This window comes from Amycolatopsis sp. NPDC049688, from assembly GCF_040674975.1.
Classification (GTDB): domain Bacteria; phylum Actinomycetota; class Actinomycetes; order Mycobacteriales; family Pseudonocardiaceae; genus Amycolatopsis.
This window is the reverse complement of the sequence record NZ_JBFANY010000010.1, coordinates 57,672-113,803: the sequence shown is the minus strand read 5'-3', so window position 1 is coordinate 113,803 and position 56,132 is coordinate 57,672. Positions and strand designations below refer to the sequence as shown.

The 56,132-nt window shown below is 69.7% G+C and carries 56 protein-coding genes and 1 tRNA gene (2 of these 57 cut by a window edge); 39 read left to right on the top strand and 18 right to left on the bottom strand.

All coding sequences use genetic code 11. The annotated features are described in order from the left end of the window. Both AB0J55_RS28845 and AB0J55_RS28840 read right to left on the bottom strand, forming a co-directional pair. Positions 1-1,013 carry the 5' portion of a thiamine pyrophosphate-binding protein gene (locus AB0J55_RS28845; protein ID WP_364255100.1) on the bottom strand. It extends 607 nt beyond the left edge of the window, so only the first 1,013 of its 1,620 coding nucleotides appear in the window; it begins with the start codon at positions 1,011-1,013; its stop codon lies beyond the left edge, outside the window. Beyond that, positions 1,010-1,783 carry a cyclase family protein gene (locus AB0J55_RS28840; protein WP_364255097.1) on the bottom strand — a complete coding sequence of 258 codons (774 nt, stop codon included), beginning with the start codon at positions 1,781-1,783 and terminating at the stop codon, positions 1,010-1,012. Before AB0J55_RS28840 ends, AB0J55_RS28845 begins: the two co-directional genes overlap by 4 nt. Positions 1,784-1,894: 111 nt before the next feature. On the opposite strand from AB0J55_RS28840, the gene AB0J55_RS28835 reads away from it, so the two are divergent. The 9 genes from AB0J55_RS28835 to AB0J55_RS28795 all read left to right on the top strand — a co-directional run bounded on the left by AB0J55_RS28835 (position 1,895) and on the right by AB0J55_RS28795 (position 12,216). Beyond that, entirely contained in the window at positions 1,895-2,290 is a 396-nt protein-coding gene (locus AB0J55_RS28835; RefSeq protein WP_364255094.1) for a GntR family transcriptional regulator, read from the top strand. A 9-nt stretch (positions 2,291-2,299) separates the two neighbouring features. Further along, positions 2,300-3,184 carry an ABC transporter ATP-binding protein gene (locus AB0J55_RS28830; protein WP_364255091.1) on the top strand — a complete coding sequence of 295 codons (885 nt, stop codon included), beginning with the start codon at positions 2,300-2,302 and terminating at the stop codon, positions 3,182-3,184. Beyond that, positions 3,181-4,158 carry a transporter gene (locus AB0J55_RS28825; RefSeq protein WP_364255088.1) on the top strand — a complete coding sequence of 326 codons (978 nt, stop codon included), beginning with the start codon at positions 3,181-3,183 and terminating at the stop codon, positions 4,156-4,158. The genes AB0J55_RS28830 and AB0J55_RS28825 overlap by 4 nt, the downstream gene beginning before the upstream one ends. Before the next feature lie 136 nt (positions 4,159-4,294). Next, complete coding sequence (locus AB0J55_RS28820; RefSeq protein ID WP_364255086.1) at positions 4,295-5,839, top strand: serine protease; 1,545 nt, start codon at positions 4,295-4,297, stop codon at positions 5,837-5,839. Next, positions 5,836-8,013: a tetratricopeptide repeat protein gene (locus AB0J55_RS28815; RefSeq protein WP_364255083.1), complete on the top strand. Its 2,178-nt coding sequence runs from the start codon at positions 5,836-5,838 to the stop codon at positions 8,011-8,013. Before AB0J55_RS28820 ends, AB0J55_RS28815 begins: the two co-directional genes overlap by 4 nt. Positions 8,014-8,017: 4 nt before the next feature. Further along, entirely contained in the window at positions 8,018-9,442 is a 1,425-nt protein-coding gene (locus AB0J55_RS28810) for a VWA domain-containing protein (RefSeq protein WP_364255080.1), read from the top strand. Further along, entirely contained in the window at positions 9,439-10,554 is a 1,116-nt protein-coding gene (locus AB0J55_RS28805; protein ID WP_364255077.1) for a hypothetical protein, read from the top strand. Before AB0J55_RS28810 ends, AB0J55_RS28805 begins: the two co-directional genes overlap by 4 nt. Then, the gene (locus AB0J55_RS28800; protein ID WP_364255570.1) at positions 10,554-11,840 is read left to right on the top strand and encodes an ABC transporter substrate-binding protein; all 1,287 of its coding nucleotides are present in this window, start codon (positions 10,554-10,556) and stop codon (positions 11,838-11,840) included. The genes AB0J55_RS28805 and AB0J55_RS28800 overlap by 1 nt, the downstream gene beginning before the upstream one ends. 25 nt (positions 11,841-11,865) lie before the next feature. Further along, positions 11,866-12,216, top strand: coding sequence for a CU044_2847 family protein (locus AB0J55_RS28795; protein ID WP_364255074.1), 351 nt, complete (start codon positions 11,866-11,868; stop codon positions 12,214-12,216). A gap of 4 nt (positions 12,217-12,220) precedes the next feature. Here AB0J55_RS28795 and AB0J55_RS28790 read toward each other — a convergent pair whose 3' ends face one another. Further along, entirely contained in the window at positions 12,221-13,075 is an 855-nt protein-coding gene (locus tag AB0J55_RS28790; RefSeq protein WP_364255567.1) for an SAM-dependent methyltransferase, read from the bottom strand. 80 nt (positions 13,076-13,155) lie between these two features. Then, positions 13,156-13,350, bottom strand: a complete 195-nt coding sequence (locus AB0J55_RS28785) for a hypothetical protein (RefSeq protein WP_364255071.1) — start codon at positions 13,348-13,350, stop codon at positions 13,156-13,158. A gap of 204 nt (positions 13,351-13,554) precedes the next feature. On the opposite strand from AB0J55_RS28785, the gene AB0J55_RS28780 reads away from it, so the two are divergent. Next, positions 13,555-14,289 (top strand): TIM barrel protein, encoded by a 735-nt coding sequence (locus tag AB0J55_RS28780; protein ID WP_364255068.1) that lies wholly within the window; start codon positions 13,555-13,557, stop codon positions 14,287-14,289. Beyond that, complete coding sequence (locus AB0J55_RS28775) at positions 14,286-15,386, top strand: Gfo/Idh/MocA family oxidoreductase (protein ID WP_364255065.1); 1,101 nt, start codon at positions 14,286-14,288, stop codon at positions 15,384-15,386. The genes AB0J55_RS28780 and AB0J55_RS28775 overlap by 4 nt, the downstream gene beginning before the upstream one ends. On the opposite strand, the gene AB0J55_RS28770 is transcribed toward AB0J55_RS28775, so the two are convergent. Further along, positions 15,383-15,970, bottom strand: coding sequence for a TetR/AcrR family transcriptional regulator (locus AB0J55_RS28770; protein WP_364255062.1), 588 nt, complete (start codon positions 15,968-15,970; stop codon positions 15,383-15,385). The two genes, AB0J55_RS28775 and AB0J55_RS28770, sit on opposite strands and share 4 nt — an antisense overlap. A 123-nt stretch (positions 15,971-16,093) precedes the next feature. Here AB0J55_RS28770 and AB0J55_RS28765 point away from each other — a divergent pair, with 123 nt between their 5' ends. Then, on the top strand, positions 16,094-16,870 hold the full coding sequence (locus AB0J55_RS28765; RefSeq protein WP_364255059.1) for a DeoR/GlpR family DNA-binding transcription regulator: 777 nt from the start codon (positions 16,094-16,096) through the stop codon (positions 16,868-16,870). Beyond that, positions 16,867-18,060, top strand: coding sequence for an MFS transporter (locus AB0J55_RS28760; protein ID WP_364255056.1), 1,194 nt, complete (start codon positions 16,867-16,869; stop codon positions 18,058-18,060). The genes AB0J55_RS28765 and AB0J55_RS28760 overlap by 4 nt, the downstream gene beginning before the upstream one ends. A gap of 6 nt (positions 18,061-18,066) precedes the next feature. On the opposite strand, the gene AB0J55_RS28755 is transcribed toward AB0J55_RS28760, so the two are convergent. After that, on the bottom strand, positions 18,067-19,053 hold the full coding sequence (locus AB0J55_RS28755; protein WP_364255053.1) for a cation diffusion facilitator family transporter: 987 nt from the start codon (positions 19,051-19,053) through the stop codon (positions 18,067-18,069). A gap of 55 nt (positions 19,054-19,108) precedes the next feature. Here AB0J55_RS28755 and AB0J55_RS28750 point away from each other — a divergent pair, with 55 nt between their 5' ends. Continuing rightward, complete coding sequence (locus tag AB0J55_RS28750) at positions 19,109-19,471, top strand: metalloregulator ArsR/SmtB family transcription factor (RefSeq protein WP_364255050.1); 363 nt, start codon at positions 19,109-19,111, stop codon at positions 19,469-19,471. On the opposite strand, the gene AB0J55_RS28745 is transcribed toward AB0J55_RS28750, so the two are convergent. Next, positions 19,464-20,273, bottom strand: coding sequence for a MerR family transcriptional regulator (locus AB0J55_RS28745; RefSeq protein WP_364255047.1), 810 nt, complete (start codon positions 20,271-20,273; stop codon positions 19,464-19,466). The two genes, AB0J55_RS28750 and AB0J55_RS28745, sit on opposite strands and share 8 nt — an antisense overlap. Beyond that, positions 20,257-21,543 (bottom strand): amidase family protein, encoded by a 1,287-nt coding sequence (locus AB0J55_RS28740; protein WP_364255044.1) that lies wholly within the window; start codon positions 21,541-21,543, stop codon positions 20,257-20,259. Before AB0J55_RS28740 ends, AB0J55_RS28745 begins: the two co-directional genes overlap by 17 nt. 108 nt (positions 21,544-21,651) lie before the next feature. Between AB0J55_RS28740 and AB0J55_RS28735 the strand changes: the two genes are divergently transcribed. Both AB0J55_RS28735 and AB0J55_RS28730 read left to right on the top strand, forming a co-directional pair. Then, entirely contained in the window at positions 21,652-21,810 is a 159-nt protein-coding gene (locus tag AB0J55_RS28735) for a hypothetical protein (RefSeq protein WP_364255041.1), read from the top strand. A 53-nt stretch (positions 21,811-21,863) separates the two neighbouring features. Beyond that, positions 21,864-22,310 (top strand): nitroreductase family deazaflavin-dependent oxidoreductase, encoded by a 447-nt coding sequence (locus AB0J55_RS28730; RefSeq protein ID WP_364255038.1) that lies wholly within the window; start codon positions 21,864-21,866, stop codon positions 22,308-22,310. Position 22,311: 1 nt separating this feature from the next. Here AB0J55_RS28730 and AB0J55_RS28725 read toward each other — a convergent pair whose 3' ends face one another. Beyond that, entirely contained in the window at positions 22,312-23,082 is a 771-nt protein-coding gene (locus tag AB0J55_RS28725) for an ANTAR domain-containing protein (protein ID WP_364255035.1), read from the bottom strand. Positions 23,083-23,149: 67 nt separating this feature from the next. After that, positions 23,150-23,581, bottom strand: a complete 432-nt coding sequence (locus AB0J55_RS28720) for an Hsp20/alpha crystallin family protein (RefSeq protein ID WP_364255032.1) — start codon at positions 23,579-23,581, stop codon at positions 23,150-23,152. 104 nt (positions 23,582-23,685) lie between these two features. On the opposite strand from AB0J55_RS28720, the gene AB0J55_RS28715 reads away from it, so the two are divergent. From AB0J55_RS28715 to AB0J55_RS28705, 3 genes are all read left to right on the top strand, one after another. Further along, positions 23,686-24,294 carry an HSP18 transcriptional regulator gene (locus AB0J55_RS28715; protein WP_364255029.1) on the top strand — a complete coding sequence of 203 codons (609 nt, stop codon included), beginning with the start codon at positions 23,686-23,688 and terminating at the stop codon, positions 24,292-24,294. A gap of 63 nt (positions 24,295-24,357) precedes the next feature. Beyond that, positions 24,358-24,591, top strand: coding sequence for a DUF6480 family protein (locus AB0J55_RS28710; RefSeq protein ID WP_364255026.1), 234 nt, complete (start codon positions 24,358-24,360; stop codon positions 24,589-24,591). A gap of 29 nt (positions 24,592-24,620) precedes the next feature. Further along, on the top strand, positions 24,621-24,794 hold the full coding sequence (locus AB0J55_RS28705) for a hypothetical protein (protein ID WP_364255024.1): 174 nt from the start codon (positions 24,621-24,623) through the stop codon (positions 24,792-24,794). Here the strand turns inward: AB0J55_RS28705 and AB0J55_RS28700 are convergent. From AB0J55_RS28700 to mdlC, 3 genes are read right to left on the bottom strand one after another with little or no spacing between them, the layout of a single operon-like run. Beyond that, on the bottom strand, positions 24,791-26,008 hold the full coding sequence (locus tag AB0J55_RS28700) for an aromatic acid/H+ symport family MFS transporter (RefSeq protein ID WP_364255021.1): 1,218 nt from the start codon (positions 26,006-26,008) through the stop codon (positions 24,791-24,793). The genes AB0J55_RS28705 and AB0J55_RS28700 overlap by 4 nt on opposite strands. 13 nt (positions 26,009-26,021) lie before the next feature. Then, complete coding sequence (locus tag AB0J55_RS28695) at positions 26,022-27,449, bottom strand: benzaldehyde dehydrogenase (protein WP_364255018.1); 1,428 nt, start codon at positions 27,447-27,449, stop codon at positions 26,022-26,024. A 2-nt stretch (positions 27,450-27,451) separates the two neighbouring features. Next, positions 27,452-29,020, bottom strand: coding sequence for a benzoylformate decarboxylase (gene mdlC / locus AB0J55_RS28690; protein ID WP_364255015.1), 1,569 nt, complete (start codon positions 29,018-29,020; stop codon positions 27,452-27,454). A 94-nt stretch (positions 29,021-29,114) separates the two neighbouring features. On the opposite strand from mdlC, the gene AB0J55_RS28685 reads away from it, so the two are divergent. Continuing rightward, positions 29,115-30,005: a LysR family transcriptional regulator gene (locus tag AB0J55_RS28685; RefSeq protein ID WP_364255012.1), complete on the top strand. Its 891-nt coding sequence runs from the start codon at positions 29,115-29,117 to the stop codon at positions 30,003-30,005. Here the strand turns inward: AB0J55_RS28685 and AB0J55_RS28680 are convergent. After that, a complete protein-coding gene (locus tag AB0J55_RS28680; RefSeq protein WP_364255009.1) occupies positions 30,002-30,805 on the bottom strand; it encodes a cellulose-binding domain-containing protein in 804 nt (267 codons plus the stop codon). The genes AB0J55_RS28685 and AB0J55_RS28680 overlap by 4 nt on opposite strands. Before the next feature lie 241 nt (positions 30,806-31,046). Here AB0J55_RS28680 and AB0J55_RS28675 point away from each other — a divergent pair. The 3 genes from AB0J55_RS28675 to AB0J55_RS28665 all read left to right on the top strand — a co-directional run bounded on the left by AB0J55_RS28675 (position 31,047) and on the right by AB0J55_RS28665 (position 32,790). Beyond that, positions 31,047-31,130: transfer RNA gene (locus AB0J55_RS28675), tRNA-Leu, on the top strand. Positions 31,131-31,270: 140 nt separating this feature from the next. Then, entirely contained in the window at positions 31,271-31,735 is a 465-nt protein-coding gene (locus tag AB0J55_RS28670) for a hypothetical protein (protein ID WP_364255006.1), read from the top strand. Next, positions 31,732-32,790: a site-specific integrase gene (locus AB0J55_RS28665; RefSeq protein ID WP_364255003.1), complete on the top strand. Its 1,059-nt coding sequence runs from the start codon at positions 31,732-31,734 to the stop codon at positions 32,788-32,790. The genes AB0J55_RS28670 and AB0J55_RS28665 overlap by 4 nt, the downstream gene beginning before the upstream one ends. 42 nt (positions 32,791-32,832) lie before the next feature. On the opposite strand, the gene AB0J55_RS28660 is transcribed toward AB0J55_RS28665, so the two are convergent. Beyond that, the gene (locus tag AB0J55_RS28660) at positions 32,833-33,225 is read right to left on the bottom strand and encodes a hypothetical protein (protein ID WP_364255000.1); all 393 of its coding nucleotides are present in this window, start codon (positions 33,223-33,225) and stop codon (positions 32,833-32,835) included. 744 nt (positions 33,226-33,969) lie between these two features. Between AB0J55_RS28660 and AB0J55_RS28655 the strand changes: the two genes are divergently transcribed. The 10 genes from AB0J55_RS28655 to AB0J55_RS28610 all read left to right on the top strand — a co-directional run bounded on the left by AB0J55_RS28655 (position 33,970) and on the right by AB0J55_RS28610 (position 47,124). Beyond that, on the top strand, positions 33,970-34,611 hold the full coding sequence (locus AB0J55_RS28655; RefSeq protein ID WP_364254998.1) for a hypothetical protein: 642 nt from the start codon (positions 33,970-33,972) through the stop codon (positions 34,609-34,611). A 201-nt stretch (positions 34,612-34,812) separates the two neighbouring features. After that, entirely contained in the window at positions 34,813-35,223 is a 411-nt protein-coding gene (locus tag AB0J55_RS28650) for a hypothetical protein (RefSeq protein ID WP_364254995.1), read from the top strand. A gap of 47 nt (positions 35,224-35,270) precedes the next feature. Next, entirely contained in the window at positions 35,271-36,968 is a 1,698-nt protein-coding gene (locus AB0J55_RS28645; protein WP_364254992.1) for an NB-ARC domain-containing protein, read from the top strand. Between the two features lie 155 nt (positions 36,969-37,123). Continuing rightward, the gene (locus tag AB0J55_RS28640) at positions 37,124-37,534 is read left to right on the top strand and encodes a hypothetical protein (protein WP_364254989.1); all 411 of its coding nucleotides are present in this window, start codon (positions 37,124-37,126) and stop codon (positions 37,532-37,534) included. Between the two features lie 74 nt (positions 37,535-37,608). Continuing rightward, a complete protein-coding gene (locus tag AB0J55_RS28635; RefSeq protein WP_364254986.1) occupies positions 37,609-39,663 on the top strand; it encodes a tetratricopeptide repeat protein in 2,055 nt (684 codons plus the stop codon). Between the two features lie 161 nt (positions 39,664-39,824). Then, positions 39,825-40,166, top strand: a complete 342-nt coding sequence (locus AB0J55_RS28630) for an abortive infection family protein (protein WP_364255564.1) — start codon at positions 39,825-39,827, stop codon at positions 40,164-40,166. A gap of 185 nt (positions 40,167-40,351) precedes the next feature. Next, positions 40,352-40,702 (top strand): hypothetical protein, encoded by a 351-nt coding sequence (locus AB0J55_RS28625; protein ID WP_364254983.1) that lies wholly within the window; start codon positions 40,352-40,354, stop codon positions 40,700-40,702. 6 nt (positions 40,703-40,708) lie between these two features. Continuing rightward, complete coding sequence (locus AB0J55_RS28620; protein WP_364254980.1) at positions 40,709-44,608, top strand: hypothetical protein; 3,900 nt, start codon at positions 40,709-40,711, stop codon at positions 44,606-44,608. A gap of 177 nt (positions 44,609-44,785) precedes the next feature. After that, complete coding sequence (locus tag AB0J55_RS28615; RefSeq protein WP_364254977.1) at positions 44,786-46,066, top strand: NB-ARC domain-containing protein; 1,281 nt, start codon at positions 44,786-44,788, stop codon at positions 46,064-46,066. Next, positions 46,063-47,124, top strand: coding sequence for a tetratricopeptide repeat protein (locus AB0J55_RS28610; RefSeq protein WP_364254974.1), 1,062 nt, complete (start codon positions 46,063-46,065; stop codon positions 47,122-47,124). The genes AB0J55_RS28615 and AB0J55_RS28610 overlap by 4 nt, the downstream gene beginning before the upstream one ends. Positions 47,125-47,642: 518 nt before the next feature. Here the strand turns inward: AB0J55_RS28610 and AB0J55_RS28605 are convergent. Further along, positions 47,643-47,834 carry a hypothetical protein gene (locus AB0J55_RS28605; RefSeq protein ID WP_364254971.1) on the bottom strand — a complete coding sequence of 64 codons (192 nt, stop codon included), beginning with the start codon at positions 47,832-47,834 and terminating at the stop codon, positions 47,643-47,645. Positions 47,835-48,745: 911 nt separating this feature from the next. On the opposite strand from AB0J55_RS28605, the gene AB0J55_RS28600 reads away from it, so the two are divergent. The 5 genes from AB0J55_RS28600 (at position 48,746) to AB0J55_RS28580 (ending at position 52,922) form a co-directional block, all read left to right on the top strand. Beyond that, positions 48,746-48,943, top strand: coding sequence for a hypothetical protein (locus AB0J55_RS28600; protein ID WP_364254968.1), 198 nt, complete (start codon positions 48,746-48,748; stop codon positions 48,941-48,943). Next, positions 48,924-49,496, top strand: coding sequence for an RNA polymerase sigma factor (locus AB0J55_RS28595; RefSeq protein ID WP_364254965.1), 573 nt, complete (start codon positions 48,924-48,926; stop codon positions 49,494-49,496). The genes AB0J55_RS28600 and AB0J55_RS28595 overlap by 20 nt, the downstream gene beginning before the upstream one ends. Beyond that, positions 49,493-50,371: a hypothetical protein gene (locus AB0J55_RS28590; protein ID WP_364254962.1), complete on the top strand. Its 879-nt coding sequence runs from the start codon at positions 49,493-49,495 to the stop codon at positions 50,369-50,371. The genes AB0J55_RS28595 and AB0J55_RS28590 overlap by 4 nt, the downstream gene beginning before the upstream one ends. Positions 50,372-50,695: 324 nt before the next feature. Further along, the gene (locus AB0J55_RS28585) at positions 50,696-51,706 is read left to right on the top strand and encodes a hypothetical protein (RefSeq protein WP_364254959.1); all 1,011 of its coding nucleotides are present in this window, start codon (positions 50,696-50,698) and stop codon (positions 51,704-51,706) included. A 613-nt stretch (positions 51,707-52,319) separates the two neighbouring features. Continuing rightward, a complete protein-coding gene (locus tag AB0J55_RS28580) occupies positions 52,320-52,922 on the top strand; it encodes a restriction endonuclease (RefSeq protein ID WP_364254956.1) in 603 nt (200 codons plus the stop codon). A 125-nt stretch (positions 52,923-53,047) separates the two neighbouring features. Here the strand turns inward: AB0J55_RS28580 and AB0J55_RS28575 are convergent, their stop codons facing one another. Beyond that, the gene (locus AB0J55_RS28575; RefSeq protein WP_364255561.1) at positions 53,048-53,377 is read right to left on the bottom strand and encodes a restriction endonuclease; all 330 of its coding nucleotides are present in this window, start codon (positions 53,375-53,377) and stop codon (positions 53,048-53,050) included. 38 nt (positions 53,378-53,415) lie between these two features. Between AB0J55_RS28575 and AB0J55_RS28570 the strand changes: the two genes are divergently transcribed. Beyond that, positions 53,416-54,342: an RNaseH domain-containing protein gene (locus tag AB0J55_RS28570; RefSeq protein ID WP_364254953.1), complete on the top strand. Its 927-nt coding sequence runs from the start codon at positions 53,416-53,418 to the stop codon at positions 54,340-54,342. Positions 54,343-55,047: 705 nt separating this feature from the next. On the opposite strand, the gene AB0J55_RS28565 is transcribed toward AB0J55_RS28570, so the two are convergent. Then, a protein-coding gene (locus tag AB0J55_RS28565; protein ID WP_364254950.1) for a hypothetical protein crosses the window boundary here: on the bottom strand, positions 55,048-56,132 show its 3' portion. Its footprint extends 649 nt past the window's final position; the window shows 1,085 of its 1,734 coding nt (coding positions 650-1,734); its start codon lies off the right edge, out of view — the gene reads right to left on this strand; it ends in the stop codon at positions 55,048-55,050.

Here is a 56,132-nt window from a genome sequence, read left to right as displayed (position 1 = left end):
GTCGCCACCCGGGCCGCGACGTCGTCCGTGCGGTAGCCGAGCTTCCCGCCCACCAGAGACAGCACCTCCGAAGCCGTGCAGCCGACGTCACCGACCACCCCGAGGTCGATCGGGCGGTGGGCGCCCAGGGCCGCCTGCTCGACGTCGACCTGCGCCAGCTTCGCGTGCGGGCTGAGCAGCTTGCCGTGGCGGGTGGTCCACATGTTCAGCGCGCAGCCCCAGCCCACCACCAGGTCCGCGCCCACGATCAGCTCGGCCGCCACCGGGGAGGCGAACCCGCCCGAGATGCCCAGCGCGAACGGATCGTCGTGGAACAGGCCGTGCGCGACGGCGGACGTCGCCAGCAGCGCGCCGCACCGCGAAGCCAGCTGCCGCAACGGTTCGCGGCTCGCGCGGGCGCCGCGGCCCGCGATGAACACCGGCCGCGCGGCGGCCTCCAGGAGGTCCGCGAGCGCGGCCACCGAAGCCGCGTCCGGCCGGACCGGAGCCGGCCCCGGGATGTCCGGCAGCGGGACCTGCGGTGGCGCCGGTTCGGCCTGGACGTCGAGCGGCAGGTTCAGCACGACCGTCCGGCGCTGCTGCACCGCCGTCCGGAACGCCCGCACCGTGTCCGCCACCGCGCTCGCGGCCGAATGCACCCGCTCCGGCACCGCGCCGACCGCGGCGGCCAGGCCGTCCTGGTCGATGCGGAAGTTCGACAGCACCGACGCCCCCGCCGAATCGGCCGCGAGGACCACCATCGGCGTCCGGCTCTTGGCCGCCTCGGTGATCCCGGTGACGGCGTTGGTCAGACCGCAGCCCTGGTGCAGCGACAGCACCGCCACCTTGCCGCTCATCCGGGCGAACGCGTCGGCCATGCTCGCCGCGCCACCCTCGTGGCGGGCCGCGACGAACCGGACGCCGCCGGCGCGCAGCGCGTTCGTCACCTCGAAGTTGCCGCTGCCCACCACGCCGAAGGCCATGCCGGCGCCCAGCTCCGCCAGGGTCCGGCCGACCAGTTCGGCGACGTTCACCGCTCCACCAGGGCCAGCACGCGGGCGGGGCTGCCCGACCCGCCGACGATCGGCAGCGGCGAAACCACCAGCAGCACGCCGGTCGGCGGCAGCGAAGCCAGGTTCTGCAGCTGCGTCAGGCCGTGCTTGCCCGCGCCGAGCAGGAGCTCGTGGCACGGGAACATCGGCTCGAGCCCCGGCGCCTGGCCCGCGTCGGTGCCGACCGTCTCGACACCCAGCCCGGTGATCGGTGTTTCCTCGGCGAGCCAGCGGGCGCACTCCGGGGACACGCCCGGCGTGTGCGAGCCGGATTCGTCGGCGTTGAGGAACTCCGCCTGGTCGGCGCTGCGCGCATCCCATCCGGTGCGGTAGAGCAGCCAGCCGCCGTCGGGCAGCGGGCCGTGCTCGGCCGTCCAGCCGCGGACGTCGTCGACCGACAGGAGGAAGTCCGGGTCCGCGATCGCCCGGGCGGAGAAGTCGAGCACCACCGCCGGCGCCACCAGCGTCTTCAGCGGCACCTGCGAGACGTCGTGACCGTCCTTTCCGGACACCCAGTGCACCGGGACGTCCAGGTGGGTGCCGGTGTGCTCGCCGGTGTGGATGTCGTTCCAGTACCAGCGCGGGCCGCGCTCGTCGTAGCGGCTGATCTCCTCCAGCCGGAACGGGATGGTGTTGGCGAACGGCTCCGGCAGCTGCAGGATCGGCGTGCTCGAACTCAGGGGAGCGGTCAGGTCGACGATCTCGATCGTCCCGCCCGCGATCGCCTTGCTCAGCCCGTCCAGCAACGACATGCCTGCCTCCCGGTGTGTGCGTCCCGGAAGCCTATGACGAAGGGCGGGTCCTTGACAGCGGCTCGCCCGAAGGTGTTGTCTTAATGTCGTAGGACAATAGGAAGGTATCGGGTGATCGAGTTCGTCCTGGACGGCCGCTCCAGGGTCGCCACGTACATGCAGCTCGTCGTGCAGGTGAAGCAGGCGCTGCGCGTCGGCCTGCTGCGCCCCGGCGACCAGCTGCCGAAGGTACGCGAGGTGGCCCAGGCGCTGGCGATCAACCCGAACACCGTGCTCAAGGCCTACCGCGAGCTGGTGCTGGAGGGGCTCGCCGAAGGCCGGCCCGGGGTGGGCACGTTCGTCACCGGCAGCCTGGCCGGCCCGTCGCTGGCGAACCAGGCGGAGCTGCGCGACGAGCTGGTGGCCTGGCTCGGGCGCGCCGAAGCCGCGGGGATGTCCGACGACGACATCGCCGCCCTGATCGAGACCACGATGCGCGGCGCGCGGGCGCCGCAGGACCTGGCGTAGGGGAGTCGGATGGAACTCGCGGTTCAGACCCGCGGCCTGGGGAAGCGGTACGGGCGCACCTGGGCGGTGCAGGACTGCGCGCTCGAGCTGCCCGCCGGCCGGATCGCGGCCCTGGTGGGCCCGAACGGCGCGGGCAAGACGACGTTGCTGCACCTGCTCGTCGGGCTGCTGCGGCCCGACGCGGGGGAGGTGCGCGTGTTCGGCCGCGATCCGCGGGACGTGCTCGCCGACATCGGGTTCGTCGCGCAGGACACCCCGCTGTACCGGGACTTCACCGCCGCGGAGCTGGTCACCATGGGCGCCAGGCTCAACCGCCGTCGCTGGGACGCCCCGCTGGCCCGGGACCGGCTGGCCCGGCTCGGCATCCCGCCGGACAAGCCGGTGGGGAAGCTGTCCGGCGGCCAGCGCGCCCAGGTCGCCCTGGCTCTGGCGCTGGCCAAACGCCCGCGGCTGCTGCTGCTCGACGAGCCCATCGCCAGCCTGGACCCGCTGGCGCGCCGCGAATTCATGCAGACGCTGATGGGCGCGGTCGCCGAAAGCGAGACGACCGTGCTGCTGTCGTCGCACCTGCTGGCCGACCTCGAGCGCGCCTGCGACCACCTCGTCGTCCTGCAGCAGTCCCGGGTGCAGCTCACCGGCGGGGTCGACGAGCTGCTGGACACCCACTGCTCCCTCGTCGGCCCCCGGGCCGGCAGCGGGTCCATCGCCGGCGTCGCGGAGGTGGTCCGCGCGAGCCACACCGAACGCCAGTCGACGCTGCTGGTCCGCCGCGGCGACGGCCCGATCGATCCACTGTGGACGGAGCACGGAGTGACCTTGGAGGACGTGGTGCTGGCGTACCTGGCCGAAGCCGGAGCCCGCGTCCCGGCGTCCGCGTGGGAGGTGCCGGCATGATCTGGCTGACCTGGCGCCAGCACCGCAGGCAGGCGCTGTTCACCCTCGGCGCGCTGGCCGTGCTCGCCGCGATCATGGTGCCCACCGGCCTGGCGATGCACGCGAAGTACGACAGCCTCGGCCTCGCCGCCTGCCGGGCCGCGCTCGGCACCGCGCCGCTGGTCACGCAGACCGAGGCGGTGGCCCGCTGCGAAAGCCTCGGCCACCAGTTCCAGGACCAGTTCAGCGGCCTGGTGTTCGTCGCCGTCCTGTTCGTGGTCCTGCCCGTGCTGGTCGGCGTGTTCTTCGGCGCGCCGCTGGTCGCCCGCGAGGTCGAACAGGGCACTCACCGTCTCGTGTGGACACAGGGAGTCAGCCGCCTGCGGTGGGCACTGGCGAAGTTCGGCCTCGTCGGCGCGATCACCGCGGTGCTGGCCGTCGGGTACGCGCTCGGCGTGTCCTGGTGGTTCCGGCCCCTGGCCGGCGCGACCACCGGCCGGCTGGCCTACGTCACGTTCGACGTCCAGGGGGTGGTGCCGGTCGCGTACACGCTGTTCGCGCTCGCCCTCGGCGTCTTCGCCGGGACGTACTGGCGGAAAGTGCTGCCCGCCATGGCCATCTCCCTGGCCGGGTTCGCGGTGGTCCGGGTCGCGGTCGAGGTCCTGGCCCGGCCGCGGTACCTGCCGGCGCAGACCCTGTCGTTCGCCCCGACGGGCACGCAGACGCCGAACCCCGCGGCAGGGAACTGGGTGATGCAGCAAGGGGTCCGCAACGCGGCGGGGGAGCTCGTGCTGCCGGACGCGCAGATCGGCCCGTGCCCGCCCGCCGGCTGCGGAGCCGGTGGCGGCGACGTGGGCGCGGGGGCGTACAACTGGCTGGAATACCAGCCGGGGGACCGGTTCTGGCTCTTCCAGGGCATCGAGACCGGGATCTTCGTACTCCTGGCCGCCGCGCTGGTGTTCTTCGCGCTCCGTCGCCTGCGCACGATCGCCTGACCGGCGCGGGTTCTCCACCGGACGCCGCCGCGGCTTCGTGAGTTTTCCACCCCGCGGCGGCCGATCGGGTGATCTGCCGGGGTAAGCGGGGGAACCCGCCCCGGAGGGCCGGTGCACCGTCGTACAGTCACACCCGGTGAGGGAGGACAACGGTGTTTCCGCTGGGCGCGCGGGGGGTTCGGAACCGTGGCGGGTATGCCTGCTGAGTTCGTCGGGCCGGGTACTGGGCGCCGGGATGCTGCTGGGCGAAAACACCGTGCTCACTTGTGCGCACGTCGTGCAGGCACTGGAAAAGGAAGCGCTTTCGGGACAGCACCTGCGGGTCCGGTTCGTCGGCCTCGCCGGAACGCCGGAAACGCGCGCCGAGGTGCGGCCCGGCTGCTGGGTGCCGCCGTCGGCGGACCTGCGCGGTGACGTCGCGCTGCTCGACCTGGAAGAACGGTTCCCCCACGTGCCCGGTGCGCCGCTGGTCCGCCTCGGCGCCGTGCGCGACCGGGCGGTCCACACCTACGGGTTCCCGCAGGGGCACCGCAACGGCCTCTGGGTGAACGACGCCGTGCTGGCCGGGCCGTCCGGGCCGGCCGGAGAGTGGGTCCAGGTCAACTCCAAACTCCCGGGGGAGCGGGTCCGCCGCGGTTTCAGCGGCGGCGGCGTGATCGACAAGGCGACCGGCGCGGTGCTCGGCATGGTGGTCACCGAGTACACCGACGAAGAGGTCGGAACGGCGTTCATGCTCCCCGTCGAGGTGATCACCCGGCACGTGCCGGACGTGGCCCGGTGGGTGGGCGCACCCCCGCGGCTGCCGACCGGCCCGCTGATCGTGCTCGTCAGGGCGAGCGACTCGGACGTCCTCGGCTACTTCCAGGCACAGGTGCGGCGGGAACGCCGGGTATCCCGTCCGCCGGCCGCGCAGCGGGAACCCGGCGAGCGGCTCGCGGCGATCGTCGACGCCGCCGGCCGGACCGCCGAGGAGGTGGCCGACCGCGTCAAGGCCGGCATCAGCACCGAAGAGGTCCCCACCGTGCTGGCGCGCACCCCGGAGGCGGTCGCCGTCGCGGTGACCGGCATCGACGCGGCCCGCGCGCCCGAGGAGGTGCTCACCGGCGCGGTGAAACCGTTGGTGGACCAGGGAGCCACCGTCCTGGCCCAGTTCAGCGCGCCGGACTCGCCGGGCCTGAGCCTGGCCCGCCACTGGGAAAGCGAGCGGAACGCGCACGGCCTGGAGCGGCTGGCGCTGCTGGTGGAAATGGTGGAGCACGAGGAGGAACGGACGCGGGCCGTGGCCACCCGGCTGGGTGCCGACGCGGCGGTGCCCAGCCCGTCGGCGGGCCTGCACCTGCGGCTGAGCATTCTGCGGTCGGCGGGTGAGCAGACCGACCCCGGCCGGATGCGGCGCGCTCTGGCGAAGGCCGAGCGGGAAGCCGAAGCCGCGTGGCAGGAGCTCGGCCGGCTTTACGCCGAACTCGGTCCGCAGGCTGCCCTGCTCGACGAACTGCTCGGACGGCTGCGCGCCTACAACGCGAAGGCGACCAGTGAGGGCTTGAGGGAAGACGAGGAACTGGCGGATCTGTACCGCGCGGCCATGGCGGCCCTGACCACGCGGCCGGTCGACCTGGAAGCCGCGGCCGGGCTGGTCGGGCGGTACGTGGACGCGGTCCGCCTCCGGTGGGAGGGCGCGTGACGGCCGGAACGGTGTGGTGCCACGGGCAACCGGTCGGGCCGATCGGGTTCTGCGAGGTCTGCGGCCGCCGCCGGGTGCCGGCCGGGCAGCCGGCCGCCGAACCGGGCGGATCCGGCCCGGCAACCGGGAGCACCCGGCGCAGTTTCGAATTCCCGGGCGGTGACGCGGACTTCCAGTCCCTGCCGGCGATCGAGGTGCCGGACCCGGAGAAGCTCGTGCTCACCGAGCCCGACTTCCCCGAGCTGCTCCGGTTCTGCGGCCGGTGCGGTGAGCCGGTCGGCCGCGCCTACGCCGGTGAGCCGGCGTACGCCGAAGGGTTCTGCGAAAGCTGCGGCGAACGCTTTTCCTTCCTGCCCAAGCTGACGCGCGACGAGCGGATCGGCGGCCGCTACCAGGTCATCGGGTGCATCGACCACGGCGGTTTCGGCTGGATCTACCTGGCCGCCGACACCAAGCTCGGCGGCCAGCACGTCGTGCTCAAGGGCGTGATCAACAGCGGCGACGAGGTGCGGCGCGCGCAGGCGCGGGCCGAGCGGGACGTGCTCGTCGGGCTCGACCACCCCAACATCGTGCGGATCACCGACTTCGTCGAGCACGGCGACGCACCGGACACCTACCTGGTGATGGAGTACGTCGGCGGCCGGTCGCTGCAGAACCTGCTGCAGAAGGGGCCGCCGCCGCGGGTCGAGCACGTGATCGTCTACGGCCAGGCGATCCTCGCCGCCCTGGACTACCTGCACGGCGAGGGCCTGCTCTACTGCGACATGAGCCCGGCGAACGTGATCCACGGCGACAAGCGCGTCAAGGTGATCGACCTCGGCGCGGCCCGCCCGATCGACGCTCCGCCCGGCCCGAGGGTCGGGACCAAGGACTTCCAGGCGCCGTCGCACGAAATCGAACGGCACGGCCTCACCGTGCGCTCGGACCTGCACGCCGTGGGAAAGACACTCGAGGCCCTGCTCGACGGCGCGGCCGAAGAACCCCACCCGGAGCGCGTCGCCGGTGGCCTGAGCTCCCTGAACCGCGTCCTCGGCCGGGCCGTCGCGCCGTTCGAACGGCGGTTCGCCACCGCGGCCGAAATGGCGGAGCAGCTCGAGGGCGTGCGCCGGGAAATCCTGTCCCTGCGCGACGAACAGCCGCGTCCGGTGCCGTCGGCGCTGTTCGAGGACACCGCGGAACTGCTCGACGAGGGCCTCGGTGCGGTGCCCGGCCTCGACCACTGGATCACCGGCGACCACGCCGCCGACGAGCTCGACCTCGGCCTGCCGGAGGCGGCCGACGGCGCCGGACGGCTGCCGGTCCCGCGGGTCGTTCCCGACGACCCCGCGGCCGCGTTCATCGCCGCCGCGGGCGCGCCCGGGCCGCGCCGCTGGCTGGACAAGCTGCGGATGTTCGGCGAACCCTCGGCCGAGATCGCGTTCGCCCTGACCCGGGTGCAGATCGCCCTGCACGAACCCGGCGAGGCCGCCGTGGCCCTGTCCGCGGCCGAACAGCTGCTCGGCGCCGAGGCCACCCGCGACTGGCGGGCGGCCTGGCACCACGGCCTGCTGGCCCTGGCGCGCGGCAACGCCAAGGAAGCCGCCGCCAAGTTCGACGCCGTGCACGGGAGCCGGCCCGGCGAGATCGCGCCGAAGCTGGCCCTCGGGTACTGCGCCGAACTCCGCGGGGAGACCGCGCAGGCCGAGCGCTGCTACCGCTCGGTGTGGCACCGCGACCACGCCCAGGTCAGCGCCGCGTTCGGGCTGGCCCGCTGCGCGCTGCGGAACAAGGACCGCGACGCCGCGGTCGCGCTGCTCGACGTCGTCCCGCCGATCTCGCGCCACTACGACGCCGCGCGGATCGCCACCGTGCGGATCCGCGCCGGCCGCCTGCCGGCCGGGCCGCCCGGCCGCGACGACCTCGGCGACGCGGCGCGGCGGCTGCCCGAGCTCTACCTCGACCCGGAGGCCCAGGACCGGCTGGAGGCGCTCGTCCGCGAGGCCGCCCTGGCCGGGCTCGGCGGCCACGAGGGCTGGAACGGCGGCGCGCTCCTCGGCGAGCACGTCACCGAACGCGGCCTGCGGTCGCTCCTGGAGCAGTCCCTGCGCCGCCTCGCCGAACAGGCGCGGGACCGCAACGAGCACGGCCTGCTGGTCGACCTCGCGAACTCCGTCCGGCCGAAGACGAGAAGGTGATCGGATGCCCGAGCGGGACCGCCCGTCGTTCACCCTCCGGCTGGACCAGAACAAGTACCTCGCGCCCACCGGCGACCGGATGGACGTCGTGCTCACCGTGCGGGTGGGCGAGGCGGGCGCCGCCGCACCCGAGCCACCACCCACCGCCGAGCTGCTGCTGGTGGACTGCTCCAGCTCGATGGACTGGCCGCCGACGAAGATCGAGGCCGCCCGGCACGCCTGCCGGGCGGCCATCGGCTCCCTGCGCGACGGGGTGCTGTTCGGCGTGGTCGAGGGCACCGGCCGCGCGCGGCTGGTGTACCCGCCCGCGCCGCCGCTGGCGGTGGCCGGCGAGCGGACCCGGCAGGAGGCGAAGGACGCCGTCGCCAAGCTGATCGCCGGCGGCGGCACCGCGATGAGCACGTGGCTGGACCTGGCCCGGGAGCTGTTCGCGAAGACGCCGGCGGCCATCCGGCACGCCGTGCTGCTCACCGACGGCCGCAACCAGTCCGACCGCGCGGGCGCGCTGGAAGCCGCGCTCGGCCGCTGCCAGGGCGAGTTCGCCTGTGACGCCCGGGGCATCGGCGACGACTGGGACCCGCGGGACCTCGACCGCATCACGTCCGTGCTGCGGGGCAGCGCGGACGCCGTCCTGGAGGACGCCGAGCTCGCCGGGGACTTCCGGCGCCTGGTCGAGCGGGCGATGGGCCGGACCGTGCCGGACCTCCGGCTGCGGCTGACCACCATGCCCCACAGCCGGCTGCGGTTCGTCAAGCAGGTCTTCCCCACCGAGGTCGACCTGACCGCGCAGAGCCGGACCGAAGGCCGCGAGCTCGAACTGCCCACCGGCGCGTGGGGCGAGGAGCTCCGCGAGTACCACCTCTGCCTCGACGTCGCGGCGGCGGAGCTGCCCCGGTCCGAGGACCTGCTGCTCGGCACGGTCACCCTGGCCGAAGACACCGGCGCCCCGGTCGTCGAGCGGCAGGCCGTGGTGGCCTACCTGACCGACGACCTGGCGCTGTCCAGCGTGCCGGACGACCACGTCGCCCGCGTCACCGGGCAGGCCGAGCTGGGCCGCGCGGTCCGGGCCGGCTGGGAAGCCTTCGAACGCGGCGACCGCGCGGAGGCGGCGCGCGAATGGGGTACCGCGGTCCGGCTGGCGACCGAGCTGGGCAACGCGGAGATCCTCAAGCGCCTCGGCCGGCTGATCGACTTCGGCGAAGACGGCAGCGTGGCGTTCAAGGAGGGGGTGCGCCCCCGCCACGGGTTCTCCCTGGTGCTGGGGTCGACCATCTCCACCTACACCGGTGCGGCCGAACCCGGTGCGGCCGTCCCCGCCGAGGTGGCCGGTGCGCCCCGGCAGTGCGTCCACTGTGGACACAAAGCGCTGCCTTCGGCGAAGGTGTGCGGGCACTGCGGCAAGCAGTTCGAGCCCGGAGCCCCGTCGTGACGGCGACCAGCACCACCCGGCAGACTCTGTGGTGGCTGCGGATCGGCCTGATTGCCGGCAGCGTGCTGGTCCTGGGCACGGCTTTGGCGACCTTCCTCGGCGTGCGGGCCAGCATCGCCGAGGTGCGGGACCGCACCGCACCCGCGGTGCTCGAGGTCTCGCTGGCCAAGGAAGCGATCGTGGCCGCGCACGGGGCGGCGGTGACCGCGTTCGACACCCGGCAGGCGCGCCTGACCGGCCCCAGCGAGCAGTACGAGGACGAAATCGCCCGGACGAGCCAGCAGCTCACCCAGGTCGCCGAGCACAACGCGGCCGGTGCGGCAGGCAGCCAGACGCTGCGGCTGATCGAAGGGCTGCTGCCGTCGTACAACGGTTTCATCGGGCAGGCCGACGCCCATTTCCGGCAGGACGGGGGGCGGGCGCTCGCCGCCGGCGACCTGCAGAGCGCATCGGACCTGCTGACCGCGCCGGAGAACGGGATCCTCGCCCGGCTCGACGCGCTCGAGGCCGCGCAACGCGCCGCTCTCGACCAGCAGCTCGGGGCGAACTGGCTGAGCCCCGCGATCACGGTGCTCTGGGCGGTACCGCTGGTCCTGCTGCTGGCCGCGCTGCTGTGGGCCCAGCGGTTCCTCGCCCGGCGGTTCCGGCGCACCGTGAACACCGCGCTGCTGGCGGCCACGGTGGCGTGCGTGCTGCTGGGCGCGGGCACGGCCCTGCTGCTCGGCATCCAGTCCGACGCCCGGGACGGCGGTGCCGCGCTGGAGCACGCCGTCGACGCCCGGTCCGCGGCCACCACAGCCGCCGCCGGCCGGACCCGGTGGACCCTCGCCCAGGTGCTCACCGCCCAGTGCGGCATCGAGGGAGTGGCCGCGTGCGGCGAGACGGTGACCGCCTTCGCCATCGCGACACCCGTCCCGCCGGCCGCCCCGAAGACACCGCCGGGCGCCCGCGACGAAACGGCGTTGCTGGGCCCGCAGCTCGCCGAACCGGGGTGGAACGGGGCCCTCGGCTTCGGGATCCCGGTGCTGGCCGCCGGGATCGGCGTCCTCGCGGCCGCCGGCCTGCAGCCCCGGCTCGACGAATACCGGTTCCGCGTCAGGAGAGAGCCGTGATGAAGCGCTGTGCCGGCCTCGCGCTGGCCGTCGTTCTCCTGCTCTCCGGGTGTACGGCCGGGGCCGGCGTGGAGCCGGTGATCGTGCTGGGGTCGTGGACCGGCGACGAGCAGGCGGCGTTCTTGCGGGTCCTCGACGGGTTCACCCGGGAGACCGGGATTCCCACGCGCTACCAGGGCACCCGCGCGCAGAACCAGGTGCTGCGCGGGGACCTGCAGCAGGGCACCCCGCCCGACGTGGCGGTGCTGTCCAACCCGGCCGAGCTGGCGGGGTACGCGCGTTCGGGACAGCTGAAGCCGCTGACGGACGTCCTCGACGCCGACGCGACCGCGGCGTACGGCCCGCAGTGGCTGAAACTGCAGCAGCTCGGCAGCGCCACGATGTACACGGTCGTGGTGAAGGCGGATCTGAAGAGCATCGTCTGGTACGACCCGCACCGGTTCGGGGAACGCCCGCCGGACACCTTGGACGCGCTCGTGGCTGCTTCCCAGCGGCTCGCCGAGGCCGGGCAGCAGCCGTGGTGCCTCGGCATGGGGGCGCCGCCGAACTCCGGCTTCCCGGGCACCGACTGGCTCGAGGACATCCTGCTGCACCAGGCTCCGGACCAGTACGGCAAGTGGGCGGCCGACAACCTGGCCTGGACCGACGAGGCCATGCGCACCGCGTGGCAGACCTGGGGCCGGCTGGTCCTGGCCCCGGGTGCGGTCGGCGGTGGCAGCACGGCGGCCCTGCTCACCTCGTTCGCCGACGCCGGCCGGGGCCTGTTCGCCGATCCGCCCGGCTGCCTGCTGGAGCACCTCGGCTCCTTCGCCATCGGCGGCTACCTGGCGGTCCCGCGGCCGGCCGGGCCGCCGGTGCCCGACCGGGACTTCCGGTTCTTCCCGTTCCCGGGCACCGGGAAACCCGGACGCTCCGAGGTGTCGGCCGACCTCGCCGGGATGTTCCACGACACCCCGGCCGCGCGCCGGCTCATGGTCTACCTGGCCGGGGAACAGGGGCAGCGGATCTGGCCGTCCGGCGGGACGACGTTCTCGGTACACCGGCGTCTCGCCGGCCAGGACGTCTACCGCAGCGACGTGAGCCGGCAGATCGCGAAGGTCCTCGCCCAGGGCACCGCCCTGTGCTTCGACGCGTCGGATCTGATGCCCTCGGCGATGACCAGCGCGTTCTACCAGGCCGTGCTGGAGTACCTGGCCCACCCCGACCGGCTGGACGAGCTGCTCAAACAGCTGGAACAGGTGCGTCTCGGCATCGGCCGCGATCAGTGGCTCGACCTGCCGTGCTGAAAACCGTGCGGAAGAAGGAGATCCGGTGCAGGAGTTCGTGCGTTTCCCGCTCGCCGACGGCGGTTCGGTGGTCGTCGAGGTCGAGGGCGAACCCGGCCTCGAGCACGCCTCGGTTCCTTCGGGGGTGCTGCGCAAGGCGACCACGACCTTCGAGCACGCGCTGAGCGAGGTCCGGGTGGCCGCGGCCGCCGCGCTGGCGCAGTTCCGCGACCTGGGCCCGGACGAGGTCGAGCTGAAGTTCGGCGTCAAGCTCGACGCCCAGGCCGGGGCGGTGATCGCGCGCACCGGCCTGCAGGGCCAGTTCGAGGTCAAGCTGAAGTGGGTGCGCGACGGCGAACCGTCCACAGAGGACGCTGTCGCGGAGCCGGAGGAATGAGGCCCTACGGCTTGTAGCCGACGACCCCGGCGACGCACCGCGCCGAGTCGCTCAGCGGGGTGAGCCGGGGGCCGTCCGGCCACCACTCGTCGCACACCGCCATGCCCGGCCCGGCCGTCGCGTTCGGCTGGACCAGCTCGAGGCCGTCCATCAGCGCCTCGATCTCCGCGCGGGTGCGGAAGCGGCCGGCCCCGAGCGGACCCTGGACCAGGATCTGCTCGATGCGCTTGGCGATCGCGGTAAGTTCCGGCACCTCGGGGTCGAAGAAGTGCGAGAGCACCACGTACGAGCCCGACGGCAGCGCGTCGATGTAGGTGCGCATGATGTCGAAGACGCCGTCGCCCTCGCAGTGGTGCATCGTGCCCACCTGCAGCAGGGCGACCGGCTCGGTGAAGTCGATGTGGCGCAGCACCTCCTCGTGGCCCAGGACCTGCGGCGGGTCGAAGATGTCCGCCTCGACCATGTGCGTGAAGTCGTTCTCGACCAGCAGGGCCCGGCCGTGGGCGAGGACCACCGGGTCGTTGTCGACGTAGACGACCGTGTTGTCCTTGTCGATGCGCTGCACGATCTGGTGGGTGTTCTCGGCCGTCGGCAACCCCGATCCGCAGTCGAGGTACTGGTGGATCTTCGTCTGGTTCGCCAGCATCCGCAGCGCGCGGTTGTGGAACCCGCGGTTGCCACGGGCGATGTCCACCGCTTCCGGGACCGCGGTGCGGATCTTGTCCATCACCACGCGGTCGACTTCGTAGAAGTTGTTGCCGCCGAGGAACCCGTCGTAGATCCGCGCGATGCTCGGCCGAGCGGGGTCCACCCCCACCGGTGTCTGGCTCGGGGACAGCGTGGACGGGACGTCGGACATGGCGACCTCGCAGGACTTCGGCGGGCTGCGTTGCGCCACCCAGCGTAGTAGGCCGCGTCCTGCGGGTGAACCCGGCCCGGTCAGCCGCTGGGGCGGAGCCGCTGGCCGGGGATGTCGGCGGCGCGCTGGGCGCGTTCGCGGCGCAGCCGCTCGAGGTGCTGGTCGATCCGCCGGTCGAGGTCGCGCGCGGCCTCGGACAGGTCCGTCGGGTCGCGACGGGACGCCGGGCGCCCGGTGGCCGCCCCCGTGTCCACTTCGTCCCCTGCCCTGTCCACTACCGCACCTCCCGGATCGGCCTGGCCCCCGCTCCTGGCGTTACTGCCCCATCGGGGGCTTGCCAAAACACTGCTCCGCGTGAACCGCGGCACGCCGCCGTCCGGTGGACCCGCGGGAAAAGCCCTGGTCACAATTTTGACCAGGTGGTAGAAATTGGGCAGCCGTGGCGGACGACCCGCCACCGGGAACTGGAGGAGCTGGGGATGAGCCTGCCTTCCGTACAGCTGTATTCGGTCCGCGACGCCTTCGCGGCCGACCCCGCCGGCACCCTGCGGCGGCTCGCCGAGATCGGCTTCACCCAGGTGGAGCCGTACGGCGTCGTCGAGAACGTCGACGCGCTGCGAGACGGCCTTCCGTCGAACGGCCTGACCGCCCCGACCGCGCACGCGCGCCTGCTCGGCGCCGACCAGCAGGCCGTGTTCGCCGCGGCGGCCGAGCTCGGCATCGGCCTGGTCATCGATCCGCTGGTGCCGCCCGAGCAGTGGCAGGACCCGGCCGACATCGCCGCCACGGCGGAGGCGCTCAACGCCGCCGCCAAGCTCGCGGCCGAGCACGGCGTGCGCGTCGGCTACCACAACCACTGGTGGGAGCTGCAGTCCCGGATCGACGGGCGCAGCGCGTTCGAAGTGTTCGCCGAACAGCTCGACCCGGCGGTCGCGCTGGAGGTCGACACGTACTGGGCCACCGCGGGCGGCGAGGACGCGCCCGCCCTGCTCCGGCGGCTCGGTGACCGGGTGCGGGCCATCCACGTCAAGGACGGCGGCCTCGCCACCGACGCCACCGGCCAGGTGCCGGCCGGGCAGGGGCGGGTGCCGGTCGCGGACGTGCTCGCCGCCGCGCCGGACGCCTTGCGGGTGGTGGAGTTCGACGCCTTCGACGGTGATCTCTTCGCGGCCATCGCCGCCAGCCACGCCTTCCTGACCGGCGCCGGCCGGTGAGCGGCGGGCCGGTCGGCGTCGGGATCGTCGGCGCCGGCGTGATCAGCGGCACCTACCTCGAGAACCTGACCAGCTTCCCGGACGTCGACGTGCGGTGGGTCGCCGACCTCGACACCGGGCGGGCGGCGGCCCGCGCGGCCGAGTACGGCGTCCCGCGTTCGGGCACGGTGGCCGGGCTGCTGGACGACCCGGACGTCGAGATCGTGGTCAACCTGACCGTGCCGGTCGCGCACGTCGAGATCGGGCTCGCCGCGCTGGAGGCGGGCAAGCACGTGTGGGCGGAGAAGCCACTGGCCCTGGACCGCCAGACCGGCCGCAAGCTGCTGGATCGCGCACGGGAGAAGAACCTGCGCGTGGCCAGCGCCCCCGACACCGTGCTCGGTGCCGCGTGGCAGACCGCGCGGCGGGCCGTCGACGCGGGCCGGATCGGCCGTCCGCTGACCGCGCTGGCGCTGTTCCAGGTGCCCGGCCCGGAGGTGTGGCACCCGGCGCCGGAGTTCTACTTCCAGGCCGGCGGCGGCCCGCTGCTCGACATGGGCCCGTACCACCTGACGGCGCTGGTGCACCTGCTCGGCCCGATCCGCCGGGTCACCGCGGCCGGCGCCCGGGCACGCGACACCCGGGTCATCGGGGCCGGCCCGCGGGCTGGCACGGAGTTCCCCGTCTCGGTGACCACCACGGTGACCGCGCTCGTCGAGTTCGAAAGCGCTTCCGCGCAGGTGGTGCTGAGCTTCGACTCGGCGCTCAGGCGGCCCGCGCTGGTCGAGCTGACCGGCACGCTCGGCACGGCCGTGCTGCCGGACCCCAACCGGTTCGACGAGCCGACCCGGCTGCACCTGCTCGGCCACGACGAGCCGGAAGAGCTGCCGGCGCAGGGACACGCGGCTTCGCGCGGCACCGGCACGCTGGAGCTGGCGCGGGCGATCCGGGCCGGGGTGCCCGAACGCGCGTCCGGTGAGCTGGCCTACCACGTGCTCGACGCGATGCTGGCCATCGACGAGTCGCTGACCCACGGGCAGAGCGTGGACGTCGCCGGCACGGTCGAGGTCCCGCCGGCCCTGCCGGTGGGCTGGGACCCGTACGCGAAGACCCTCTAGAGCGGGACGGTGAGCAGGTTCTGCAGGTAGAAGCGCAGCGAGCCGACCAGGTCGACGTCGCCCGGGACGGTCAGCCACTGCACCTGCAAGCCGTCCATCAGGGCGATGAACGTCAGGGCCGCCAGCCCGGGCTCGACGCCCGCGCGCAGTTCGCCGCGGGCGGCGAGGGCGTCGAACGACTCGTGGACGCCGTCGCGGGCGGCCCGGTAGTGGCGCACGAAGTACTCGTGCGCCGGGTGGTCCGGGGCGACCGCTTCGGCGGCGAGCCGGGAGTAGAGGTCGACGATTCCGGGGTGGCGGACGTTGTGCTCGGCGAGCGCGACGAAGTGGCGCAGGACTTCGAGCCCGGGCGGCACGGTGAGTTGCTCGCGTTCGGAGTCCTCGGCGTCCCGGCGTTCGAGCACGGCGGCGAGCAGGGCCTCCTTGGTGGGGAAGTAGTAGAGGAGGCCGGCGTGCGAGATCCCGACGCGCTTGGCGATCTCCCTCAGCGACGAGCTGTGGTAGCCGAGCTCGCCGTATGCCGCGGCCGCCGCCGTGATGATGTCTTCGCGGCGGATCCGGCCCTTCAGGTAGCCCCCGGTCACGGGGTCGCGGTGGTCTCGGCGGCGTGCACGGCCCCATCATGCCGCAGCGGGATTTCGCACATTCGACGTGAGCGGACGAACAAAGTGGTTGTGCGAATGCGGGCGGCTTGCGAACATCACGGCGTGAAGAGCGCGGAACGGCAACGGGTCATCGTGGAGCGGCTGCGCGACGCCGACCAGGTCGGCGTCGCCGAGCTGGCCGAAGCGACCGGCGCCTCGGAGATGACGGTCCGCCGCGACCTCGACCAGCTGGCGTCCCGGGGCGTGCTGCGGCGGGTGCACGGCGGCGCGGTCCCGGCCTCGCCGTCGGGGATCGAGCCGCCGTTCGCGGCGCGGGCGACGGCCGCGATCGCGGCGAAGCGGGCCATCGCCGCCGCGGCGGCCGAGCTGATCCGCGACGGCGAAACGGTCGTCCTCGACAGCGGTACCACGGCGCTGGAGCTGGCGCGGCTGCTGCGCGGGCGCCCGGTCACCGTGATGCCGCTGTCCCTGCACGCGGTCCGGGAACTGGCCGAGGACCCCGGCGTCCGGTTGCTGCTGCCCGGCGGCGAACCGCGGCCGGGGGAGCAGGCCCTGGTGGGGCCGCTGACGCTCGCGTCGCTGCGGGCGCTGCGGTTCGACGTCGCCGTGCTGAGCCCCTGCGCGTTCGGGCTGGACGCCGGGCTCACCGCCTTCGACCTCGGTGACGCCGAGGTCAAGCAGGCCGCCCTCGACGTCGCGGCCCGCGCGATCGTGCTCGCCGACGGCGCCAAGTGGGGCCGCGCCGCGCTCGCCCACGTCTGCCCGGCCGACCGCGCCGATGTAGTGATCACCGACCCGGGAGCGCCCGAGGACCAGCGTGCCGCGCTGGCCGACCGCGGCGTCCTCGTGCACGTCGCCGTTCCCTTGGAGAGCCGATGACCGTCCTGCCCCGCCCGCGTGCCGCCCGGTTCGCGACCTTCATGTTCTTCGGCCTCAACGGCTTCGCGATGGGCATGTGGGTGGTGCACATCCCGAACGTCGAGCGCGCGACGGGCATCTCGCACAGCACGCTGGGCGCGCTGCTGCTGGTGCTCGGCGGCGCGGCGTTCGCCGGCATGCAGGTGGCCGGCCCGCTCGTCGACCGGCTCGGGCACCGGCGGATGGTCCCGGCGGCCGGGATCCTGATGGGCCTCGCGGTGTGCGCGCCCGGGTTCGCGAACTCGTGGTGGGCCCTGGGCCTGTCGCTGGCCTTCTTCGGCTTCGGCAACGGCGCGATCGACGTCGGGATGAACTCCCACGCGGTCGTGGTGGAGCGGGCCTACCCGCGCCCGATCATGGCGGCCTTCCACGCGATGTGGTCGATCGGCGGCGCGATCGCCGCGGTCATCGGCGCGGCGACGCTCGGTGCGGGCGTCCCCACCGGCGTCACGCTCACCGGCACCGGCCTGCTGTGCGTGCTGCTTTCCGTGCTGTCGGCGCGGTTCCTGATGGAGCCGGCCGAGGCACCGGCCGCCGCTTCCGTTGCCGACGCCGCCGCGCCGGCCGTCGCGCGCCGCACGCCGGGCCGCCTGGTCTGGCTGCTCGGTCTGCTGGCGCTGGCATTGATGCTGTCGGAGGGCGTGGCGAACGACTGGGCCGCACTGCACATGGAGAAGGTGCTGGGCACTTCGGCGTCGACGGCGGCGCTGGCCTACGGCGCGTTCGCGGTGGCGATGACGACCGGCCGGTTCCTGACCGACCGCGTCGCGGCCTGGGCGGGCCCGGCGGCGATCGTCCGCTACGGCGCGCTGCTGGCGGCGATCGGCCTGACGACGGCCGCCGCGGCCCCGTGGGTGCCGGTGTCCCTGATCGGCTGGGCGGTGTTCGGGCTGGGCCTGTCGGGCGGCGTCCCGCAGCTGTTCACCGCGGCGGGCAACCTGGACACCCGGGCGTCGGGCGCGTTGATGGCCCGGGTGGTCGGCCTCGGGTACGTCGGGCTGCTGGCGGGCCCGGCGCTGATCGGCGGGCTGACGCGGTGGATGCCGCTGAACGTCACCTTCGCGGTGCCGGTGGTGCTGTGCGTGCTCGCGGCGGCGTTCGCCGGCGTGCTGACCCCGGAACCGGAACCGGCGGAGCAGCCCGTCGGCTGACCTCCGCTATCGGTGGTGGGCCACGGTCTCGTGCGCCCGGTCCGCGCCGGTGGCCGGTTCGGTGTGGATCACCACCGCGGTCAGCCGCGGGATCGTGTGCAGCAGGCGGTGTTCCACCTCGTGCGCCAGCGCGTGCGCGGCCTCGACGGTCAGGTCCGCGGCGACCGTCACCGCCAGCTCGGCCCGCAGGTGGTGCCCGATCCAGCGCATCCGCAGGTCCCGCGCGCCGAGCACGCCGCCGACCGTGCGAGCCGTGCGTTCGGCCAGCTCGACCGACGCCGGGTCGACGGCGTCCAGCAGCCGCCGGAACACCTCCTTCGCCGCGTCGCGCAGGACGAACAGGATCGCCACCGTGATGCCGAGCCCGACGATCGGGTCGGCGGCCGGGAAACCGAACGCCACCCCGGCCGCTCCGGCGACCACGGCCAGCGACGTGAAGCCGTCCGTGCGCGCGTGCAGCCCGTCGGCGACCAGGGCGGCCGAGCCGATCTCGCGGCCGATCCGGATCCGGTACCGCGCCACGAGTTCGTTGCCGGCGAACCCGATCACGCCGGCGACGGCCACCACCCAGGGGTGCGCGACCGGCTGCGGATCCAGCAGCCGCCGCACGGATTCGCAGCCGGCGACCGCCGCCGAAGCCGCGACGGCGAGCACGACGGCCACCCCGGCGAGGTCTTCGGCGCGGCCGAGCCCGTAGGTGTAGCGCCGCGTCGCCGCCCGCCGGCCGAGCAGGAACGCGATGCCGAGCGGCACGGCGGTCAGCGCGTCGGCGAAGTTGTGGACGGTGTCGCCGAGCAGTGCGACCGAGCCGGTGACGACCACGAGCACCAGCTGCGCGACGGCGGTGACGGACAGCGCGGCGAACGACCACACGAGCGCCCGCATCCCGCGCCGGCTGGTTTCGAGGGCGTGGTCGACGCGGTCGGCGCTGTCGTGGCTGTGCGGCCGCCACCGGGAGTGGCGGTGTCCGTGTCCGTGTCCGTGTCCGGTCATGGCACGGAGACTACCTGCGCAGGCACGCAGATACGCAAGTAGTAAGGTCATGGCCATGCACACGTCGCTGCCGGACTTCGACATGCCCACCGACGAGCAGGTCCACCTGGCGGCGGAGTCGTTCCGGCTGCTGGCCGACCCGACCCGGATCAAGGTGCTGTGGGCGCTGCTGCAGGGCGAGTCCTCGGTGGCCTGCCTGGCGGACCTGGCCGGCGCGGCCCCGACGGCGGTGAGCCAGCACCTGGCCAAGCTCCGCCTGGCGGGCCTGGTGAAGGGCCGCCGCGAAGGAACGTTCGTCTACTACTCGGCGGCCGACAACCACGTCCGCGGCCTGCTGGCCCAGGCCCTGCACCACGCGGACCACGTGGACCGCGACATCCCGTCGGGCGACCACGCCCACCACCCGCGGTCTAACTGATCGGTTCCTGCAGCTCCGTCACCCAGCCCGCCGGGTCCGCGGGGCAGTCCAGGTAAACCTCCCGCTGCGGCCCGGCCGACCGGCAGCCGTGGTCGTCGATCCAGCGGACCACCGCCTGCCAGCTCGGCAGGACGCCGTCGATCGCGCCGCGGTGGACGAGCGTCGCCGCGTGGACGGCCGGCAGGTCCGCCACCGTCAGCCCGTTCAGATCGCCGGCCCCGACCGAGGCCGGGACCGCGGCGTGCACGACGACTTCGTCCTCCGCGCGCTGCTCGTAGTAACAGACCAGCCGGCCGGCGGGGGTGACGTCCGCCTGCGGAAGGCGGTGACCGAGCTCCGCGCACAGCGGGTGGACGACCGGCCCGATCGCCTCCGGCGCGAAGCCCGCCGCGATCCCCGTCAGCTCCACCACCCGCATCGCGGGTAGCTCCTTGACGACGACGTCGTGCGCGGGCGGCCGGCCTTCCGCCTCGATCGTCCGCAGCCGGGCCTCGACCTGCGCCAGCCGGGCCGCGCTTTCGGCCAGTGCGGCTTCCAGTTCCGCGCGCCGCAGCGCCAGCATGCCGCGCACCTGCTCGACCGTGATCTCCTCGGCCAGCAGCGTGGCCACCTGCTCCAGGGTGAACCCGAGGTCCTTGAGCGCGACGATCCGGTTGAGCCGCGCCAGCTGGCCCGCGGTGTAGCTGCGGTAGCCGGTCGCGGGGTCGACGCGCGCCGGGCGCAGCAGCCCGAGTGTGTCGTAGTGCCGCAGCATCCGGACCGAAACCCGGCCGTGGCGGGCGAAGTCACCGATCGAGAACACGGCCCGATCCTGCCGGAGGCGGGACGAATCCGCCCACGATGTCGGCGGCGAGGTCCGCGAAGGTGATCGCGGTGTCGTCTTCGTGCGCGGGCCCGACGACCTGCAGCCCGGCCGGCAGCTCTCCGCCGATCGGGGCGCTGACCGCCGGCAGCCCGGGCAGCGACGCCTGCGCGATCCAGAACACCTGGTCGTCGTAGCGGTGCCGGTCGTCGTGGGCCGGCGCGGTGGTGAACACCGTCGGGCAGAGGAAGACGTCGACGTCGGCGAAGTACCGGGCCCAGGCTGCTCCCAGATCCGCCCGCCGCCGCTCCTGCTCGGCGGCACCGGCCAGGTCACGGCCTTCCTGGCTCGCGAAGAACAGCTCCACCTGGAAGCCGAACGCCTCGGCCTGTCCGGCCGGGTCGACGTCCGGCGGCCAGCCCTCGAGAACCTGCACCCCGGCGCGGGCCAGAGCGTCGACGGCGTCCGACAGCGCCGCACCGACTTCGCCGGTCACCGGGCAGGCCGGGTCGTCGAGCACGACACCGGCGCGGAATTCCCCGAGCCGGGACCGCCGTGGGGGCCGCAGCGCCCCGCCGGTGACCTCCAGGGCGACGCGCAGGTCGGCCGCCGAGCGGGCCAGCGGACCGACCGCCGAGGGGAACTCCCGCGCGAGCGGCTTAGGCGGCCCCGGCGGCTGGAACCCCCGCAGCGGCACGGTGCCCGGCGTGGGCTTGAGGCCGTAGACCCCGCAGTAGGCGGCCGGAATCCGGATCGAACCGGCGAGGTCGGAGCCGTATTCGAGGGAGGTCAGGCCGTCGGCGAGCGCGGCCGCGGCGCCCCCGCTCGAGCCGCCCGGTGTCCGGGTGTGGTCCCTCGGGTTGAGCGTCCGTCCGTACAGCGGATTCTCAGTCCGGCCGAAGTCGGCGAGCAGGTGGTGCACGTTCGACTTGCCCACGACGATCGCACCCGCGGCGCGCAGCCGTTCGACGACCGCCGCGTCCTCGTCCGCGACGCAGTCCGCGAACGCCGGCTCGCCCCACGTCGTCGGCAGGCCCGCCACGGCGAAGGCATCCTTGATCGTCATCGGGACGCCGTGCAGCGGCCCACGGGCGACCGTTCGATCGGCCTCCGAAGCGGCTTCCAGCGCGGAGTCACGGCAGGTCTCGACGACGGCGTTGACGGTGGAGGCGTCGATGCGGGCGAAGAGCTGCTCGGTCAGGTCACGCGACGAGAGCTCGCCGCGGCGGATTCCGGCGGCCACGTCGGTCGCGGTGCGGAAAGGCGTCATGTGGTCCGGGATAGAGCCTGACACGGTGTCAGGGTCAACCGCACGGGGTAGCCCTCCAGGTGATCGCCGTCCGAACCGCGGGCGGCGCCGTTGGCGGAGGGAAGTCCGATGTCGACCGCACCCCCGGTGTCACCCGAGCCCGTCCAGCCCGAGCCCGCCGTGCCGGAACCGGGCACCCCCGCGCCGGACCTGCCCCTTCCCGACCCCGGCGTGCCCGTCCCCGATCCGCTGCCGCCGGAGCCGAAGCCCGGACCCGAACGCGAGTAACTACGAAGCCGAGATCATATGAGTTCCATATGATCTCGTGTACCGTCGCGGGCATGACAACAGCGCAGAACTACCGGCGGATGGTGAACGCCGGCAACCGGATCGTCATGGGGCTGCAGCGGCTCGGCATCGCCTTCGGCCCGATGCAGCTGCTCACCGTGCCCGGACGCCGCACCGGCGTACCGCGCACCTTCCCCATCGCCGTCATCCCCATCGAAGGCGAGAGCTACCTCTTCCAGGCCTATCCGAAGGCGGCCTGGGTGGCGAACGTGCGGGCCGCGGGCGAGGTGACGCTCACCCGCGGCCGGCGCTCGTCGAAGGCACGGCTGGCCGAGCTGCCCGTCGAAGAGCGGCGGCCCATGCTGCGCCGGCTGGTCGAAACCAGCCCGCCGAGCGTGGGGAAGCGGTTCGTCACGACCGGCCTCGCGGACGCGCCCACGCCGGACGCCGTCGCGGCGGCTGCGGAGCGCATCGCGGTCTTCCGTGTCGAACGCGTCTGAGTCAGCGGCCTTCGAGCACGCGCAGCAACCGCCCGGCGGCGCGACGTGCGGCGGGTCCCGGGGTGATCGTCCGCTCGCCGTCCGGCTGGGTCGCCGGTGCCCCGGCGATCAGCTCCACCAGCGCGACGGCGAGCTCGCGGACCTTGACGTTGAACTCCTGGCTCGCCCGCCGCAGGGTGCTCCACGCTTCGTCGGGGTCACAGCGCCGCAGGGCGATGATGATGCCCTTGGCCTCCTCCAGTGCCGCTCGTGACTGCAGGAGGTCCAGCATCTGCTCGGTGCGATCCGGCTGTGCGGCCTCGGCGACGACCAGGGTCACCGCGGCGAGCCGTTCGTACCGCCGCAGCACGTTCACCGTCTCCTCGGTGGCGGGGCGGTCGAGCGTCACCGACAGGACCAGGAGCCCGTCGGTGTCCCAGGTGGCGGGCAGCGCCGCGACGCCACGGACACGCGGCCAGTCCGCCGCGAACCCGGGGTGGCGGTCGAGCATGCCGGTGAGCGTGAGGCCGGGCCAGCGGTCGTCGGCGAAGACGTCGGCGGTCACCACCGGCACGCCGGTGCGGCCGGCGACCGGGACCGGGCCGCCGGACCCGGTCAGCTGCGCGGGCACGAAAGCCGTGGAGATTCCGTACGTGGCCGCCGCGGACAGCACGCCGCCGCGCGGGTGCACCGACACCGCCGCGCCGAGGGTGCCCGGCACGTCGGCCGCGATCCGGGCGAGCAGTTCCTCCAGCAACGGCGTCGCCGCGGACGTCGTGGGTGTTCCGGTCACCGCAAGCCCTCCTCGGCGCGGTGGCGGCGGGGGCCGGGCGCGCGCCCGGCCCCCGCCTTCGTCGGGGTCAGGCCTGGATCTGCTTGTGGTCGCCGGCGCCGTCGATCTCGATGCGGCGCGGCTTCGCCTTTTCGACGATCGGGATGCGGACGGTCAGCACCCCGGCGTCGTAGTTCGCGGTGATGTGCTCGGTGTCCAGGGTGTCGCCGAGGAACAGCTGGCGGGAGAACACGCCGAGCCGCCGTTCGGAGACGTGCATCCGGACGTCGTCACCCGTCGGCAGGGGCCGTCGTTCGGCCTTGACGGTGAGAACGTTGCGCTCGACGTCCAGCTCGACGGCGCCGGGATCGACGCCGGGGAGGTCGAAGCACACCACGAACTCGTCGCCGGCGCGGTAGGCGTCCATCGGCATCGCGGCCGGTTTCGACCAGGTGCCGGCGCCGAAGACCTGCTGGGCGAACCGGTCGAGGTCGCGGAACGGGTCGGTGCGCATCAACATCGGGATCCACCTCCTGGAATCTGACAGCACTGGTGTCAACACGCGCTTCTGTTCTAGCATGTCGTCAAAACGATGACAAGAACCAGGTCGTCGAAAGGATGACGATGGACGGAACCGATCCCGCCGGCGCGCTCCGGCGGATCCACGAGGTCGTCGCGGGCGCCCGGGCCGGCGCGGCGGACCGGGACCAGTTGCTGACCGCGTTGTCCGGCCTGCGCCTGCTGCGGGAGGAGCTCGCGAGCTGGGAACCGGAGCTGATCACGGCGGCCAGGGCGGCCGGCACCAGCTGGGTCGCGCTCGCGCCCGCGCTGGGCGTCGCGAGCCGACAGGCCGCGGAACGCCGCTACCTGCGGCTGCAGCCGTCGCACACCGGCGAGACGACCGGCGAGGCACGGGTCGACGCCGAACGCGACCGGCGGGCGGGCGACCGGGCCGTCGCCGACTGGGCCCGCCGCAACTCCGCGATCCTGCGCCGGATCGCCGGTCAGGTCAGCGCCCTCGACGGCCTCGGCCCGGCCGCGCAGGAGAGCGCCGACCGCATCGGCGCGGCCCTCGGCGACGACGACCCGGCGACGCTGCTCCCGCCGCTGGCCGCCGCCCGGCCGCACCTGACCGGCCCGCACGCGGGACTGGCCCAGGAACTCGGCGAGATCTCGGCCCGCACCGACCAGCTCCGCCGCGACGCCGCCGGCAACCGCCGCTCCCGCGACTGACGCCGGGTTTGCCCGGCTCCCGGCCGGGCACCCGCTGCGGGAGCGACGGAAGGACGGTGCGCCATGACCGCCACACCCCCGGATCCGGACCCCCGCCGGACGCCGGACCTGGAACCCGGGGGCGGGGTGCCGCCGGGCAGCACCCCGCCGGACTCCGCCCAGACGTCGGGGCTGTCGCACCCGCAGCCGATGCCGTCCAAGGCGATGCCGGTGCTGTGGCTGGTCCTCACCGGCGTGCTCGTGCTGATGGTGGCCGCGCTGGTGCTCTCGCTGGCCGTCGGCTGGCTGCGTGTCTGAGACCGCGGGAGAACGGGTACCAGCCGGGCATGGACGAGACTCCCGACCGGACGGAAACCCGCGCCGAGCTGCTGCCGGAAGAGCAGGCGGTCGACAGCGCGGACCCCGAGGGCCAGGCCCGCGAGGTCCTGCGCGACTCCGACCGCCGCACCGAACACCCTGAGGCGACGCTGGGCCGCCGCAAGCCCGAAGACACGGTCTAGCCGGCGGACACCGGCGTCAACCGCGCCTCCGTCCGCTTCTCGCCGCGCAGCAGCAGCACCGCGCCCAGGCCGCACACGGAGACGACGGCGAAGAAGTAGAAGCCCCACGGATAGGCGACCCCCGCGGTCACGAGCGCGCCGGTGACGAACGGGCCGAGGATCGACCCCAGCCGCCCGACCGCCGACGTCAGCCCGAGCGCGGTGCCCCTGGCCTGCGCCGGGAACGCCTGCGCGACGTAGCCGTAGATCAGCACCTGCGCGGAGAACACGAACACCCCGGTCAGCAGCACGACCGTGTTGAGCAGCACCGCGTTCCCGATGCGCAGGCTCAAGGCCGCCAGCAGGACGGCTCCGGCGCCGAACCAGATGCGCGCGATCGGCCGGATGCCGAACCGGTCGGCGATCGTGCCGGCCAGCACCAGCCCGAGCACCGCGCCGATGTTGAGCACCAGCAGCAGCGTGATCGACGTCGAAATCGGGTAGCCCGCGGTGCGCATCAGCTGCGGTAGCCAGGTGTTGAGCCCGTAGACCAGCAGCAGTCCCATGAACGAGCCGGTCCACACGGCGATGCTGATCCGCCGGAACCGGGCGCCGAGCAGGTCTCGCAGGCCCACCCGCTCCGCCGTTTCGCGGGCCTCGAGGTAGGCCGCGGATTCCGGCAGCTTCCACCACATCAGCGGCACGGCCAGCAGGCCGACGATGCCGCCGCCGTAGAACAGCAGGTGCCAGTCCTCCTTCGCGGACAGCGCGAGGACCGACGTCAGCACCGCGCCGACGTGGTAGCCGGTCATCGTGTACGTGCTCGCGCTCGCCCGGCGCCGCGCGGGCAGGTTCTCCGACATCACGGTGAGCGCCACCGGCATGCACGCGCCGAGACCGAGCCCGGCGGCGAACCGGAAGACGCCGAAGGTCGCGACGTTCGGCGCAAGTGGCGTCAGCAGGGTGAACAGCGAGAACAGCAAAACCGAGCCGATCAGCATCACGCGGCGGCCGAACCGGTCGGTGAGCGGCCCGAGGCAGGCCGCGCCGACGGCCACGCCGATCAGCGACACCGTCGCGACCAGGGTCGCGCCGGCCGCGGTGAAGCCGAGGTAGCCGCTCTTCAGCAGGGTCGGGATGGTGGCGCCGAGCGCGACCAGGTCGTAGCCCTCGAGCAGGACGGTCAGCCAGCAGAGGACCGCCGTCCACACGGGACGGGTGGGAGACGTCGTCATTGCCGTGCTCCTTCTAGAAGGGGTAACCCGCGATGTCCGCGCGGACGGTCAGCCACTGCGTCTCGGTGAAGGCCTCGATGTTGGCCTTCGCCCCGCCGAAGCGGGAGCCGTTGCCGGAGTCGCCGACCCCGCCGAAGGGGGCGGTCGGCTCGTCGCCGACGGTCTGCTCGTTGATGTGCACCTTGCCCGAACGGACCTCGTCGGCCAGCTTCATTGCGGTGCCGACGTCGCCGAGGATGCCGACGGACAGGCCGTATTCGGAGTCGTTGACCAGCCGCGCGGCCTCGTCGAGGTCGCGGTAGGCGCGCACCGGCGCGACCGGGCCGAAGATCTCCTCGCGCCAGGCCGGGGTGCTGTCGTCCAGTCCGGTGAGGACGGTCGGCGGGTAGAACGGCGCGTCCGGCTTGCCGCCGGCCGGCACCTGCGCGCCCGCCGCCACGCTGCGGTCGACGACGTCGGTGACGTGCGCGAGCTGCCGGTCGTCGATGATCGGGCCGAGCGCGACGTCGCCCGTGGCCGGGTTGCCGACCGGCAGCCGGCGCGCCTTCTCGGCGAGGGCTTCGACGTATTCGTCCACTTGGGACTCGTGGACCAGGTGGCGGCCGGTGGTCATGCAGATCTGGCCCTGGTGCAGGAACGAGCCGAACGCACCGGCCGAGGCCGCCTTGGCGACGTCGGCACCCGGCAGCACGACGAGCGCGTTGTTGCCGCCCAGCTCCAGGTGCACGCGCTTGAGCGAGCGCGCGGCAGCCTCGCCGACCTTCCGCCCGGCCGCGGTGGACCCGGTGAACGACACTACCGACACCTCGGGCGCGTCGACCACCGCGGCGCCGACGGCGGCGTCCCCGGGCAGCAGGTGCAGCAGACCATCCGGCAGGCCGGCCGCCTCGAAGACGCGCAGGATGCTGACGCCACCGGACACCGCGGTGCGCAGGTCGGGCTTGAGCAGCACGGCGTTGCCGAGCGCGAGGGCGGGCGCGACCGAGCGGATCGCCAGGATCAGCGGGAAGTTGAACGGCGAGATCACCGAAACCACGCCGGCCGGCATCCGGCGGGCCAGCGACCAGCGCGGTTCGCCGGTGCTCAGCACCTCGCCGAGGGGATGGGTGGGCAGGGCGGCGGCCTCGAAGCAGATGCCGGCCGCCATTTCCGTCTCGATCCCGGCCTTGGGCCGCGTCGATCCGGCCTCGCGGACGATCCAGTCCTGCACCTCCGCGGCGTGGGCCTCCCACAGCTCGCCGGCGCGGCGCAGCACGGCGGCGCGTTCGGCGGGCTTGCGCCGGGCCCAGTCGCGTTGCGCCTCCGCCGCGGCCGTGGCGGCTTCGGCGACGTCGATCGGTGTCGCGATGCCCACGTGGCCCAGGGTGTCGCCGGTGGCCGGCTCGACGACCGGGTGGGTTCCGCCGGTACCGCCGTGGAATTCGTGCTCGAGCAGGGTCATGATCACTCCGGGGAGGTCGGTTCGGTGTCGACCTGGATCAGCCGCGGGCCGTCCGGGATCGTCTTGAGCTGGGTGCGCAGGTGGTCTTCGTCGGTGACGGTGGTGGCTTCGACGCCGTAACCGGCGGCGATGGCCGTGAAGTCGAGCCCGGGGATCTCGGTGCCGGGCACGTCCGGCGTCCCGAGCAGCTCGCCGAACCACCGCAGCGCGCCGTAGACGCCGTTGCGCAGGATCACGAAGGTGACCGGGACGCGGTAGTGCGCCGCCGACCACAACGCCGTGATGCCGTAGTTCGCCGAGCCGTCGCCGACGACGCCGACGACCGGGCGGTCCGGGTCGCCCATCGCGACGCCGACCGCGGCGGGCAGCCCGAAGCCGAGCCCGCCGGCGGCCGGGAAGAAGTACGAGCCTTCGCGGCGCAGGTCCATCTGCCGCCACCAGGCCGAGTTCGTCGACGTCGACTCGACGACGTAGCGCGTGTCGCCGGCCTGGGTATCGCGCAGGGCGGCGAAGACCTGCTCCGGGTGCAGCGCCTTCTCGCCTGTCCGGGGTTCCGGGTTCTCGACGTAACCGCGTGCTGTTTCCTTGGCGGGGATCTTCTTCAGCAGCGCCTCGATCACCGGCGCCGGATCGGCGACCAGCGCTTCGCCCATCGGCGCCCGGGCCGCGGCGCCGAAGTCGTCGGTCACCTGGATCAGCCGGGTGCCCGCGGGCAGGAACCGGCCGGGGACGTGCTGGTGGTAGCGAAACACCGGCGCGCCGAGCACGAGGACGACGTCGTGCCCGGTCAGCGCGGCCGACACCGGCGCGATGCCGGCCGGCAGCACGCCGCGGAAGAGCCGGTGCCGGTTGGGGAAGGGCAGCCGGTGCGGCGAGGGCGCCACCCACGTCGGCAGGTCCAGGTGCTCGGCCAGGGCGACGGCCCGGTCGAACAGGCCACCGGCGTCGACGTCGCCGCCCAGGACCAGGGCCGGGTTCTTCGCCGCGGCGATGGTGGCGACAAGCTCGTCGAGCTGGGCTTCGGTCGGGGCGAGACCCGCCCGGACCTGCCGGTCGATCACGGCGTTCTCGTCCAGCTCGGCGGCCCAGTCGTCGTAGGGCACCGAAAGGTAGGTGGGGCGCCGGTTCAGCTCGGCCTCGAACACCGCCTGCGCGAGCGACCGCGGGACGTCCGCGGCGCAGCTCGGCTCGCCGGCCCAGGCGACCAGGGGGCGCATCAGCTGAGTGGCTTCGGTGTTGGCGAGCATCGCCTCCAGCCCGATCGCGGTCCGGACCTGCTGGCCGGCGGTGAGCACCAGGGGAGTGCGCGAGTGGACGGCGTTGGTCAGCGCGCCCATGGCGTTGCCCGAGCCGGCGGCCGCGTGCAGGTTGACCAGCACCGGGCGGCCGGTCGCCTGGGCGTACCCGTCGGCCATCCCGACGACGACGCCTTCGTGCAGGCCGAGGACGTACCGGAAGTGCTCGGGCAGCTCGGCGAGGAACGGCAGCTCGTTCGAGCCCGGGTTGCCGAAGATGGTGGTCAGGCCACGGCGGTCCAGGAACTCGTGGGCGAGCCGGCGGGCGGTGGGCATCGGTGGGGCCTCCTCGAAGTCGGACCGACCCTATGGAGCTGCGCGCCTGTGTTCCAATAGATGTTGGCTCGTTGCTTCATCGATGGGATCGATAATGCAGGACTTCGACCTGAACCTGGTGCGCACGTTCGTGCTGCTCTACGAGACCCGCAGCGTGACCGCGACGGCCGAGGCCCTGCACGTCACCCAGCCGACGATCAGCTACAGCCTGCAGAAGCTGCGGCGCCGGTTCTCCGACGAGCTGTTCCGCCGCACGGGCGGCGGCCTGGAGCCCACGACGACGGCCCGCGCGCTGTACGAGCCGCTGCACGGGGCGTTGTCGGAGATCGAGGCGGCGGTGAGCGGCGCGTGGTCGTTCTCGCCGTCGACGGCGCGGGCGGCGTTCACGCTGTGCCTGTCGGACCTGGGGGAGATCTCGCTGCTGCCACGGCTGATGGCGGCGCTGCCCCCGGTGGCGCCCGGGGTGACGCTGACCGTCCGCCCGCTGGACGTCGACCGCGCGGCGGACCAGCTCGGCCGCGGCGAGATCGACGCGTTCATCGCGTCATCGCTGATCAGCTCGCAGCGCGTCGCCCGCATCCCGTTGTTTTCCGAGGGCTACCTGGGGATGGTGGCCGCGGACCACCCGCGGCTTTCCTCGGCGGTCTCGTTCGGCGAGCTGGCGGCGGAGCGCCACGTGACGGTGTTCGGCCCGACGGGCCACGACGGTCCCCGCCGCGCGCTGGAGGCGTGCGGCCTGCTGGACCGCGTGGTCCTGGAGGTGACGCGCTTCGCGGCGCTGCCGTACCTGGTCCAGGACGGCGAGCTGGTGGCGATGGTGCCCCGGCTGGTGGCGGAGATGTTCGCGGCCGAGCACCGCGTCCGCCTGTTCGAGCTGCCCCTGGAGGTCGAGCCGGCCCAGGTGTCGGTCTACACGCGACACACGCACGCGCGCAGCCCGGCCCAGCACTGGCTGGTGGGCTTCATGCGCTCGGTGCTGGGCTAGGGCGTCTTGCAGCTCGCGCCGTTGAGGGTGAACCCGGTGGGGGGAGGGTTGCCGCGGTCGAAGGCCCCGTTGAAGCCGATGTCGACGGTCGCGCCGGGGGCGAGGGTGAGGTTGTAGGAAACCGCTTTCATGGTGACGCGCGAGCCGCTCTGCGAGTAGTCGCCGTTCCAGCTGTGCGTGACCCGCTGCCCGGCGGTGAAGGTCCAGGTGACGGTCCACGGCGAGAGCGTCTGGCTGCCGGTGTTGGTGACGGAGACACCGGCGGTGAAGCCGTTGTTCCACTGGTCGGTCACGGTGTACCGGACGGAACAGGCCGCGCTTTGGACGGGCGGCGGAGGGGCCTGTGAGGTCTTGGGCGCCGCAGTGGTGCTCGTGGGCGTGGCCTCGGCCTCGGAGGACGTCTGCCGAAGCACGGTGGGCACCGGCGTCGCACTGGCGGCCGAGGGCCGGCTGGAGGCGGGAGGGGTGGTGGTGGCGGGCGCCAGCGAATCAGGAGCCAAGGCGGCCTGCCGCCCAGGGGAGCTCTCGGAGGTGACGGCGATGATCACCAGGCTCCCGACGACCACAACGGCCCCACAGAGCGCCGAGACCCACCGAATCCGCCGCCCGGCCCGCTGCTGAGCAGCGGCGGCCTCCCGCGCCCGCTGCTCGAGCCGTTCCCGGTAGCCGACGCCGGTGTCGTCCTCCCGGACCCGCAGATCGGGAGCGGACCCCAGCAGCGACCGCGGAGTGGCCCCGGTCTCCCGCAGAAGATCATCAACGGAGAAGTGCTCATCGGACGGCCAACCGGCGCGCGCCATAACGAAACCTCCAGTCCCCGAGGCGCTCGACGCGCGGGCTTGCGGCCGAATCCTAGGAACCGGCGACGGTCTTGTAAACCACGTGATCCCGGTGCTCAGTGGGGTGGCTGCCAGGAAGTTTCCGGCGCCTGGATCGATGCAGGAGGGTTAAACTTGCCGATCATGCCAGAGGGGTGGGGGGTGTGGATCCGGACCCCCCTGAACGAGGGTGGGGTGGGGCCGTATACTCTTTCTTCAGCAGGTCCGAGTGGCGGAATGGCAGACGCGCTAGCTTGAGGTGCTAGTGCCCTTAACGGGCGTGGGGGTTCAAGTCCCCCCTCGGACACAAATACGTGGGAGATCTCCCAAACCACAGAGTAGTCGACCCGCCACGGCGGGTCTTTCTCGCGTTCGGCTCCTGTCGATCTCGGCTAGGCTGACCTTGACCGCGCCCTCCCTTCGCGCAGCATGTCGGGGAGGTGTCGCATGACCGGCATCCCCTCCTTGGGCCTGCCCGGCCGGATCACCGCGCCGGGCCCGGAACGCGTGGTTTCGTCTCCTGTCCCGATGGACTTGCCGTCGTTGCGTGATCTCCGTGCGGCGGACGGTCCGCGGCTGTCGATCGCGCTGATGGACGGGGGAGGGCGGTTGCAGGACCGTGGCGCCGTCGCGGCGCTCGGCTGGAGGCCAGGTGACCGGCTGCTGATCACTCTCGTCCGGACCTCGGTGGTGATCCGCCGGCGTCCGGACGGGGTGTTCGTCATGCCCCGCAAGCCCTACGTCGCCCTTCCGGCTCCGGTGCGCCGCGGCTGCGGAGCCCTGGCGGGCAGCCGGCTGTTGCTGGTCGCCGATCCCGTCCACGACGTGCTCATCGTTCACCCGGAAGCTGCCGTGCAGGCGATGCTGCGCGCCTTCCACACTTCGCTGGCCGCCCCCGAGGAGGCGTCATGAGCGTGACCACTCAAGATCTCGAAGCGGCGCGGCTGCTGTTGTCGCGCCTTGGCGTGGACCCTGCCGACCTCATCGGTGACGCACCCGGCGGCGACGCCGACGGCGATCGTCCGCCGATGCCGACGCTCGGCGAATGGATCCCGGTCGTCGCCGACCTGGTATCGCCCAGCACGGCCAGCTCCTACGGGTCGTACTGGAAGAAGGCCGAAGCCATGTGGGGTGCGCGGCCCATGGACACGATCACGGCCACTGAGATCAAGGCGATGGCCGAGCACGTCCGCAGCACCGCCCGTGTCCGCCGCAACTCCCGCGGCGGCCGCAACGCGGCGGAGAACTTCATCGCCGCCATGCGCTGCCTCTACAAGCACCTAGTCAACGACGGGCGCCTCGACGAGCGCGCCAACCCCGCCATGCGGGTCACCAAACCACGGCGCAACGCCTCCACTCGCCGGGCCCTCGCGTCCGACCGGGTCGGCGAACTCAACGACATCGTTTCCAGCACCGGCGATGACCCGGAGCTGGATGCGCTGATCTGCCGGCTGCACGAGGAGAGCGCCTGCCGACGTGGTGGCGCGCTCGCCTTACGCCGGCGCGACCTGGACCGAAGTCAGTGCACGATCCTGCTGCGGGAGAAGGGTGAGACCGAACGCTGGCAACCGGTGTCACCGACCCTGATGCGGCACCTCCTTGCCCACTTCGACGAGCGGGGCGACGGCAACCCCGAAAGTCAGCTGCTGCGCTACGCCAACGGCAAGCCGATCACCAAGCGCCGCTACGACTACATCTTCGGCCGTGTCCAGAACGAGTTGGACTGGGCCAGGGCGCTCCAGGTCAGTGCCCATTGGCTGCGCCACACCACACTGACCTGGGTCGAACGCAACTTCGGCATCGGCGTCGTCCGCGCCTACGCCGGACACGCCGAGTCCGGCAGCGACCTGACGACCACCACCTACGTCAAGGCCGACATCAGCGAAGTCGCCGAAGCGCTGGCCGCGCTCACCGGTGAGCCGCATCCGTTGGCACCGGCTCGTTCACAGCAGCCAGTTAGGGAGTGATCGCAGCGGGCGCAGTCACGCAGACTGCCTCCGCCTCACGCTTCATCGACCGAGGTCCTCGGATGTGGCGGCCAGCCTGTCGTGGTAGGCCGCGAGCATCGTGTGGAGGACATGAAGCGGGTAGATGACCAGGAGGTCGTGGTCGAGCACGGAGGCAAGCAGAACCTGGTCGCCGGTGCGGATGCGACACCGTGCCCGCAACCGTGCTGGCAAGGTAAGATTCAGCGTCTGCGGCACGAATGCCGTCGTCGGTTTCTCGGCGGGCGCCACGATCAGCAGACCCGAGGACGCCGAGAAGCGCAGTGCACGCCCTGGAATCCATTCCAGCTGCTGGAGCGCTATCCGTGCCGCCACGACGCCGTTTCCGCCGACCTTCACCAGGCTGAATGCGACCGAACCGCCGTCCACCAGCGGGCCGAGGTCGGCAACCGGCAACGGGACCACAGGCTCGGTGCTGCGCCGTTTCTCAGGAAGGAGCAGCGACGCGACGATCTTGTCCCCGGCCTTCTTCGATGTGGAGGGCCACGCTTCAGCAGGCGCAGCAACGGTTGGACGCCTGAGGTGGCTCCCGGCTCGGCTCCCTCGATGGTGTGACATGACTATTCCCAGAGTGTCTCGCAGTGGGAGGGCGAGGCGAGGCAGCGTTCAACGGTGCTATCGCGCCGAACTAAACATCATCGAGTGTAGCCGTGACCGCTCACCAGACGGCCAGAACGATTGGTGACTGCTGCCGGAATCTGACCGGAGCCACTCGCCGTCTGGCAGCCCGATGAGTCGGAGGCTTCGGCCATGCTGCAGATCGCTACTGCTCGAGCGTGGCGGCTCGCCACCGGCGTTCGTGCCAAGCGCGCAGCGGACATGCCGGGACAGTCTGAGCCTCGGCGAGGCTTCGCTAAGCAGCTTCGAAGACCAGTGGTATCTGAACCCGTTTTGGGGTGTCAGGTGATGCCAAGTGATGCCGGACAAGACCTTTTCGGCTGGTCAACGGCCATCACTTGTGTCGGACTATACCGCATTCTGTCGACGGGTACGAGATCTCTCGGGCACTTCTCGGGCACGTCCGTGCCGGATTCTGTCGAGCTGTTTGTGCAGGTGGTTCGTGGTTCGTGGTGTGGACGGCGGGGCAGGGTGGTTGCAGTGTTGAGCCCGAGCGGGGGACGTGATCCGGTGCTTTCGGCGGTGACGCTGATCGTGGGGGTCGTCGTGGCTCTGACTTTCTTCTTCGGTTTCGGGAACGTGCTGACGTTGGCGCTTCGGCTGGGGGTGCCGGTCTGGGTTGCGCCGCTGGTGGCGCCTGCGGTGGATCTGTCGGTGGTCGGGTTGCTGATCGCCATTCGGTCCCTGTCGATGCGGGGCGCTCCCGTTGAGGTGATCCGGCCGGCTCGGCGGCTGTTGTTGGCCTCAAGCGTGGTGACGTTGGCGTTGAACGTCGCGGAGCCGTTGACCGCTGGTGAGGTGGGGAAGGCGTTGTTCGATGCGGTGGGTCCGCTGTTGTTGATCGGCTGGTCGGAGGTGGGACCGGTCTTGCTGCAGGCGCTGGCCTCTGCCTCAGTCACTGGGCGTGCGAGCGTCGTTGCCCAGACTGCAGACTCGGACAGCAATTCGGCGGAACGGGCAGAAGGCGTGAGCGCGGATGCCGAGTTGCTGGAGCGGGCGCGATGCGAGGATCGGCGACATCGTGAGCTGTATCAGCGTCCGGTCTCTGCCGAGAACCTCCGGAAGGCACTGGGCGTAGGTGCAGAGCGTTCGCGCACCTTGGTGAAGCTAGTACGTGCCGGGAGTGCAGTATCTCAGCGTAGCGTGAATGAATACTTAAAGTAGTCGCGCTGGATGTTCTGATGACGCTGTCCTGGCAGTGTCATCAGATCGCGGTGTCGAGTGGTCGCCGACGTCTTTCCCGGCCTCCTGGTGGCCGGGCCGTGTCCGCGAGCGACCGGGTCAGCGGCATTAGAGCGCGTTGTAGCAGTTCAGGCAGCGCGACCGATATAGCTCTTGCTCGAAGGGCTCAACGAGGGGTTCGGTGTGATCGAATCAGTGGAACTGGTGGTCGCGGCGTTGGCTGCCGGTGCGGTGGCAGGCACGCGTGAGACGGCATCCACCGCGGTGAAAGACGCGTATTCCGGAGCGAAGACGCTGGCCCTGCGAGTGTTGCGCCGCGTGGAGCCGGTACCGAGCGCCATGGTCGAGGCGGTCGAGACTGACGCGATCACGACGGCCGACGACGAGGCGGGGGTCTCACAGCGACGGGAACTTGCGGCCGCGTTGACCGCGGCGGATGCGGGAGCCGACGACGAACTGGTAGCCGCAGCACTCAAGGTTCTTGAGTTGGCTGATCGCGCCGGGAGCCAGGTGAAAAAGTACCGGGTCGTCCTGCACGGCAACAAAGGTGTGCAAGTGGGCGACGGCAACATCCAGAACAACACCTTCAACTGACCGAGTTGTCGATGTCTGCAAACCAACGCGATGGAGAGCCGGCGAGCGTGGTCAGCGACAGCAAGGGGGTGGTGGTAGGTCGGAGAAATATTCAGAACAACAACTTTTTCAGTCTCTGGCCTTCCCGTCGGTTCGTCGCACCGGAATTCTCTCCGGTTCCGGATCTGGCTGGCCGGGCGAGCGAGCTCGCTGCCCTGGCGGACGCTTTTGCAGGCAACCTGTCGAGGCCGACGGTCCGAGTTCTCACCGGCGAGAACGGTGCGGGCAAGTCGGCGCTGGCCGCGGCCCATGGTCGTCGTCATCATGACCGTTACGGCTCGATGGTGTGGATTGATGCCCGCGACCCCGATCAGATCGCCGAGCTATGCCGCAACGTGCTGAACGTGGTGGCTCCGGGAGAAGCCGACGTTGACAACCCCGTGGACGTGCTGTTGCACGGTTACTTGGCAAATCAGGACAAGCGGTGGCTCCTGGTTCTGGACGACGTCCGGCACCCGAATCTGATCCGGCGACTGATCCCGGCCGCCGGGTCGGGCGACGTGATTGTTACGAGCGCGGCTACCGGATGGCGTGACCATGTCGCCATCGACGTCGGACCGCTTGACTTCGAGGCGGCTACCAGTCTTCTGCTGCCTCCGGCGGGAGCCTCGCCCGAGCCAGCAGCTCGGGCGCTGGCCGCCTTTCTCGGGGGCTCACCACGGGAGCTGATCCGGGCTCGCGAGACTTTGTCGGCCAACCCGGCTGTCGACTGGACGGACTACCTACGACTGGACTCGACGGGGCAAGCCGACACCTACGCCCCGAACTCCGACCATGCGGCGCAGGTGACGGGCAGAGCTCATCGAAACTGCGTGGCCGCCGGATCGCTGCAGGAAGGCCATCAGGAGCTGTTCGTGGTCGATCGCGACCGTCGGCTGGTGCACCGGTGGAACGACCTGGACCAGCCGCACGGCCCAAAGGCGCGGTCGGGCTGGTCGCGCTGGTGGCTGATGAACGAGCCCGAACCCGTGCAGCGCGTCGCCTGTTCCAGCTTGGACGCCGGACACCTGGAAGTCTTCGCCGTCACCGATGATCAGGGCTTGATCCACCGCTGGCGCGAGGGAAGCCCGGCTCGGTGGTCGCCATGGCGGGTCCTTGCCACCCCTGGCAAGATCATCGCACTCGACGTCGGCTCGGCCCGGGACGGCTCCCAAGATCTGTTCCTGGTGACCACTGACGGTCACGTGTACACGCGGAGATTCGATCGCGATCGCGGGGACTGGACGGGGTGGGTGGATTTCGGGGCTCCGGAGCCTGTTGTCGGAGTGGCTTGGTCTGGGATGAACCGGTCCCGCGGTCATCGCGAGTTGTTCGCCGTCACCAAGAACGGGCGTGTTCTACACCGATGGAACCACCTGGACGCCGGCGAGGACTGGAGTGACTGGGCCGATATGGACGCTCCAGGCCGCGTCCGCAGCGCCACCGCCGGATCGCCTCGGCGAGCACAACAAGACTTGATCGTCGTCTTGGGAGACGGCACTGTCTTCTCCCGGCGATACGGCCGAACCGGCCACGAGTGGGATCCCGAGTGGACATCGATGTCCGCCCTGGAACCCATCGTCGCCATCACGAGCTCGTCACTGACCACAGGACATCTTGAACTGTTCGCGACCACCGTCCACGGCGCCCTGCTGCACCGCTGGTACTGGGCCGGTACGGGATGGACGGAATGGGAGCCGTTCGAGCTGGCGCCCCAGGCTCCATGAGTCGCGCTATGGCTCGGGCCCTGACCGACCCAGTGTCCGGCCGTCGCCGAGGGGCGGACGTTGGGGATGTCGGTGGCTCGGTGTGGCTTGTAGCGGTCTGCTCGGTTCAGCCGATACTTGTAGCTGACAGTCCGGGTCCAGGCGAGGGGGAAGGTGTGATCGAGGCGGTGGAGTTGGTGGTGGCTGCGCTGGCGGCCGGTGCTGCGGCAGGTGCGGGTGAGACGGCATCGACGGCAGTCAAGGACGCCTACGCGGGGGTGAAGTCCCTGGCTGTGCGAGTGCTGCGCCGCGCGGAGCCGGTGCCGGCCGAGGTCGTGGAGATGGTGGAAGCCGACGCGATCACGTCGGCCGGGGACGTAAGCGGCACTGCAGGGCGACGTGTGCTCACCGCTGCGTTGACCGCAGCGGACGCCGGAGCCGACGAGGAGCTGGTGGCGGCGGCCCTGAAGGTGCTGGAGCTGACCGAACCCGACGGGACCCACGCGGGCAAGTACCGGCTCTTGCTGCACGGCAACAAGGGTGTGCAGGTGGGCGACCACAACACCCAGACCAACACCTTCCACTGACCCGGCCCTTGAAGCCCACCGAACCGCCGTCCCCGGACCCGGAACCTCCGGACCCTGTCGGCTCGGCGCAGCCCGTGCGCGAGGTGAACAACAGCCAGGGTGTGCAGGTCGGCAATAACAACACCCAGCACAACTACACCGTCACGCGGGCTCCACTGCCTGCGATCGAGTCAGTGCTGGCGGCGCCGGGCCTGTCCCGTATCCCTCCCGACACGGCACTGTTCGTGGGTCGCACGGGCGAGCTGGACCAGCTCGACGAGGCGCTGCGCGGGGCTGAGCGAGCGGCGGTGGTCGCTGTACACGGTCTGGGTGGAGTGGGCAAGAGCACGCTGGCGACCCGGTTCGCACACCTGCACGCCGACCGATTCGGGTTCCGGTGGTGGATCAGCGCAGACTCTGCGGCAGCTCTCGACAGCGGTCTGGCTGAGCTGGCCGAAACCCTCCAGCCGGCCACTGCGAATCTGCCGGTGGAGCAGCGCAGTGCCCTGGGTGTGCGTTGGCTGGCCACCCATGAAGACTGGTTGCTGGTGCTGGACAATGTGACTACTCCGCAGGATGTGGCGAGTTTATTGAGCCAGGTGCGGACAGGCACGATAGTGATCACCAGCCGTCAGCGCTCGGGATGGCGAGCTGGGGAAACGGTGCCGCTGGACGTGCTCGCCGAGGACGAGGCAGTGCATTTGCTGGCCCGGATCGTGCGGTCGGAGTGGCCGGAGGCTGACCTGACCGGCGCGGACCGGTTGTGCAGCGAGCTGGGCTGGTTGCCGCTGGCGGTCGAGCAGGCGGGCGCCTACCTTGCCCAGACCCGGACCACCCCCGCCGCTTATCTGGACTTGCTGGGGCGGTTTCCGGCGCGGATGTTCACCGCCTCAGCGGAGGGCGGTGACGCGCAGCGGACGATGGCGAGGGTTTGGCACGTCACCCTCGACCGCCTGGCCGACACCCCCGAGGCTGGGCGGGTGCTGCGGCAGCTGGCCTGGTTCGCCCCGGATGCCATCCCCCGAGACTGGCTGACCGGTGAGGTAGGGGAACCGGATCTTTCCGAGGCGCTGGGCCGTCTGGCCGCCTACAGCATGGTCACCCTGACCGGGACCGCTGTGGCCGTGCATCGTCTGGTTCAGGCGGTCACCCGCACACCTGACCCGACCGACCCGCACCGTCAGCCCGCCGACATCGCCACCGCCCGCGACAACACCGCGACCTCTCTGGCAGCTGCCCTCAACGAGCTAGACCCACGCAATCCCGCGGACTGGCCTGCCTATCAGACGGTCTTGCCCCATGCGCGGGCTCTGCTGGAACACACCACACCCGACGCCGACACCACCCACACCAGCCGACTGCTCAACGACCTGGGTCTCTACCTCACGGGGCAGGGTCATGTGGGCACTGCCCATGGTTACTTCACCCGGGCATGCGACAGTTACGAACGTATCCATGGCGTCGACCACCCGAACACGCTGATAGCGAGGAACAACCTGGCGGGCGCCTACGAGTCAGCCGGGGATTTGGAGCGGGCGATTCCGCTTTACAATGCCATCCTTGCGGTTCGGGAACGGGTACTGGGACCAGACCACCCGGACACATTGATCTCGCGGAACAACTTGGCTTATGTTTACCGAGTGACGGGGAATTTGGAGCGGGCGATTCCGCTGTTCGAGGCCAGCCTCGCTGATCGGGAACGTGTGCTGGGGGCCGACCATCCGGACACGCTGACCTCGAGAAACAACCTGGCCTACGCCTACCGAGAGGCGGGTGATCTGGGGCGCGCGATTCCGCTGTACGAGGCGACCCTCGCCGATCGGATACGGCTATTGGGACCCGACCATCTCGACACACTAATCTCGCGGAACAACCTGGCGAGCGCCTACGATTTGGCGGGTGATCCGGGACGGGCGATCCCCCTGTACAAGGCCATCCTCGCGGACAGTGAGCGGATTCTGGGACTCGACCACCCGAACACACTGATCTCGCGAAACAACCTGGCTTACGCCTACGAGTCGGCGGGTGATCCGGGGCGGGCGATCCAGCTGTATAAGGCCACTTTCACCGACAGTGAGCGGTTGTTGGGACCTGACCACCCCACGACCCGGGCTGTCCGCTCAAACCTTGACAGGACGCAATCGACCTGAAGGCGTTACCACGCGGTGGGTTAGGGAGCCGCCTTGGTGCCGGAAGATGTTCGGGCCGAACTCGCCGCTGGACAGGTGCGGGATGAGGTGCCCGCCATCCACGAGGGTTTCGTCCGAAGCCGCCGGCAGTCGGTATCCGCTGATAGGAGACACCGCTTTTGGTGATCGTGGTCGGCATCAGCGCCCCGGCATTGGTGAAGGACGCCCAGACCGCACTCGGACTGCACCCGAGTTCCCACGCCCCTGGTCCCGACGGCAACGACGCGGTGAAGAAGATCCTGGGGTCGGTTACCGGCGTCGCCATTGGTGTGGCCGAGCTGCGAAACCGCTACGGGACCGGACATGGTGCGGCCGGAACTCGCACTGGGCTGGGAACACGACACGCGCACCTCGCGGTGAACGCCGCCTTCACCTGGTGCCAGCTGATGCTCGACACACTCGGCGACCAGCAGGCGCTCTGGGGAGGACCTCGCCGTGACCGCCGGGCGGCGCGACCAGGGTGACCGCGCCACCGCATGGCGGCGTAGAAGTGCGCGACGGGACGTGGTCGCGTCGAACTCCGCTGAACTACGCTGTCGGAGCATCTGGAGGTCGAACCGCGCTTCCGGCAACACCCGTAGCGATCTTCGCGCCGTCGACGATTACTCTGCAACGAACACGGCGGCGAAGTGTCGGCTGGGGAGGTCATATGAGCGGGCTTGGTCGTCGCATCTGGTGGTCGGGAGGCATGGCTGCTGTTGGTCTGGCGCTCTGGGGAGCGTGGCAGCTTGGCGCATTGAATTGGTTGTGGGAGGAAAACCATCCAGCTCGCCCGGTGGTTGAAGCGTTGAGCTGGGTTGCCGGTATCGTCGGACTGATTCTTGGGATGGTCACCCTGGTCGTCTCGCTGCGCCAGCTGCGCAGCCACCCTCCAGCTGCGGAGGGGGCTGCTCTGCGCCCGTCATCCAACTCGGCCGGAAAGTATGTGGTCGATGTTCAAGATAGCCGCGGTGTCCAGATCGGTGACGACAACGCACAGACCAATCACTTCGACCGGTAGTTCGCAGTGATCTCCCGAGGTCGACAGGACCGCGGCCCGACGCCGCCCGAGCCGGTGCGGCGTGTCGACGTCAGCCAAAGCGACGGCGTGCAGGTTGGTGACCACAACACACAGATCAACTACATCGTTCGCCGCGATGGCGACGATGGCGCCGCGCCGGCTCGGGACGATGAGGCAATCAGCGGCACCGTGGACCGGAACTATCGGCGGAACCGGATGGCGCGGCCACGGGTCATGGCTGTGCATCCCGGAGCGTCACTTCTAGTCGGTCGGTTGACTGCAGAGGATGGCCGTCCGGTTGTTGTGATGCACGGTCGCGCAGGTTCGGGCAAGAGCACTGTTGCGGCCGAGGCTGTGAAGCAATTGACCGACGCAGGCTGGGCCGCCGCGGTATTGCGAATGGACGCGATCGACAGTGTCTGTCGAAGCGCCACAGCATTGGGGGAAGCGGCTCAGTTGCGGTCGTCCCCGGTCGACGTCCTTGGTTCGGCTGCTGAAGGTGGGCAGGCGGTACTCGTCATCGACCAGCTCGATGCGGTGAGTACGTACAGCGGTCGCATGCCCGATAGCTTCGAGGCTGTCGCCGAAGTCGTCGAACAAGCTGGCATGCGTGGGCGAGTGAAAGTTGTCCTCGTCGTGCGCACTGCTGATCTTTCGGCTGATCCGCGGATGAGGTCCCTGCTCGCCGACGAGGACGAGGTCGAGCAAGTCGAAGTCGGTCACCTCGACGCCGCGGCTGTGCAGACCGCTCTTACGACCTTCAACGTCGAAGCGAACTCGCTAGCGCCGGAGACGCTTGACTTGCTTCGCGTGCCCCTGCATCTGGCGGTGTTCTTCCGGCTGGAAGCCACGTCGCGCGAGCTGCCGTATCGGACGCTCCCAGACCTGTACCAGCAGATGACGCGTGAGCTCCGCCCGCGGGTTGAAAGCGACCTGGGACCCACCGGCTGGCACGGGGCGGTCGCACCTCTGGTGGCCTATATGAGCGAACATGAGACCTTGCACGCACCGGCTGCGCTCCTCGACCGGCTTCCACCACGCGCACGGCCGACGCTGGCTTCGACGGGGATCATTCGCGATGACGGCGACACCGTCCAGTTCTTCCATGAGACCTACTTCGACTTTTTGTTCGCTCAGGAGTTCGTCGCTCAGGGGCAAGATCTGCACGACTTCGTGGTGAGCTCGGGTCAGCAGCTGTTCCGGCGCGCCCAGGTGCGGCAGGTCCTCGAACACCTCATCGGCGTGGATCGGCGGCGGTTCCGGGCGGACGCGGTCCGGCTCTTGACCAGCGACGCGATTCGTTCGAATTTGCTCGACGTCGTGATCGGGGTACTCGGTTCCCTGCCGGCCGTGGCGGAGGACTGGCTGGCGATCGAACCGTTTGCGTTCGGTGGCTCACGGCGTAGTGGGCGGATCCTCGCTCTGCTGATGGTGCCGGCGTGGTTCGATGCCGCCGACTCAGCCGGTCGCTGGGAGCCGTTGCTCGCGGAGACCTCGACAGCTGCACCCATGGCCGAAGTGCTGGTCAGGGCGGCCAAGGAGCGCGGGAGACGCGTTACTGAACTGGTCAAGCCGTTCATCGGCAGCTCTGAGGAGTGGACGCGTCGTCTGCGGTCCATGGTCGAGTGGTTCCTCTCTCCAGGCCTAGTGGATCTGACCGTCGAGCTGCTCCGCCTCGGCTTGCTCGACGGAGCGCGCGGCCCCATCGCGGTCAACAGCAACTTCTGGTCGATCGTCGCGCGCCTCAACGACGAAGACCCCGCAGGAGCAGCACGGGTCGTAGGCGCCTACTTGGACCGTGCCAGAGACCGAGCGCGGGCCGACGGCGTCACCGACCCGTTTCCGGATTACATTGACCACTCAGGAGCTGCCGGGGGTGATACGACGATCATCGAGATCGCAACTGCAGCACCTCAGCAGTACTTGGAGCACGTTCTTCCCTTCGTACTTGCGGTGTCGAGCGATACAGCTACGAACGACGACGATGGGCTGAAGTCCGGCGGCCCGTGGGCGTACCGGTTCTACGGGTCGCACGAAGTCGATGACGCTGTCCTGGACGGCGTCGAGATCGCTCTGCGCGCAACAGCACATGAGCTCTGGAGCGGGCCGAGCACGATCTTCGAGGAGCTGCGCAGCAGCGAGTACGAGGTTGCGCGATTTTTCGTGTGCCATGCCTACACAGCCATCGCCGAGCAAGCAGCGGATGAGGCCATCGACTGGCTGCGATCGGACGACCGAAACCTTCGGCTAGGCTGGCAGGGCAGCAGCGTCTGGGCATCACGGCAACTCATCGAAGCGGCCGCACCGCACTGCGGCAACGTCCAGCTCGACGCTCTATGCACAAAACTTCTCGCCTTCTACCCCCTATGGGAGAAGCAGCCCGGTAGGGGCGAAGCCTGGGGGTACACGCAGTACGTGCTCATGTCCGCGCTGCCCGAGAGCCGGCTGTCAGCTGCGGTCCGACGTAGACTCGGCGAACTCGAGCGTAAATTCACTCGGGCCGCCATGCAGCCGCCCGAGCCGCTCGAAGCTCACTTCGTCGGCTCTCCGGTACCCGAAGAGGCGGGTGAACACATGACCGACAGGGACTGGTCTCGCGCCATCACCAAGTACGCGACCGCTGAAGACCGCCCGCGTAGGAACTACGCGGTCGGAGGCTCACGGGAACTTGCCGGAGTGCTTGGTCGCCGCGCTGCGGTCGACCCGGAACGATTCACTGAACTCGCCTTGACATTCGACGATAAGACGCCCGCTTCCAACATCATCGAAGTTGTTGATGCTGTGGCTGATAAGGTCAGCATCGCGAAGCTGACTGAACTGTGCGAGCACGCACGGCGTATCGCGGGAGAAGCGGCTGGTCAAGCCGTATGTCGGGCCATTGCGAACTCCGCCGAAGGAGTTACGGACGCGCTGATCGCCTTGCTTGAGCACTACGCCCGTGCGTCCGACCCTGCGGAGGAGCGTCCGAGCGGGCAGCGTGATGGCGAATTCGACCTCGACACAGCGGGGATGAACTCGACACGGGGAGTTGCCGCTGCAGCAATCGGTCAGATCCTCTTCGCTGGCGACACGTACGCACTCCGGCTGCTTCCGACTGTGGCTCTACTCGCGCACGATCCGATCCTGTCAGTACGCGCTGCAGCCACCCGTCCGGTTTCGGCCCTGCTCAACAGCCATCTGGATCAGGCTCTTGATGTCGCCGATGCTCTGTTCGCCAGCAGCGACATCGAAATTTACCATTCCAACGCAGCTAACAGGTTGTTGAAGTACTCCATCTATCGTGCAGGCGCCCGTTTCTCTCGGCATCTCAACCGCGCACTCGACGCGGACAGCAACATCGCGGTGAAAGCTGGCCACATCTGGGCCAACGCATCATTGAACGACCTGCTGCCGGAGGCATGTCCCTCCGACGTCGCCGACTTACCTGTTCGGGCTCGGCAGGGGGCTGCGCAAACCATGGCCACGGCGCCGCAGCATGCCCACGAAGTGCTCGTGAGGTTGTTCGACGACGATGACCCGGATGTCCGCAAAGCCGCCGCTGGGGCGATCCGAGTCCTCCACGAGCCCGACTCCGCCTCGATCAGCGAACGCGTTGTGGCGGCATACGCGGCCAGCCGAGCCTTCCCAGAAAACTTCGGTGACCTCTTCCACGCGCTCGAGCAAAGCCTGAGACTGCTGCCCTCGACCACGATCATCGCCTGCGAACGCGCCGTCGAGCACGCCGGCGCCGAACTTGGCGATCTAAGTAGGGCCGCCGCTGCTATCAGCCGTGACATCGTCACCGTCGTCCTGCGGCTCTACCGGCAAGGCGACGCGGCAATGCGCGACAGATGCCTCGACGTCGTGGACAAGCTGGCCGACGCCGGGGCGTACGGGCTACCGGACGCGCTCCAGCGCGAACGTTGACGACGGGGCGCGGCGGCGGCCTGTGTACCTCAGGAGATCACCAGTTCGGGGGACGCTGGGGGCAATTTTCGTGACAACTGGGTGTTGTTGAGAGTAGTTGTGGCGGTCCGCTCGGTTGAACCGATACTGGTAGCTGACAGTCCGGGGTTACATGGGGGGATTTGTGTGAACGAGTCTGTGAAGCTGGTGGTGGCAGCGCTGGTGGCCGGTGCTGCGACAGGTGCGCAAGAGACGGCATCGACGGCGGTCAAGAACGCGCACGCGGGGGTGAAATCGTTGGCTGTACGAGTGCTGCGTCGCGCGGAGTCGGTCCCGGTCGAGGTTGTGGAGCTGGTGGAGTCCGACGCGATGACGCTGGCCGGAGACGAGAGCGGCACCGCGGGACACCGTGAGCTCACCGCTGCGCTGGCCGCAGCGGGTGCCGGGGCCGACGAGGAGTTGGTGGCAGCGGCGCTGAAGGTGCTGGAGCTGATCTACCCCGACGGGACTCATGCGGGCAAGTACCAGGTTTGGCTGCACGGCAACCAGAGCGTGCAGGTGGGAGACCACAACACCCAGATCAATTACAACACCGTCATACCGGCTCCGCTGCCCGCGATCGAGTCGGTGCCTGCCTTGCCGAACTTCTCCCGGATCCCTCTCGACACGGCACTGTTCGTGGGCCGCATTGATGAGCTGGACCAGCTTGAGGAGGTATTGAGCGGGTCCGGGCGGGCGGCAGTGGTCGTCGTGCATGGTCTGGGCGGGGTGGGCAAGAGCACGCTGGCAGCCCGGTTCGCGCACCAGCACGCCGACCGGTTCGGGCTCCGGTGGTGGATCACCGCGGATTCCCGGGCCGCTCTCGACATGGGTCTGGCCGAGCTGGCCGAAACCCTTCAGCCGGCCACCGCGGACTTACCGGTGGAGCAGCGCAGCGCGCTCGGTGTGCGGTGGATCGCGACCCACGACGACTGGCTGCTCGTGCTGGACAACGTGACCACTCCGCAGGACGTGGCGGGCTTATTGAGCCGGGTCCGGACCGGCACGATAGTGATCACCAGTCGTCAACGCTCAGGATGGCGGGCTGCGGAGACAGTGCCGCTGGACGTGCTCGCCGAGGACGAGGCGATGGCGCTGCTGGCCCGGATCGTGCGGCCGGAGTGGCCGGACGCGGACCTGGCCGGCGCGGACCGGTTGTGCGGTGAGCTGGGGTGGCTGCCGCTGGCAGTTGAGCAGGCGGGCGCCTACTTGGCCCAGACGCGCACCAGCCCTGCCGCGTATCTTAATTTGCTGGCGCGGTTTCCGGCGCGGATGTTCACCGCGACAGCGGAGGGCGGTGACGCACAGCGGACGATGGCGAGGATCTGGCACGTCACCCTCGACCGCCTGGCCGACACCCGGCCGCGGGATGGGTGCTGCGGACTCTGGCTTGGTTCGCCCCGGACGGCATCCCCCGGAACTTGTTCGCCCGCGCAGTGAGGGAACCCGATTTCTCGGAGGCGCTGGGCCGGCTGGCTGCCTACAGCATGATCATCTTGACTGAGGACACAGTAGCTGTGCATCGTCTGGTCCAAGCGGTCACTCGCACGCCTGACCCAACCGACCCGCATCGGCGGCCCGCCGACATCGCCACCGGCCGCGACAGCACCGCGATCCTTCTGCTGGCCGCTCTCTCCGGTCTCGACCCGCTCACTCCCGCGGCCTGGCCTGCCTATCGGATGGTGCTGCCTCATGCGCGGGCTCTGTGGGAACACGCCACACCCGACACCGACACCACGCAGACCAACCTTCTGCTAAATAAGTTGGGCGTGTACCTCGAAGGTCAGGGCGACTACGGCACTGCTATTGATTGCCTCATTCGCGTCCGCGACAACGGCCTACGCCTTAAAGGGCCCGACCATCCGGACACGCTAATTTCGCAGAACAACCTGGCCTACGCATACCGGGCGGCGGGTGACCTAGAGCGGGCGATCCCGTTATTCGAGGCGGCGCTCGCCGACTCCGAGCGGGTGCTGGGCCCCGACCACCCGAGCACGCTGGCCTCACGGAACAACCTGGCCTACGCCCACGAGTCGGCGGGCGACCTGGGGCGGGCGATCCCGTTATTCGAGGCGGCGCTCGCCGAGCGCGAGCGGGTGCTGGGCCCCGACCACCCGAGCACACTGGCCCCGCGGAACAATCTGGCGGGCGCCTACCGGGCGGCGGGTGACCTGGAGCGGGCGATCCCGATCGTCGAGGCGGTGCTCGCCGATTCCGAGCGGGTGCTGGGCCCCGACCACCCGGGCACGCTGACCTCACGGAACAATCTGGCGGCCGCCTACGAGTCAGCGGGTGACCTGGAGCGGGCGATCCCGTTATTCGAGGCGGTGCTCGCCGATTCCGAGCGGGTGCTGGGCCCCGACCACCCGGATACGCTGACCTCACGGAACAATCTGGCGGTCGCCTACGAGTCAGCGGGTGACCTGGAGCGGGCGATCCCACTGTACGAGGCGGTGCTCGCCAACAGCGAGAGGGTGCTGGGACCCGACCTCCCCTGACCAAGGCTATCCTTTCGAACCTCGACGCAGCGCGATCAACCCGAAGCCGCCACTGGTCGGTCGTTTCCGGAACCGGCAGACGGTGGCGTTGAACATACGCTCATCGGCATGTGCGGACGTTCGGGAGCGAGTGGTCACGTCCGCTGCATCCTCCTGCGTGGTACTCCACCAGGACGAGAGGCCAGTAGCTCACCTGGCTCCCTCCGCCAAGGGAGTAGCGGATCTCCACAATCCTCCATCGAATCGGGCCACAAGATCCGCGGCCGTGCGGCTGCGTCCCCCGACGTCACGCGCGGCATCCAAGCGTTCCAGGTCGGGAACGCCAGCGACCGTGCCAACCGCATCGCCAAGGGCCGGTGATGGCGACTACCTCGCGGCGGTCAAGATCTTCATGGCCGAGTAGAAGACAAAGTCCTCGGTGTGCAGGGTAGCGCCACGCACTGTCAAGAACGACGAGCCGGTGGACCCAACACGTTCGCCGGAGTACAGCCTGGTCGAGCCCTACCAAGCGCTGCGGACTACAGGACGCTGCGCATCACCGCCCATGAGCTCATCCTCGCGGCGGCCCGTGTGGTGCTCGGCAGCGCCGAGATCCGCACACCGGCTGGTCGGATCGATGGAACGCCGATCAGATAAGCCACACGCACAACTTGGCTGATCCAGACCGCATCGCGCGCCTCGTCGAGCCAGGCGATGTGCCCGATCTTCATCTTGGGCGAGGCTACAGTGACGTTGACAGCACCGGGTCAACCGGCGCAGGCTTCGACGAAGCCCGCTCGATGAGCAGGCCTCGCCGAGCCGAACAGCCAGGTGACCGGCTAGTGCAGGTACAGGTTCGCGAGGCCTGTGAGTACCAGCACCACTATGGTCACCAACTGGGCCGCCGTCACGGTCACGGAACCCGTGATCGTGACGGTGAGCCAGCACTTGCTGCTGTCACGCCGTCGATCCCGACGTGAAGTCAAGATCGATCGCCTTCCTTTCTCTCCGAAGCGCCATCGAGCTGAGGCTCGATGAAGCCGGGGCTCGGAGTGCTCCCTCGACTGCAGCGCGAGGAACCACAAAGGTCGGCCCCACAAGTAGACCCGTCATTGTTCTGTGACAGCCGGAAGACGCGCCAGTCGGAACTGGTGAATCCGGCCCGACGGGTCGGCCGTCCATGTCACCGTAACTGATCAACTACAACCTGTGTACTCGGTAGGAGTACGCCCACCGCCCCACGTACCTCGCTCATTGTCCCAGACCCATGCACGCTTTCGATGCGAGAGACCCGGGGACCGGGGACCACAGTCGTCGACGTGGATAAGACGATCATCGCGTTATCCGGCAATCGCTGTCACGACCCACCCCATCACGCAGGTACGCAGGACGATGGCCTCGCAGCGGCGGTCTTGGCGTCCTCCGGCAGGCCGTCCACCCGCACCTCGGCGCCGCGAAGGTAACTGTCGCAAAGGATCACCGTTGTGCGTGAGCCGTCCTCAGCGAGCGCCGGGAGCTAAACGGTTTTGCGGTCCCGGACGATGTCTTGGATGTGAAACCTGTGCGCCCGGAGTGGATACCGTGCTCGCTGATCGCGGGCGTCAGCACGTGGTCGTGGCCGACAGCGTGCCTGATCGCCGCGATGGTGATCGTGCTGAGCGGGCTGCGACTGCTGATCGAGCTGCGCTGGCGGCGCACTGTGCTGACGTTGGCCGAAAACGTGCAGGCGGAGACAATCGTGGCCGTGACTGAGTCAGCGTGGCTGCCGGCCGCCTGGGTCCAGGCCGGGCCGGCGCCGTGCCGTAGGTTCGGAGACGGTCATGCCGCGTCGCATCCCTGAACAGACCGCCGAGGAGGTAGGCGCCTTGTTCACCAAGGTTGTGCACGACCTGCATCGCTACGCGATGACGCTCGTGCAGGGCAACCACGCCGCCGCCGAGGACCTCGTGCAGGAGACGTTCCACGACGTCGCGCTCGCGTGGCCCACCCTCCGCAACTGCGAACACGGGCACCAGCGGGCGTGGCTGTTCACCGTCACGAGGAACAAGGCCATCAGCCGCTGGAAAGCCGACACCCGGGTCGAGGTCGGAACCGAACGCCTCGAACGCCAGGGCAAGGTGTCAGCACCCGAGGACACCTGGCACAAGACGCTCTGCGCCCTGACTCTGCAAGAGTGCAGGAAGGTGCTCGAGCGGATGCCGCCGACGAGGAGTCGGGTAGCGTATCTGCGCTGGTACGAGCAGTGGTCGACGCGGGAAGTCGCTGATCTGCTCGGGATTGCCCAGTCGACGGTGCGGGTGCACCTCAAGACTGCGCGCGACGAGCTGGCGGCCGTACTCGGGCCGGACATGCTGCTGACTGAGGGGGCCGCTGGGAAGGAGGAAGCGCCGTGACGAGCAACGACATCACCCCCGAGCCCGCATCGCATCGGATTTCGCTTCCCCGGCTCCACAACCAGCCGGATGGTTCTGTCCTGGCAACGGCGCACTGCACGATCGTGGCGGTGGACATCGTCGGCTTCGGCCATCGCAGTCGGACCGACGCGAACAGGGTGCGTATCCGGCGCGGTTTCTACCAGGCGACGCAGCATGCCTTCGACGCCGCCGGCGTGCCCTGGGAGTCTTGCCGAAGGGAAGATCTCGGCGACGGCATCGTCGTGATTGCGCCCGCAAACATTCCCAAGACTTCCTTCGTCGATCTGCTGCCAGGCACCATGTTGACGGCGCTCCTCCAGCACAACCGGACTCACCCCCCGACCGAGCGGATTCGGCTCCGGCTCGCTCTCCACGCCGGAGAGGTCAACTACGACGAGCACGGCTTCACCGGGACATCGATCATGCACGCCTTCCGCCTGCTCGACTCCGCCGCGGTGCGGACCGCGAGCGCGGAGAAGCACGCTCTCCTGGCGGTCATCGGATCATCGTGGTTCTTCGACGAAGTCATCCGGCATTCCGAGCACAGTGACGCTCACGACTACGCACCCGCCGACGTCATCAGCAAGGAAACGCGGACCCGGGCGTGGATCAGGGTTCTCTTTGAGCGTTCCCGATCGCGACGCCGGGTCGACTCGCCCGAGCGAATCTCGCCTCGCCAGCTCTACGCGCTGTTGGAGCACCACGCCGACGACGGTGCGCGCTACGACAGCAGCGTCGGTCTGGCGAAGCTCGCGGCCTGGATGGCAGAGGACGCCGATCAGACCGACATCCCCCGGCCAGCGACGGACGAGGTGCGGGCCCTGCGGACGTCGTGGTCGAACCCGACGAGCTGAAGTGCGAGTCCTGACGCATTCGCGCCGACCGCGGGCGCCGCTTGTCAGTACCTTGCTGTCGTCGAGCCGTGTGCGCGGACAGGTTGCAGAGCAGTCTGAAGGCTCGTCGGTGGATGATCGCCGCGCAGCGCTATAAGGATGTGCTCGCAGGCGGGTGCGGACGGGCAGTAGCGCGTCGTTCGGGTCGTCGTTGCTCGCCGCGGGACCCATCGACCGCCTGGCGTGTCGTTCGCCGATGTCCCGGATACTTCGAGAGCGGGCACATCGAGGCTGACGCAGAAGACAGGCGAAGCAGCTCGCCACCTACGACGACAAGGGCAGGCGATGAGCGACTCACAGGGCGGCGAAGGAAGAGGCCCATCCGGGAACAGTCTGGAATTCGACCCGATCGTCAACGGCGTCGACTTCCTCGACAGCGCGATCTCCCACCTGGCCGCATCCGCGGATCCGCGCCGCTTGAAGTACGCGGTGCTGCACCTGCAGGCCGCGATTGAAATCCTCGTCAAGATCCGCTTGCAGCGCGAGGGTATCGAGCACATCTTCGAGGATCCCTACAGCGCCGACGAGAACAAGCTCAAGCAGGGCGCCTTCCGCAGCGTCACGCTCAACGCAGCGATCAAACGGCTCGCCAAGGTCGCCGACATCAAGCTGTCAACTGCTCAACGTGACGCCCTGGACGGCCTCAACAGGGAACGCAACAAGCTTCAGCACTTCGGCTCCACCAGCAACCACGAGGTTGTGACCGCACGCGCCGCGGCAGCCCTTGACGTGCTGTCCGAGTTCATCCGGCAACACCTCGTTCCGGACGCGCCGGACGACGAGGTTGAGCACCTCGAGCAAGCAGAGGAAACCATCGGCGCCGCGCTCACGACCATCGCGGCGGTCAACCGGGCAAGGCTGGACCGCATCGCCCCCGAACTAGAGGCGTGGCAGAGCATCGTCATACACTGCCCCGAATGCATGCAGGTGGCCTGGACCTTCGCACCCTTCGAGGAAACCTCACGCTGCCGGTTCTGCGGTCGCGATTGGAGCCAAGTCGAGGGCGCCGAAGCCGCTGAAGAGTACGTCACATCCGTTCTGAGCGAATCAAGCTACATGGCTGTAAAAGGACGAACCGGGTGGTCGATCTCCGACTGCCCGGAATGCGAGCTCGAAGCGCTCATCGCCGTCGCCACCCGCACGGACCCCGACAGCTTTCTCACTAACGCCTGTTTCCACTGCGGCTTCATCGCCGACGGGGAACTCGGCTCCTGCGGACGGTGCGGTCGAACCACCTTCGATCCCGACGACTTGATCTGCGCTGACTGCCTGCACGACCTGGTGGCCGAAGACTGAACGATCGACGCTCAGCGAGCAAAATGGTACTTCTCCGGCGGTGCCGAGATCGAGCGCATTGTCCATGACCTCTACAACCGCCGCCCGGCACGATAGATAGTAAATGCAGTTGCCATTGTGGTTGAGAGAGGTCGCAGGCGTGTCACGCTTGACGAAGACGGCCGACTTCTCATCGCCGTGTGCGAGCCCGCCTGGCAAGCACGCACGAACACTGGCTGGCCTCTAATCAGGACAATCGCCGTGGAGGCCGTGCGGCCCCGAGACGCTCGCGGCCGGCGAACCGATAGCGGCGCTCTCGCTCTACTCGGTGCGCGCCGAAATGTGTCACGCGGTGCCTATTAGGAGCGGCCGCCGTTCTAAGCGGCGCCCGGACGTCGCACTGTGCCTTGCATCGCGTCGCGCCACAGCGCGTTGCGCCTTCGGTAGGAGGTGCCAGCGGACGAACTGCGCAGAACGCGTGCATGCTCGGCAGGATGCGCGGCCAACGTGTCCCCTGAGTCAAGGATGGACGCGGTGCAGGTATTCGGTTTCCCGGTCCTTGGCGCGGTACGCAGCCTGTGTGAGACCCGTGCCAGCCAGTGCACGTCGGTCAAGACCGGGTACTATTCGGTGTATGACCGACGAGACAGTTGTTGACCGAGTCACAGCACACTATCCGCCCGCGGATATTACGCCGGATGAGTTTGAAGGATTTGTCGTCGGCTTGCTTCGTTCGGCGGAGGCTGAGGTTGACAATCTAATTGTCACCTCTCACGAGAAGATCGAGGTTGCGGATGGCGTCTACGACTTTGATGCAACAGTGCGTTATGAGTTCGCTGGGATGGAGTTCTTGATCTTGGTTGAGGCGAAAAGGCATAAGAACCCTGTCAAGCGCGAGCTGGTCGCGGTTCTCTACCAGAAAGTGGTGAGTGTCGGAGCGCACAAGGGCGTCATGATCTCGACTGCGCCGTATCAGAGCGGAGCGGTAAAATTCGCAAAATCTCACGGAATTGCACTGATGACAGTCACTGAGGGACGTTTTACTTTCGAGACGAAAAATGCATCGCATGGTCCTTCAATTTCGCGCGAGGAAGCAGTGGAGCGGTTTAATTTGCCTGTCTTCGTGGGTCACGTCTACGGTATAGGTGAAAATGCAAATTCGACGAACGTGACCCTGCTCTCGGAAGAATACCCCCGCTCGGTCGCCGAACTTCTACTCGGCGTCTCAGAGGATTGAGCTGCGACTCGAATAAAATTACCGCGACTAGGGATTTCGACGGGGGTGCCGTCTGACGCGTCGTCGGTAAAGTTAAGGTATGACCTGAGTCAGGTTTGGTGAATAATCCAATGAATCTCATTGATCTATATGTCTGTCGCGCTGATGCCCGTGCCCGGGGTTCGCATAGTCGTCAGCCAATGGTGAATGGTTGCGTGGTCGGCGACGTCAATTCCGTAGCCACGCGCGTCGATCGTTTTGACAGCACCGACGGACAGTGTTGAAGTCGTGGCAACCAGGCCGCGCATGGACGAATTGGCTTCGACGTCTGCCCATAGTGCCTTGACGACCACCTTCTCGATCTTCGACTGCTGCCTCTTGCATTGAACTATCGCAAGTGGAGGCTCGCCCGCACGTGGCTGCGCCGGCCATATCCTAATATCGACGCCATCGTCATTAGTGCCGTGCCGTGGCAGCCACAGGCCGGCTCATCGGGTTCGTTTCACCGGAACCAATGGGCGCGCCGGAATCGCTAAATGTGGCGAAGCTCGGCCGTGCAGTCGACGACCTGTTCGGGCAACTCGGGGTTCGGCCGACGCATCTCCCAGAGCCGGCGCCGAACACCGTGAACTGCAGGCCGGCTCTGCTCGCCATCTGGATGATCCGCCGGCCCAAGGCTGATCGCCGACGCGTACACCGGCAGGTCCCCATTGCACTCCTGATCGACCCCACCGGCCACCAGGTCCAAATCCGCACAACCTGGTTCTCGTGGCAGCCTTTGCACGTCGGACTGGTTGATCTCCCTCAGCGCTACGGGAACGCCGCCACGGCGACGGGCATAGATCCCGGGCAGTTCATCAAGGAGTCCGTCGAGCACGCAATCGCCAGCCACCCCGACACCCTCCTGCTCACCCACGCTCAGAACCTCCGCTCCACGTGGCCGGCTTTGGCCGGCCCTCAGATGGACGTGGACACCATCGACCTTGGCCGCGGTCCTCAGCCGATCAAAGAGCTGCCCGGCCTGCGCCACATCTGGGTCCGCAGCGCCCACGGCGCGGGAACACCGCAGTCGTACGGGGTCAATGACGGAATTATCGGTCATCCCAAAGGAATGTGGCGCTTTCCCGAACCGCGCCTATTCGCCAGCACCAGCGGCAAACCCGCCTATGCCGTGAACTCGGTCCTACGCAACTCGAAGATCGCCGAGGGGCTCCCGTATGGACGCGACGGGTTCACCCGGTTGAACACCCAGGCTCCTGTGTGGAACGAGCAACTTCTTGAACTTGGCGTTGCCGGGCTCCAAAACGGCGACCAGCCCGAGCAGTGGGCGGCGATGGCACACAACCTTCGCGACGCTGTGCCGTACACCCGCTGGACCACCCCGCTGCCCTGGCCGCTGCAGCTGGCACAACAGATTGAAGAGCAGGTCCAACCACGGTGATCAGCAGAAGCGCGATGACACTGGTGATCGAGTTTCTCGATGACGGCGGAAGGTGTTTCCAGCTCATTGAGGCGGAGGCAGCTTCCGATTCCAGTGTTGGTCGGCGAAGTCGTCGCGGTTGTCTGCCCCTTTCCAATGCTGCTTGGGTAGGTCACCTCGGAAGTTGCATCCTGGGCAAACATCCTCGCCCTGGATGTGGCCTTCGTACCAGGCATGCACCGCTGCATGCGTCACGGCGACCCGGACGTCCGCTTCCCCCGACTCGTACGCCGCAACGGCACCTTCGATGATCATGCCCAGGACTGGTGAGTCCGGAGCAGGGAAAGGCGGCGAAGGGAACCTCTCAGCTTCCATAGCAGTCTAAGATACTGGAGTTCTGGTGCTCGTCCGCGCCGTTCTCAGCGGCGCCGACCTTCATCGCGAGAGGCGGTTCCACGCGGACATGGCCTCAGCCGCGTAGGGATAACACCCGGCCGCCCGTTGTGCAGGTGTCGAGCCCTCGACCGGTCACAAACAGACATCGCATGATCCATCTGGTCGGCGCGGTGGTCATTCCGCCTAGCGGAACCCCGCCCACGTGCCGCGGCCGTGAAGTCTACTCGGACGGGCGATGCGGACTCATTCAGAGCGTCCCAGCCGGGTTGTTCCCAGACGGCCGGAGAACACGCTTAGGTGATCGGCTGGAAGTTGGTTACCGAAGGCGAGCTACGGCTCATCTATCGGCCTGGTGTGGACTCGGCCGAGTTGGGCTTGATTGTCCTCGTCGCTTCCTCCAGCGATGGTGAGGATGAGCTGGTCGTCTTCGCCGGGGGTCAGGATCCCGCCGCCGGCCTGGTCTGTCGGAGTCCAGTGCTCAGCTTTGCAAGTTTGGTGGATGTAGCCGAGGTTCCACTCGGCACCGTCGATCTCGACCGTGAGATGCCAGGTCACACGAACCCAACACGGCAGGGAGATCCGGGTGGTGCTGTCCTGGGTGACGCTGAGCGCGGACCAGGACGTGACGACCTGATGGCCTTCGACCAGTATCGCGGCATGGAGCCACCCGACCGCCTGCTCTTGTTCCACTGTGGACAGTTCGGGAACCAGCAACTGTCGCGCGATCTTGGCTTGCAATGTGCGTAGCGCCACGCAGATGGACAGCTGGGACAGGTAGTCGGGTTCGGCGTCGCCGCTGACGAGGTCTTCGGGCAGTGGGGCCAGCGACAGGACTGGCGGGCCGCCGGGCACGCCGACCTTGATGCGGCATCCGGCTTTGAGCGCGTGCAGTGCGGCTAAGGATTCTGCTGCTAGCGCGGGATTCGCGCCGGAGATATCCGGCAAGGTGACACCGAAGGTGACGGTGTGGTCCGTAAGGTCGATGCGGAACTCTACGGTGACGATGTCGGCAACGTCGTGGCCGGTCCACGCGAGTCGTTCGGTGCCGTCGCGGGCTTCGGTGGGGCGCTGCATGACCAGCGGCAGTGTCGCGACCAGGTTGTCGTCATGGTCGAGTCCGCGAAGTTCGAAGGGTCTGGGTTGGTCGCTGGCTAGGACGGAGACGGAGATTCGGTCCATGTCGGCGAAGCTGAACCCGCCGGGAAGCTCGGCGGTGACAACACTTGCGGGGACATCGGTGAAAGGTATGCCGTAGCCGAGGAAGTCGCGCATCTGCTGGCGAACGTCGTCAGTCTCGGGAGTGATCGTGACACGTAGATCCATCGGCAAGGGGCGGTCGAGCTGTGCTTGGTCGTAGCGCGCGATGATGTCCAGCTGGGACATGGTGCTGTCCTCGATGACGACAGCTGAGAACA

Bases quoted from the DNA above. Each gene is read 5' to 3' on its own strand.
- AB0J55_RS28840 (WP_364255097.1), bottom strand. From the start codon at position 1,783: ATGTCGTTGCTGGACGGGCTGAGCAAGGCGATCGCGGGCGGGACGATC.
- AB0J55_RS28830 (WP_364255091.1), top strand. From the start codon at position 2,300: ATGGAACTCGCGGTTCAGACCCGCGGCCTGGGGAAGCGGTACGGGCGC.
- AB0J55_RS28825 (WP_364255088.1), top strand. From the start codon at position 3,181: ATGATCTGGCTGACCTGGCGCCAGCACCGCAGGCAGGCGCTGTTCACC.
- AB0J55_RS28810 (WP_364255080.1), top strand. From the start codon at position 8,018: ATGCCCGAGCGGGACCGCCCGTCGTTCACCCTCCGGCTGGACCAGAAC.
- AB0J55_RS28800 (WP_364255570.1), top strand. From the start codon at position 10,554: ATGAAGCGCTGTGCCGGCCTCGCGCTGGCCGTCGTTCTCCTGCTCTCC.
- AB0J55_RS28790 (WP_364255567.1), bottom strand. From the start codon at position 13,075: ATGTCCGACGTCCCGTCCACGCTGTCCCCGAGCCAGACACCGGTGGGG.
- AB0J55_RS28780 (WP_364255068.1), top strand. From the start codon at position 13,555: ATGAGCCTGCCTTCCGTACAGCTGTATTCGGTCCGCGACGCCTTCGCG.
- AB0J55_RS28760 (WP_364255056.1), top strand. From the start codon at position 16,867: ATGACCGTCCTGCCCCGCCCGCGTGCCGCCCGGTTCGCGACCTTCATG.
- AB0J55_RS28755 (WP_364255053.1), bottom strand. From the start codon at position 19,053: ATGACCGGACACGGACACGGACACGGACACCGCCACTCCCGGTGGCGG.
- AB0J55_RS28750 (WP_364255050.1), top strand. From the start codon at position 19,109: ATGCACACGTCGCTGCCGGACTTCGACATGCCCACCGACGAGCAGGTC.
- AB0J55_RS28740 (WP_364255044.1), bottom strand. From the start codon at position 21,543: ATGACGCCTTTCCGCACCGCGACCGACGTGGCCGCCGGAATCCGCCGC.
- AB0J55_RS28735 (WP_364255041.1), top strand. From the start codon at position 21,652: ATGTCGACCGCACCCCCGGTGTCACCCGAGCCCGTCCAGCCCGAGCCC.
- AB0J55_RS28730 (WP_364255038.1), top strand. From the start codon at position 21,864: ATGACAACAGCGCAGAACTACCGGCGGATGGTGAACGCCGGCAACCGG.
- AB0J55_RS28720 (WP_364255032.1), bottom strand. From the start codon at position 23,581: ATGTTGATGCGCACCGACCCGTTCCGCGACCTCGACCGGTTCGCCCAG.
- AB0J55_RS28715 (WP_364255029.1), top strand. From the start codon at position 23,686: ATGGACGGAACCGATCCCGCCGGCGCGCTCCGGCGGATCCACGAGGTC.
- AB0J55_RS28710 (WP_364255026.1), top strand. From the start codon at position 24,358: ATGACCGCCACACCCCCGGATCCGGACCCCCGCCGGACGCCGGACCTG.
- AB0J55_RS28705 (WP_364255024.1), top strand. From the start codon at position 24,621: ATGGACGAGACTCCCGACCGGACGGAAACCCGCGCCGAGCTGCTGCCG.
- AB0J55_RS28700 (WP_364255021.1), bottom strand. From the start codon at position 26,008: ATGACGACGTCTCCCACCCGTCCCGTGTGGACGGCGGTCCTCTGCTGG.
- AB0J55_RS28695 (WP_364255018.1), bottom strand. From the start codon at position 27,449: ATGACCCTGCTCGAGCACGAATTCCACGGCGGTACCGGCGGAACCCAC.
- mdlC (WP_364255015.1), bottom strand. From the start codon at position 29,020: ATGCCCACCGCCCGCCGGCTCGCCCACGAGTTCCTGGACCGCCGTGGC.
- AB0J55_RS28685 (WP_364255012.1), top strand. From the start codon at position 29,115: ATGCAGGACTTCGACCTGAACCTGGTGCGCACGTTCGTGCTGCTCTAC.
- AB0J55_RS28680 (WP_364255009.1), bottom strand. From the start codon at position 30,805: ATGGCGCGCGCCGGTTGGCCGTCCGATGAGCACTTCTCCGTTGATGAT.
- AB0J55_RS28670 (WP_364255006.1), top strand. From the start codon at position 31,271: ATGACCGGCATCCCCTCCTTGGGCCTGCCCGGCCGGATCACCGCGCCG.
- AB0J55_RS28665 (WP_364255003.1), top strand. From the start codon at position 31,732: ATGAGCGTGACCACTCAAGATCTCGAAGCGGCGCGGCTGCTGTTGTCG.
- AB0J55_RS28625 (WP_364254983.1), top strand. From the start codon at position 40,352: ATGAGCGGGCTTGGTCGTCGCATCTGGTGGTCGGGAGGCATGGCTGCT.
- AB0J55_RS28605 (WP_364254971.1), bottom strand. From the start codon at position 47,834: ATGAAGATCGGGCACATCGCCTGGCTCGACGAGGCGCGCGATGCGGTC.
- AB0J55_RS28600 (WP_364254968.1), top strand. From the start codon at position 48,746: ATGGTGATCGTGCTGAGCGGGCTGCGACTGCTGATCGAGCTGCGCTGG.
- AB0J55_RS28595 (WP_364254965.1), top strand. From the start codon at position 48,924: ATGCCGCGTCGCATCCCTGAACAGACCGCCGAGGAGGTAGGCGCCTTG.
- AB0J55_RS28585 (WP_364254959.1), top strand. From the start codon at position 50,696: ATGAGCGACTCACAGGGCGGCGAAGGAAGAGGCCCATCCGGGAACAGT.
- AB0J55_RS28580 (WP_364254956.1), top strand. From the start codon at position 52,320: ATGACCGACGAGACAGTTGTTGACCGAGTCACAGCACACTATCCGCCC.
- AB0J55_RS28570 (WP_364254953.1), top strand. From the start codon at position 53,416: ATGGGCGCGCCGGAATCGCTAAATGTGGCGAAGCTCGGCCGTGCAGTC.